The organism is endosymbiont of Galathealinum brachiosum, assembly GCA_003349885.1.
Lineage (GTDB): Bacteria > Pseudomonadota > Gammaproteobacteria > SZUA-229 > SZUA-229 > SZUA-229.
On sequence record QFXC01000013.1, the window covers coordinates 461,370 to 519,040 of the forward strand.

General features: G+C 38.9%; 61 protein-coding genes and 2 tRNA genes (2 of these 63 cut by a window edge). 26 read left to right on the plus strand and 37 right to left on the minus strand.

Annotated features, from left to right (window positions below):
- The 3 genes from DIZ80_14950 to DIZ80_14960 form a co-directional block, all read right to left on the minus strand.
- Nucleotides 1-154, minus strand: partial view of a sulfurtransferase gene (locus DIZ80_14950; protein ID RDH81384.1) — the 5' portion only. The gene continues 680 nt to the left of window position 1, outside the view; the window shows 154 of its 834 coding nt (coding positions 1-154); its start codon is at nt 152-154; its stop codon lies off the left edge, out of view.
- Between the two features lie 227 nt (nt 155-381).
- Complete coding sequence (locus DIZ80_14955; GenBank protein ID RDH81385.1) at nt 382-1,596, minus strand: argininosuccinate synthase; 1,215 nt, start codon at nt 1,594-1,596, stop codon at nt 382-384.
- A gap of 131 nt (nt 1,597-1,727) precedes the next feature.
- The gene (locus DIZ80_14960) at nt 1,728-2,606 is read right to left on the minus strand and encodes a hypothetical protein (GenBank protein RDH81386.1); all 879 of its coding nucleotides are present in this window, start codon (nt 2,604-2,606) and stop codon (nt 1,728-1,730) included.
- Nucleotides 2,607-2,711: 105 nt separating this feature from the next.
- Here DIZ80_14960 and DIZ80_14965 point away from each other — a divergent pair, with 105 nt between their 5' ends.
- Genes DIZ80_14965 through DIZ80_14975 form a run of 3 tightly spaced genes read left to right on the plus strand, consistent with a single transcriptional unit; the run spans nt 2,712 to nt 5,347 of the window.
- Nucleotides 2,712-3,065: a transcriptional regulator gene (locus DIZ80_14965; GenBank protein ID RDH81387.1), complete on the plus strand. Its 354-nt coding sequence runs from the start codon at nt 2,712-2,714 to the stop codon at nt 3,063-3,065.
- Between the two features lie 49 nt (nt 3,066-3,114).
- Nucleotides 3,115-4,128 carry a type I glyceraldehyde-3-phosphate dehydrogenase gene (gene gap, locus DIZ80_14970; GenBank protein RDH81388.1) on the plus strand — a complete coding sequence of 338 codons (1,014 nt, stop codon included), beginning with the start codon at nt 3,115-3,117 and terminating at the stop codon, nt 4,126-4,128.
- Complete coding sequence (locus DIZ80_14975; protein ID RDH81389.1) at nt 4,121-5,347, plus strand: MFS transporter; 1,227 nt, start codon at nt 4,121-4,123, stop codon at nt 5,345-5,347. Before gap ends, DIZ80_14975 begins: the two co-directional genes overlap by 8 nt.
- On the opposite strand, the gene DIZ80_14980 is transcribed toward DIZ80_14975, so the two are convergent.
- The 7 genes from DIZ80_14980 to DIZ80_15010 form a co-directional block, all read right to left on the minus strand.
- Nucleotides 5,337-5,846: a transcription elongation factor GreB gene (locus DIZ80_14980; GenBank protein ID RDH81708.1), complete on the minus strand. Its 510-nt coding sequence runs from the start codon at nt 5,844-5,846 to the stop codon at nt 5,337-5,339. The two genes, DIZ80_14975 and DIZ80_14980, sit on opposite strands and share 11 nt — an antisense overlap.
- Before the next feature lie 203 nt (nt 5,847-6,049).
- Nucleotides 6,050-6,802, minus strand: a complete 753-nt coding sequence (locus DIZ80_14985; protein ID RDH81390.1) for a PhoH family protein — start codon at nt 6,800-6,802, stop codon at nt 6,050-6,052.
- A 644-nt stretch (nt 6,803-7,446) separates the two neighbouring features.
- Nucleotides 7,447-7,953, minus strand: coding sequence for a hypothetical protein (locus DIZ80_14990; protein ID RDH81391.1), 507 nt, complete (start codon nt 7,951-7,953; stop codon nt 7,447-7,449).
- Nucleotides 7,954-7,956: 3 nt separating this feature from the next.
- Nucleotides 7,957-8,391, minus strand: a complete 435-nt coding sequence (locus tag DIZ80_14995) for a hypothetical protein (protein RDH81392.1) — start codon at nt 8,389-8,391, stop codon at nt 7,957-7,959.
- A 221-nt stretch (nt 8,392-8,612) separates the two neighbouring features.
- Entirely contained in the window at nt 8,613-9,734 is a 1,122-nt protein-coding gene (locus DIZ80_15000; GenBank protein RDH81393.1) for a 5-(carboxyamino)imidazole ribonucleotide synthase, read from the minus strand.
- A gap of 2 nt (nt 9,735-9,736) precedes the next feature.
- Complete coding sequence (gene purE / locus DIZ80_15005) at nt 9,737-10,228, minus strand: 5-(carboxyamino)imidazole ribonucleotide mutase (protein RDH81394.1); 492 nt, start codon at nt 10,226-10,228, stop codon at nt 9,737-9,739.
- Nucleotides 10,229-10,313: 85 nt separating this feature from the next.
- Nucleotides 10,314-11,243, minus strand: a complete 930-nt coding sequence (locus DIZ80_15010; protein RDH81395.1) for a hypothetical protein — start codon at nt 11,241-11,243, stop codon at nt 10,314-10,316.
- Nucleotides 11,244-11,513: 270 nt separating this feature from the next.
- On the opposite strand from DIZ80_15010, the gene DIZ80_15015 reads away from it, so the two are divergent.
- The 3 genes from DIZ80_15015 (at nt 11,514) to DIZ80_15025 (ending at nt 12,661) form a co-directional block, all read left to right on the plus strand.
- The gene (locus DIZ80_15015) at nt 11,514-11,855 is read left to right on the plus strand and encodes a hypothetical protein (protein RDH81396.1); all 342 of its coding nucleotides are present in this window, start codon (nt 11,514-11,516) and stop codon (nt 11,853-11,855) included.
- A gap of 246 nt (nt 11,856-12,101) precedes the next feature.
- The gene (locus DIZ80_15020; protein ID RDH81397.1) at nt 12,102-12,431 is read left to right on the plus strand and encodes a hypothetical protein; all 330 of its coding nucleotides are present in this window, start codon (nt 12,102-12,104) and stop codon (nt 12,429-12,431) included.
- The gene (locus DIZ80_15025; protein ID RDH81398.1) at nt 12,428-12,661 is read left to right on the plus strand and encodes a hypothetical protein; all 234 of its coding nucleotides are present in this window, start codon (nt 12,428-12,430) and stop codon (nt 12,659-12,661) included. Before DIZ80_15020 ends, DIZ80_15025 begins: the two co-directional genes overlap by 4 nt.
- A 25-nt stretch (nt 12,662-12,686) precedes the next feature.
- Here DIZ80_15025 and DIZ80_15030 read toward each other — a convergent pair whose 3' ends face one another.
- From DIZ80_15030 to DIZ80_15045, 4 genes are all read right to left on the minus strand, one after another.
- Nucleotides 12,687-13,436: a hypothetical protein gene (locus tag DIZ80_15030; protein RDH81399.1), complete on the minus strand. Its 750-nt coding sequence runs from the start codon at nt 13,434-13,436 to the stop codon at nt 12,687-12,689.
- A 142-nt stretch (nt 13,437-13,578) separates the two neighbouring features.
- On the minus strand, nt 13,579-13,977 hold the full coding sequence (locus tag DIZ80_15035; protein RDH81709.1) for a cytochrome c5 family protein: 399 nt from the start codon (nt 13,975-13,977) through the stop codon (nt 13,579-13,581).
- Between the two features lie 44 nt (nt 13,978-14,021).
- Nucleotides 14,022-14,774, minus strand: a complete 753-nt coding sequence (locus DIZ80_15040) for a hypothetical protein (protein ID RDH81400.1) — start codon at nt 14,772-14,774, stop codon at nt 14,022-14,024.
- A 37-nt stretch (nt 14,775-14,811) separates the two neighbouring features.
- Nucleotides 14,812-16,929: a hypothetical protein gene (locus tag DIZ80_15045; protein ID RDH81401.1), complete on the minus strand. Its 2,118-nt coding sequence runs from the start codon at nt 16,927-16,929 to the stop codon at nt 14,812-14,814.
- Nucleotides 16,930-17,062: 133 nt separating this feature from the next.
- Between DIZ80_15045 and DIZ80_15050 the strand changes: the two genes are divergently transcribed.
- On the plus strand, nt 17,063-17,482 hold the full coding sequence (locus DIZ80_15050) for an aldehyde-activating protein (protein RDH81402.1): 420 nt from the start codon (nt 17,063-17,065) through the stop codon (nt 17,480-17,482).
- 9 nt (nt 17,483-17,491) lie between these two features.
- Nucleotides 17,492-17,875 carry a hypothetical protein gene (locus DIZ80_15055; protein ID RDH81403.1) on the plus strand — a complete coding sequence of 128 codons (384 nt, stop codon included), beginning with the start codon at nt 17,492-17,494 and terminating at the stop codon, nt 17,873-17,875.
- 23 nt (nt 17,876-17,898) lie between these two features.
- On the opposite strand, the gene DIZ80_15060 is transcribed toward DIZ80_15055, so the two are convergent.
- Both DIZ80_15060 and DIZ80_15065 read right to left on the minus strand, forming a co-directional pair.
- A complete protein-coding gene (locus DIZ80_15060) occupies nt 17,899-18,648 on the minus strand; it encodes a sulfite exporter TauE/SafE family protein (protein RDH81404.1) in 750 nt (249 codons plus the stop codon).
- 18 nt (nt 18,649-18,666) lie between these two features.
- Nucleotides 18,667-18,996, minus strand: a complete 330-nt coding sequence (locus DIZ80_15065; protein ID RDH81405.1) for a hypothetical protein — start codon at nt 18,994-18,996, stop codon at nt 18,667-18,669.
- A gap of 145 nt (nt 18,997-19,141) precedes the next feature.
- Between DIZ80_15065 and DIZ80_15070 the strand changes: the two genes are divergently transcribed.
- The 6 genes from DIZ80_15070 (at nt 19,142) to DIZ80_15095 (ending at nt 28,394) form a co-directional block, all read left to right on the plus strand.
- Nucleotides 19,142-20,005, plus strand: coding sequence for a hypothetical protein (locus DIZ80_15070; protein RDH81406.1), 864 nt, complete (start codon nt 19,142-19,144; stop codon nt 20,003-20,005).
- 219 nt (nt 20,006-20,224) lie between these two features.
- On the plus strand, nt 20,225-22,471 hold the full coding sequence (locus DIZ80_15075; GenBank protein ID RDH81407.1) for a hypothetical protein: 2,247 nt from the start codon (nt 20,225-20,227) through the stop codon (nt 22,469-22,471).
- 193 nt (nt 22,472-22,664) lie between these two features.
- Entirely contained in the window at nt 22,665-23,303 is a 639-nt protein-coding gene (locus DIZ80_15080) for a YkgJ family cysteine cluster protein (protein RDH81408.1), read from the plus strand.
- A 176-nt stretch (nt 23,304-23,479) separates the two neighbouring features.
- A complete protein-coding gene (locus DIZ80_15085; GenBank protein RDH81409.1) occupies nt 23,480-24,853 on the plus strand; it encodes an HlyD family secretion protein in 1,374 nt (457 codons plus the stop codon).
- Nucleotides 24,850-27,996: an AcrB/AcrD/AcrF family protein gene (locus DIZ80_15090; protein ID RDH81410.1), complete on the plus strand. Its 3,147-nt coding sequence runs from the start codon at nt 24,850-24,852 to the stop codon at nt 27,994-27,996. Before DIZ80_15085 ends, DIZ80_15090 begins: the two co-directional genes overlap by 4 nt.
- A gap of 59 nt (nt 27,997-28,055) precedes the next feature.
- Nucleotides 28,056-28,394 (plus strand): sulfur reduction protein DsrE, encoded by a 339-nt coding sequence (locus tag DIZ80_15095; protein ID RDH81411.1) that lies wholly within the window; start codon nt 28,056-28,058, stop codon nt 28,392-28,394.
- A gap of 124 nt (nt 28,395-28,518) precedes the next feature.
- Here DIZ80_15095 and DIZ80_15100 read toward each other — a convergent pair whose 3' ends face one another.
- Together DIZ80_15100 and DIZ80_15105 are read right to left on the minus strand one after the other, a co-directional pair.
- Nucleotides 28,519-28,842, minus strand: a complete 324-nt coding sequence (locus DIZ80_15100; GenBank protein RDH81412.1) for a hypothetical protein — start codon at nt 28,840-28,842, stop codon at nt 28,519-28,521.
- A 212-nt stretch (nt 28,843-29,054) separates the two neighbouring features.
- Nucleotides 29,055-29,996, minus strand: a complete 942-nt coding sequence (locus tag DIZ80_15105; GenBank protein ID RDH81413.1) for an acetoin utilization protein AcuC — start codon at nt 29,994-29,996, stop codon at nt 29,055-29,057.
- 220 nt (nt 29,997-30,216) lie between these two features.
- Between DIZ80_15105 and DIZ80_15110 the strand changes: the two genes are divergently transcribed.
- Entirely contained in the window at nt 30,217-30,702 is a 486-nt protein-coding gene (locus DIZ80_15110) for a cyclic nucleotide-binding domain-containing protein (GenBank protein RDH81414.1), read from the plus strand.
- A gap of 331 nt (nt 30,703-31,033) precedes the next feature.
- Nucleotides 31,034-31,825 (plus strand): hypothetical protein, encoded by a 792-nt coding sequence (locus DIZ80_15115; GenBank protein RDH81415.1) that lies wholly within the window; start codon nt 31,034-31,036, stop codon nt 31,823-31,825.
- Between the two features lie 48 nt (nt 31,826-31,873).
- Here DIZ80_15115 and DIZ80_15120 read toward each other — a convergent pair whose 3' ends face one another.
- Nucleotides 31,874-32,170 carry a hypothetical protein gene (locus DIZ80_15120; GenBank protein ID RDH81416.1) on the minus strand — a complete coding sequence of 99 codons (297 nt, stop codon included), beginning with the start codon at nt 32,168-32,170 and terminating at the stop codon, nt 31,874-31,876.
- 371 nt (nt 32,171-32,541) lie between these two features.
- On the opposite strand from DIZ80_15120, the gene DIZ80_15125 reads away from it, so the two are divergent.
- Entirely contained in the window at nt 32,542-32,937 is a 396-nt protein-coding gene (locus DIZ80_15125; protein ID RDH81417.1) for a hypothetical protein, read from the plus strand.
- A 68-nt stretch (nt 32,938-33,005) separates the two neighbouring features.
- On the plus strand, nt 33,006-33,581 hold the full coding sequence (locus DIZ80_15130; protein RDH81418.1) for a hypothetical protein: 576 nt from the start codon (nt 33,006-33,008) through the stop codon (nt 33,579-33,581).
- Between the two features lie 25 nt (nt 33,582-33,606).
- Here DIZ80_15130 and DIZ80_15135 read toward each other — a convergent pair whose 3' ends face one another.
- Both DIZ80_15135 and DIZ80_15140 read right to left on the minus strand, forming a co-directional pair.
- A complete protein-coding gene (locus DIZ80_15135) occupies nt 33,607-34,266 on the minus strand; it encodes a hypothetical protein (GenBank protein RDH81419.1) in 660 nt (219 codons plus the stop codon).
- Between the two features lie 28 nt (nt 34,267-34,294).
- The gene (locus DIZ80_15140; protein ID RDH81420.1) at nt 34,295-35,380 is read right to left on the minus strand and encodes a hypothetical protein; all 1,086 of its coding nucleotides are present in this window, start codon (nt 35,378-35,380) and stop codon (nt 34,295-34,297) included.
- A 261-nt stretch (nt 35,381-35,641) separates the two neighbouring features.
- Between DIZ80_15140 and DIZ80_15145 the strand changes: the two genes are divergently transcribed.
- Nucleotides 35,642-36,241 (plus strand): alpha-ketoglutarate-dependent dioxygenase AlkB, encoded by a 600-nt coding sequence (locus DIZ80_15145; protein ID RDH81421.1) that lies wholly within the window; start codon nt 35,642-35,644, stop codon nt 36,239-36,241.
- A 97-nt stretch (nt 36,242-36,338) separates the two neighbouring features.
- Complete coding sequence (locus DIZ80_15150; protein ID RDH81422.1) at nt 36,339-37,049, plus strand: hypothetical protein; 711 nt, start codon at nt 36,339-36,341, stop codon at nt 37,047-37,049.
- A gap of 58 nt (nt 37,050-37,107) precedes the next feature.
- On the opposite strand, the gene DIZ80_15155 is transcribed toward DIZ80_15150, so the two are convergent.
- A complete protein-coding gene (locus DIZ80_15155) occupies nt 37,108-38,223 on the minus strand; it encodes a hypothetical protein (GenBank protein ID RDH81423.1) in 1,116 nt (371 codons plus the stop codon).
- Nucleotides 38,224-38,416: 193 nt separating this feature from the next.
- Between DIZ80_15155 and DIZ80_15160 the strand changes: the two genes are divergently transcribed.
- The 3 genes from DIZ80_15160 to DIZ80_15170 all read left to right on the plus strand — a co-directional run bounded on the left by DIZ80_15160 (nt 38,417) and on the right by DIZ80_15170 (nt 40,800).
- Nucleotides 38,417-38,617, plus strand: a complete 201-nt coding sequence (locus DIZ80_15160) for a hypothetical protein (GenBank protein ID RDH81424.1) — start codon at nt 38,417-38,419, stop codon at nt 38,615-38,617.
- A 140-nt stretch (nt 38,618-38,757) separates the two neighbouring features.
- Nucleotides 38,758-39,447: a hypothetical protein gene (locus DIZ80_15165; protein RDH81425.1), complete on the plus strand. Its 690-nt coding sequence runs from the start codon at nt 38,758-38,760 to the stop codon at nt 39,445-39,447.
- A 240-nt stretch (nt 39,448-39,687) separates the two neighbouring features.
- On the plus strand, nt 39,688-40,800 hold the full coding sequence (locus DIZ80_15170) for a hypothetical protein (protein ID RDH81426.1): 1,113 nt from the start codon (nt 39,688-39,690) through the stop codon (nt 40,798-40,800).
- Here DIZ80_15170 and DIZ80_15175 read toward each other — a convergent pair.
- Nucleotides 40,775-41,032 (minus strand): hypothetical protein, encoded by a 258-nt coding sequence (locus tag DIZ80_15175; protein ID RDH81427.1) that lies wholly within the window; start codon nt 41,030-41,032, stop codon nt 40,775-40,777. The two genes, DIZ80_15170 and DIZ80_15175, sit on opposite strands and share 26 nt — an antisense overlap.
- A 679-nt stretch (nt 41,033-41,711) precedes the next feature.
- On the opposite strand from DIZ80_15175, the gene DIZ80_15180 reads away from it, so the two are divergent.
- A complete protein-coding gene (locus DIZ80_15180; GenBank protein RDH81428.1) occupies nt 41,712-41,900 on the plus strand; it encodes a hypothetical protein in 189 nt (62 codons plus the stop codon).
- A 704-nt stretch (nt 41,901-42,604) separates the two neighbouring features.
- On the opposite strand, the gene DIZ80_15185 is transcribed toward DIZ80_15180, so the two are convergent.
- From DIZ80_15185 to DIZ80_15250, 14 genes are all read right to left on the minus strand, one after another.
- Nucleotides 42,605-44,017 carry a hypothetical protein gene (locus tag DIZ80_15185; GenBank protein RDH81429.1) on the minus strand — a complete coding sequence of 471 codons (1,413 nt, stop codon included), beginning with the start codon at nt 44,015-44,017 and terminating at the stop codon, nt 42,605-42,607.
- A gap of 473 nt (nt 44,018-44,490) precedes the next feature.
- Entirely contained in the window at nt 44,491-45,033 is a 543-nt protein-coding gene (locus DIZ80_15190; protein RDH81430.1) for a TlpA family protein disulfide reductase, read from the minus strand.
- Nucleotides 45,034-45,076: 43 nt separating this feature from the next.
- Complete coding sequence (locus DIZ80_15195) at nt 45,077-45,583, minus strand: hypothetical protein (GenBank protein RDH81431.1); 507 nt, start codon at nt 45,581-45,583, stop codon at nt 45,077-45,079.
- Between the two features lie 126 nt (nt 45,584-45,709).
- Nucleotides 45,710-47,167: a hypothetical protein gene (locus DIZ80_15200; GenBank protein RDH81432.1), complete on the minus strand. Its 1,458-nt coding sequence runs from the start codon at nt 47,165-47,167 to the stop codon at nt 45,710-45,712.
- Nucleotides 47,168-47,646: 479 nt separating this feature from the next.
- Complete coding sequence (locus DIZ80_15205) at nt 47,647-47,940, minus strand: hypothetical protein (GenBank protein ID RDH81433.1); 294 nt, start codon at nt 47,938-47,940, stop codon at nt 47,647-47,649.
- Between the two features lie 79 nt (nt 47,941-48,019).
- Nucleotides 48,020-48,096: transfer RNA gene (locus DIZ80_15210), tRNA-Met, on the minus strand.
- Nucleotides 48,097-48,259: 163 nt separating this feature from the next.
- Nucleotides 48,260-49,351, minus strand: a complete 1,092-nt coding sequence (locus DIZ80_15215; GenBank protein ID RDH81434.1) for a redox-regulated ATPase YchF — start codon at nt 49,349-49,351, stop codon at nt 48,260-48,262.
- A 22-nt stretch (nt 49,352-49,373) separates the two neighbouring features.
- Entirely contained in the window at nt 49,374-49,958 is a 585-nt protein-coding gene (locus DIZ80_15220) for an aminoacyl-tRNA hydrolase (GenBank protein RDH81435.1), read from the minus strand.
- 17 nt (nt 49,959-49,975) lie between these two features.
- Nucleotides 49,976-50,617 (minus strand): 50S ribosomal protein L25, encoded by a 642-nt coding sequence (locus tag DIZ80_15225; protein RDH81436.1) that lies wholly within the window; start codon nt 50,615-50,617, stop codon nt 49,976-49,978.
- A gap of 220 nt (nt 50,618-50,837) precedes the next feature.
- Nucleotides 50,838-51,794: a ribose-phosphate pyrophosphokinase gene (locus DIZ80_15230; GenBank protein ID RDH81710.1), complete on the minus strand. Its 957-nt coding sequence runs from the start codon at nt 51,792-51,794 to the stop codon at nt 50,838-50,840.
- 394 nt (nt 51,795-52,188) lie between these two features.
- Nucleotides 52,189-52,263, minus strand: a tRNA-Gln gene (locus DIZ80_15235).
- A gap of 124 nt (nt 52,264-52,387) precedes the next feature.
- A complete protein-coding gene (locus tag DIZ80_15240; GenBank protein RDH81437.1) occupies nt 52,388-53,281 on the minus strand; it encodes a 4-(cytidine 5'-diphospho)-2-C-methyl-D-erythritol kinase in 894 nt (297 codons plus the stop codon).
- Nucleotides 53,281-53,901 carry an outer membrane lipoprotein LolB gene (gene lolB / locus DIZ80_15245; protein RDH81438.1) on the minus strand — a complete coding sequence of 207 codons (621 nt, stop codon included), beginning with the start codon at nt 53,899-53,901 and terminating at the stop codon, nt 53,281-53,283. Before lolB ends, DIZ80_15240 begins: the two co-directional genes overlap by 1 nt.
- Nucleotides 53,902-54,072: 171 nt before the next feature.
- Nucleotides 54,073-55,881, minus strand: a complete 1,809-nt coding sequence (locus DIZ80_15250) for a hypothetical protein (protein RDH81439.1) — start codon at nt 55,879-55,881, stop codon at nt 54,073-54,075.
- Nucleotides 55,882-56,200: 319 nt separating this feature from the next.
- Here DIZ80_15250 and DIZ80_15255 point away from each other — a divergent pair, with 319 nt between their 5' ends.
- Together DIZ80_15255 and prfA are read left to right on the plus strand one after the other, a co-directional pair.
- A complete protein-coding gene (locus DIZ80_15255; protein ID RDH81440.1) occupies nt 56,201-57,508 on the plus strand; it encodes a glutamyl-tRNA reductase in 1,308 nt (435 codons plus the stop codon).
- A 22-nt stretch (nt 57,509-57,530) separates the two neighbouring features.
- Nucleotides 57,531-57,671, plus strand: partial view of a peptide chain release factor 1 gene (gene prfA / locus DIZ80_15260; protein ID RDH81441.1) — the start only. Its footprint extends 945 nt past the window's final position; 141 of the gene's 1,086 nt are visible here — the first part of the coding sequence; it begins with the start codon at nt 57,531-57,533; the stop codon falls past the right edge of the window.

A 57,671-nucleotide genomic window follows, 5' to 3' on the forward strand; every position in this document is an offset into this window, starting at 1 on the left:
GTATATTAACCGCCCCTTTAATGTGCCCCTTTTTGTACTCCTCATAACTACGCGCATCAACAATAACAAGACCATCATCATTTTGATGCTTTACTAACCAGTGAATATCGACCAGAACCTGACCAGCCAGACCGGCCACAGCAACTTTGCTCATACAGGTAAAAAGTATAAGACACAAGATACCGCATGCATTGAAGGTGTTGCTTATTGGGGGCAAGTTAAAACTCCATATACCGTTAGTAAAGAGTACTTAGAGTATAGACTATGAATTAGCGTCAAGAGCCTGACATGATGGGATAGAAAGTTATTATTAACACTCTCTATTGAGATAAAAGTACAAGCCCGTTCACACTAAAACGGGCTCATATGGAACAACAAAAACTATTTATTACGCTTGGCCGCAATACGTAGACGCAATGCATTTAGCTTGATAAACCCTGCAGCATCTTTCTGATCATATGCTCCATCATCATCTTCAAATGTTGCAATCTTTTCATCAAACAGTGAATCGTTTTCAGATCGACGGCCAACCACAGAAACAGAACCTTTATATAATTTCAGACGTACATCACCATTTACATACTGCTGTGATTCATCGATCATTTTCTGCATCATTTCGCGCTCTGGGCTCCACCAGTAACCGTTATAAACTAATTCAGCATATTTAGGCATTAATGAATCTTTAAGATGAGCAACTTCGCGATCCAGAGTTAATGACTCAATTGCACGGTGCCCTTTCATCATAATGGTTCCACCAGGCGTTTCATAACAACCGCGAGATTTCATACCGACATAGCGATTTTCAACAATATCTAAACGGCCAATACCATTATCACCGCCCAGTTTATTCAATGCTTCCAGAACCGTTGCTGGTGACATCGCTTTACCATCAATAGCAACGATATCGCCTTTTTCATAGGTTAATTCAATATATGTAGGTTTGTCTGGTGCATTTTCAGGTGATACTGACCAACGCCACATATCATCTTCAGCTTCTGCCCACGGGTCTTCCAGAATATCTCCTTCATATGAAATATGAAGCAGGTTAGCATCCATGGAATAAGGTGATTTTTTCTCACTTTTAGCAAAATCCACCTCTATTCCGTGATTTTTTGCATAAGCCATTAACGATTCACGTGAACTCAGATCCCACTCACGCCACGGAGCTATCACTTCTACACCCGGCTTAAGCGCATATGCACCTAATTCAAAACGAACCTGATCATTACCTTTACCCGTAGCGCCATGTGAAATCGCATCCGCACCGGTTTCATTAGCAATCTCAATCAGACGTTTGGCAATTAATGGACGGGCAATTGACGTACCCAGCAGGTATTCACCTTCATAAATAGCATTAGCACGGAACATGGGGAATACATAATCACGAACAAACTCTTCACGCAGGTCCTCAATATAGATCTCTTTAATACCCATCGCTTCAGCTTTCACACGCGCAGGCTCTACTTCTTCACCCTGACCAATGTCTGCAGTAAATGTAACTACTTCACAATCGTAAGTATCTTCCAGCCATTTAAGAATAATGGATGTATCAAGACCGCCTGAATAGGCTAAAACGACTTTATTTACCTTGGACATATCTGCTCCGCGTGCTTTAAAAGGGCTGGCATTATACCTTAGAGAGAGTTTTTGTGTGGGAGCTTTTTATGCTTTTTACGCCAGTCTATTATGCACCGAACAGATCTAATCCAGATTGCACGAATACATTATCAATTATGTGTAATTAAAACATCAACACGGCGGTTATTCTTACGCCCTCGATCGCTTCGATTACTGGCAGACGGGCGACTTTCTCCGTGTGCATTCTGGCTAATTTGTGCTTCAGGCACACCCTGAGATATCAGATATTTCTCCACAGAACCGGTTCTACGGGCTGAGAGTTTTTTATTGTAGATACGTCGACCACGTCCATCTGCATGGCCTTTCAGCTGAATTTTCATACCTTTATCAATTTTTGCAAATAACACTATTTCATTTAATTTTCTGCGCTCTGCTCTGGTTAAACCCGACTTATCAGATGCAAAAAATATCGCTGTATCTTTAACTTTATCAGCACCATAAGGCAGTGCATTGCTGATGCAGCGCATAAATTCATCTATCTGCTGATGAAAGTTAACCGATGAAATCGAAACATAAACATCATCTTCAAAATCTGCCCAATCTTTATAATGGAAGGTAGGATGGTGCCCTGCTTTTAACTCATATAAGATTCGATATGCCAGCGACCCACCCACATAAACCGGCATATTACCTTTTGAAACAATCAATTGTGCCAGATCTTTTTCTTTGTTTTCTCGCCAGAAAGGCGCAATAGAATACAGGCTTGCAACGCTTTCTCGCCGAGCAGATTCTAATGAGTGCAACTGAAAGGCTAACTCACCTCCTGATGAGAAAACAAATTGCCCATGACCATAATGATCAATGTCATGCACCATCTCACATTGTATTGGACTACTATGCACATGCCAGTCAGAGCCTGCTACAGGCGCCTGATAGCGCTGCACGGCGTACAGGTTTGATGAAAACACTAAACTGGCAAGTAATATATACAGTCTGGGCATATGCGCATTAATGGTTGTCTTAAACATATTATCGTCAGAATAATCTAAAACTTTAAAGAATGATTAAACTTCACCCGAACATTATCAATATATATGCTTGACCATATATATGTTTAACCATATATTTACGCGATGCAAAATGAAATTGATACTTTTTTTAAAATGCTCTCAGACAGCACTCGCCTTCGAAGCCTTATGTTAATGCAGGCTGAGGGAGAACTGTGCGTATGCGAACTAACCTATACCCTCAATTTATCTCAACCCAAAATTTCCCGTCACCTTGCACATTTACGTGAAGCAGGTGTACTGGTAGCGCGTCGTAAAGGCACCTGGATGTATTACCGCATCAACCCGGACATACAAAACTGGGCACTGGAAATACTACAAAGCACGTTCAATGGCACAGGCAAAACTGAGCCCTTTATGTCTGATCAAAGAAAGCTCAAAACTATGGCTAATCGACCGGGGCTTGAATGCTGTGCATAAGAAAGCTGAAGTCACACTATAAATTTAAATACTCTACTGGAATTAACACATGACAATACGCATCGGCATCAATGGCCTTGGCCGCATGGGTCTACTGGGTTTTCGCGCAGGCTGGGATAATCCCGCCTATGAAATTATCCATGTAAATGAAATATCTGCAGATAGTGCAACACTTGCCCATTTACTGGAGTTTGATTCTGTACATGGACGCTGGGGGCGTGAACCCTCATCCGACGCTTCAGGTATTTTGCTTGAAGGAAAAAGAGTCAGTTGTTCATGTGAAAAAAATCCCGCTAATATTGACTGGGTTGGCATGGGTATAGATCTGGTTATTGAATGCACGGGGCAGTTTAAAACCGAAGCCGATCTACAATGTTATTTTGATCAGGGAGTAAAAAAAGTACTCGTTTCTGCACCTGTTCCGAACCCGGCGATTAACATTGTGTACGGCATAAACCACCATGAATATCAACCTGAAAAACATCACATTGTTACTGCTGCTTCCTGCACAACAAACTGTTTAGCGCCTGTTGTAAAAATAATGAATGATAACATTGGTATTAAACATGGTTGCATGACAACAATACATGACATAACCAATACTCAGACCATTGTTGATAAAGGCCATAAAGATTTGCGTCGTGCTCGCGCATGTAGCAATTCATTAATTCCAACCTCAACCGGTTCTGCAAAAGCTATCACTAAAATTTTTCCTGAACTGGAAGGAAAATTAAATGGACATGCAGTTCGCGTTCCACTGCTTAATGCCTCGCTAACCGATTTTGTTTTTGAAGCAAAACGAAAAACCAGCATCGAAGAAATTAACTCTTTATTTAAACAGGCTGCTGAAAATAAACTGCAAGGCATACTGGGTTATGAAGAACGTCCACTGGTATCAATAGATTACGTCAACGACCCACATTCATCGATTATTGATGCACTTTCCACCATGGTAATAAATGATACACAGGTAAAAATTTATGCCTGGTATGACAATGAATGGGGTTACGTTAACCGCATGATGGAGCTGGCTGCATTTATTGCAAAAGATTTAAATGACTAACGGTTTAAAAAATTATTTATTAATCACTGCAGGCTACTGGGCATTTACCGTAACAGACGGTGCCATTCGTATGCTAGTTGTATTGTATTTTCACCTGCTTGGTTACTCACCATTTGAAGTAGCCATGTTATTTATATTTTATGAATTTTTTGGCATTGTCACCAATTTAATAGGTGGCTGGTTAGGCTCTCGCATTGGACTGAATATGACAATGCATATAGGCATGGCCTTACAGGTTTTTGCACTCGCCTCTTTAATGGCTCCTGAGACCTGGTTAAGCATCAGTTATGTAATGGTTGCTCAGGCATTATCAGGCATTGCAAAAGATCTGAATAAAATGTCAGCAAAAGCCAGTGTAAAAATCTTATTACCTGAGGACGAAAACAGTGAATCCAGATTATTTAAATGGATTGCTGTGCTTACCGGTTCAAAAAACACACTCAAAGGCGTTGGTTTTTTTCTGGGTGCATTATTATTACAGCTATTTGAATTCAGGGGTGCACTGGCTATTTTATCAGGCAGCCTCTTCATTGTTTTAATCACTTCAATAATAATGCTACCCGCTGGACTGGGAAAAACTAAAAACAAAACAAAATTCACCCAGTTATTTTCAAAAACACCCGCCATAAACTGGTTGTCTGCAGCACGATATTTTCTATTTGGTTCCCGTGATGTCTGGTTTGTCGTAGCATTACCGGTATATCTTTATTCAGTATTCGAATGGAGCTTTATGCAGGTCGGTGGTTTTCTTGCGCTCTGGATTATTGGTTATGGCATGGTGCAGGCGAGCGCACCAAAACTTATTCGTTCAACACACAAAAATGAATCACCAGATGGCGCAACTGCAAAACACTGGGCTTTTATTCTATTTTTTATTCCAGCCATTATTGCACTTGCCCTGTCATCGGGTTATCACCCTAAACCTGTTCTAATTATTGGCCTGATTGTATTTGGTATTATCTTTGCCATAAATTCTGCCGTACATTCATATCTAATCATTAGCTGGTCAGAGCACGACAATGTATCTACCAATGTAGGTTTTTATTATATGGCGAATGCAGCCGGCCGTTTAATGGGGACTATATTATCAGGATGGATTTATCAAACTCAAGGGTTATCGGGCTGTTTATGGTGGTCGAGTGGATTTATATTAATGGCAACCTTACTATCATCTCGTTTACCTGTACAAAAAATCACTACAAAAAACATTATGAACTAAATGGTTTATACTGAACCCGGTTAATATAATAATTAATCACACCTCCCGGTGTTGTAATAGTGACATCATCCCCTTCAAGCTTTTTCATTAACGCAGTTGCGACTGGCGAATCCATACTGATATAACCTTTATCAGAATCGAACTCATCTGGCCCCACAACTCTATATTGAAGCTTGACACCCTCATCATCTTCCAGTTCAACCCATGCACCAAAAAATATCTGATCGGTTTTTTTCGGTGTATCACTCACCACTTTCACTTCATCAACACGCTTAGACAGAAAGCGAACTCGGCGATCAATTTCACCTAATTCTTTTTTACGGTAAATATATTCTGCATTCTCAGAACGATCACCTTCCGCTGCTGCAGTCGATAATGCTTTCACAACTAAAGGTCGGCGTTTATTCCACAGGTAATCTAATTCCTGTTCAAGCACAGCCATGCCTTCAGCAGTAATATAAGGTGAGCCTTTTTTGGCGGGGGGACGATATCTACCCATAATTAATATAATCTTTAATAACAATGTTGCCACAGAGACACAGAGTGCACAGATAAAATCCTTTTATTGTTATTAAGCGCGTATCGCTTAATAACAATAAAACTCTGTGACTCTGTGACTCTGTGACTCTGTGGTAAAAAAACAAAAGGGCGCAAAATGCGCCCCGTAAGTATATTACAAATTATTATTATAATTCGGTTTAGTTATTTCTCATAACATTCAATTATATCTTTAACCAGCCCGCTTCGAACAATGTCTTCATGCTCAAAAGCATGAACATAAACAGAGTTAAGATGCCCCAGCCTGTTTATTGCATCTTGCAAACCAGATTGATTACCGATATCCGACTGACGAATATCCCCATTTACAACAACGCGACAGTTTTCACCAATCCGAGTTAAAAACAACTTTAACTGTGCCCTGGTACAGTTTTGCGCTTCATCTAAAACAACAAACGCATCGTTAAATGTTTTACCCCGCAAATAAGCCATTGGCGCAACGACAATACGATCATTTTTCAAACCGCATTCAACCGCTCCCTTACCTAATCGTTCGATCAGACAATCACGAAATGCATCAAAATAAGGATCAAACTTTTCCTGCAAATCACCCGGTAAAAAGCCCATATTTTCACCCGCCTCAACTGCTGGTCGGGTAATAATTATTTTCTCTATACGTCGAGCCTCCAACTCTTCTGCGGCAATTGCACCCGCCACATAACTTTTCCCGGTTCCCGCAGGACCCGTTCCGAAAGTTAATTTATGGGATTTTATTGCCGTGATATATTGACCTTGAGACAAGGTTTTTGCCTGAAGCGGCGGCGCAGCTCGTGCTGTTATAGTTTGCGTTTCAATAAAGGAGTTGCGTGATTTAATATCAACAACAACCGATGGATCTGAGTTACGTTTTCTTGCTTGTTTCGCAGCTCTTTTCTGTGAAGCAGAACGTCTTGGCATATGGCACCTTTTGATAATTAATTAAACAATGCAAATCAGCAGTACTGTTTGTCAGGGTCTTCTTATCAAGTTTGCGAGATCACCTCCTTAGTCTTTTTACATTTTTGTTAACTAATTTTATAGAGGATTGAATATGACAGGTCAAGAAAAAAACGAATAAAAACAATAATTAAGGGAAAACATCACAAAATAAAATATATTTCTTTACTTCGTTTTTTTGTAGTGTTATTTTGGGGATTCGCTGTCAGTAAAATCATCTTTTTTTACCTCGGTTATCTTTCTTTTCCTTTCAACCTATTAGTTAATTAAACAGCTCAAAATAAAATAAATTCCTTTACTTCATTTTTTTGTAATGTTATTTTGAAGATTCGGCGTCAATAAAATCTTCTTTTTTACGCCCACCTTAATTCTTGAAATTCATCACTTAATATTCTAAAAATTCAAAATAAACTTCGTTAATAAACTTGATGCAAAGATGATATTTAATTGAATTCACAATACTTATTTAATCTAATCCTGATTAAAATACATTAACTATGAATTATTTTTTTAAAGTGAATAGACTTTGCTCTGTGGCTCCGTGTCTCTGCATCATTTTTTAAAACACGCAGCGACACCACCACACATGAAAGATAACTAATGTTTTATCTGGGTTTTTTACGACGATCTTCGAACAGTTCTATTTTGAAATACCAGGCCAGGTACCCAAATGCAGATAACAGAGTTCCCAATACAAGAAACACCAATGAACCTAAAAACAAAATTCGCACTTCATTCATTATGTGTTTTTTTTCACTACTTGATCCAACCAGATCAAGCTGTTTTTCCTGCATATGAAGCCGGATACTCGCCTGCTCATTTCTAAGGCGTTCTATTTCATATGTTGAATAATCAATTCCATCTACTTTTGTTTTTTTACCTTCAGACACTTCACCTGATTGCACCAGCACTTTATCGATATGCACCAGCTCCTGTTGCAAACCATCAAATTCCATCTGATTTGTAACCATTGACTCAAACACATTCGTTACATTGTTTTCAAATGTCTGGATACGCATCCATGAAAAAGCAATATCCACAATAATGATTAGCGTACCCAGGAGTGCACATATTTTATAAAAGCGTAATGCAGAAAGCTGATCAGAAGGCATGACTTAAGCTAGTGCGTGCAAATAAGCCAGTTTGGCCCATTGCTTCAATTCAGGCATGTCCACCCGATGCCTCTTTTCATCATCAGGCCAGAAAGGGTTAAAGCTGATCCATGGTTCGCCAACTTCTTTAAAAATCTCTCCCCCTTTGACCAATGCACCAGACATTGACTGCTTTGGCAAACGATACATTAGTGCACTCATACCAATCGCCGCAGCAAAAATAACACCATCAGGCGTATGCGCAAGGTAATAAGCATGATTATCTGTATCAGGACAATAGAACTTTATACTCGCCAGCTCACTAGTTGATTCAACCAGCAGCTGAACAATATCGGAATGGGCCGATGGCTGGTACTGTTTCAGGAAATCAATTATCTGCTGATTTTCTGGACGATCCAGCTCCCCATCAAATTCTTTTACTGGCTCAGATAAACTCATAATACACACCTGTCTCACTCTTTTAGATTGAGTGTTTTAATTATAATAGTCGTCAGATTATGCCAGAGCCAGTGTAAACATCAAACTGGCAGGCTATTTATTGGTTGAATTGAGAGCTGGTTCAAGCTTATTAAAGCCTATTCTGACAGAGAACTGGAGGCACTCTACCTTAAATAACCAGAACAGGCCTCCAGTTATTAAATAATCTAAAGAACAGCTAATTACAATGACTTAAATACATTATCAGCAGCCTGGATGGCCTGATCAACATTATCCGATAACAGATTGAAGTGCCCCATTTTGCGCCCGGGTCTGGCTTCATGTTTACCATAAAGATGAAGTTTAAGAGCCGGGTCATCAAGGCAAAGCTGCCAGTTAACCGGCCATAAATCACCTAACAGATTAATCATCACAACAGGGCTAACTAATCGAGTATCACCCGGTGTTAAGCCACACATTACACGCACCTGCTGTTCAAACTGTGAGACGACAGTCGCATCCATTGTGTAATGCCCACTATTATGTGGACGAGGTGCCATTTCATTAAATATAAGCTGATTATCCGTGGTAATAAAAAACTCTATTGCCAGTATACCGACATAATTAATTTTGTTTGCCAGACCAATAGCTTGCTGTCTAGCTGCTTCAGCAATAGCGTCATCTACTCTTGCAGGCACAATACTTTTATGAAGAACACCATTAATGTGCTCATTTTCAGCCGGCGGATAACAGGCCACTTCACCTTTGGAATTTCTTGCCAGAAGAACGGATATCTCTAATGCCAGATCCATTTTACGTTCTAACACGCACTCGACCTGATCTAAATCATTAAATGCCGCTTCCAGCTGAGTTTTATCTTTAATAACCTGCTGGCCTTTCCCGTCATACCCCAACGTTGTGGTTTTTATGATAGCGGGAAAACCGGTTACCGTAATCGCGTCATCAAAATCATCTGTCGAACGAATTAAGGCATAGGGAGCAGGACTAAGACCCGAGTTTTTCGCGTAATCTTTTTCCTCAATTCTATGTCGCGCAATTGCTACTGCTTCTGCCGATGGATGCACCGGTTTATGAGAAGACAGAAATTTCAGACTTTCTGCCGGCACATTTTCAAATTCGGTCGTAATGGCATCGCACATATTTGCCATTTCAATCAGCGATTCACTGTGAGTATAATCAGCCTGCAGATGATGGTCTGCAACCTCAGCAGCAGGGCTTTTGGGGTCAGGATCAAGCACAACCGTACGATACCCCATATTACGGGCAGCCATACAAAACATACGACCTAACTGTCCGCCGCCTAAAACACCTAAGGTTGCACCTGGTAATAATTGAGATGACATATTTATTCTTCTGGTGGAAGCTGCATAGCAAGAACGGCTTCCTGCTGATCAGCACGAAAATCAGCCAGTTTCTCAGCTAACGCATCATCCTGATTTGCCAGTATAGACACAGCATATAAGCCGGCATTCGCAGCACCAGCCTCACCTATAGCAAATGTTGCCACGGGGATACCTTTGGGCATTTGCACAATCGATAACAGTGAATCCATACCCTTCAGGTATCTGGAATTAACCGGCACACCTAATATGGGCAGTGTGGTTTTAGACGCTAACATACCCGGTAAATGAGCTGCGCCCCCAGCACCTGCAATAATACAGGCTAGTCCCCGTTCACGTGCTGTCGCAGCATATTCAAATAACAAATCAGGGGTGCGATGAGCAGACACAACACGCGCCTCGTATTCAATACCAAATGCTTCCAGCTGTTGTACAGCATGTTGCATAACGGGCCAGTCACTATTACTGCCCATTACCACGCCAACCTTTTTATTCATACATCACCTTAGGGTGCGAAACGGAGAAAACCGACGATTTTATAGAATTTTAATGGTTTTGTCGAAGCCTATGAACCTTATGTTTTTATTTCGACAGATGGATATTGTCGAGATGAATCACTTTAGCCTCATTCAAGCTATACATAAATAAGCTAAAACCCACAATATTCTCTACGTCCATACTTCTACTACGAGGTGAATTGAGTATATTCTGAATTTCAATTTTCAGTATATTCCAGCCAGGCTTAATACTAAGCTCATAATTAAACCTGTCATTGTAATCATATCCATTTTGTCTATGTATCTGATCATAAATCTTTAATTCCATTTCCAATATCTCATTTTGAGCATTGTGAATACTCATGTTTAAATATTCAAAACCGGACCAGTTTGGGTAAAGCACATCAAGTGACACATCAGGATATTTTCCTACCTGAAACTCAACTAAAGCTGAGGCCGCCCCCTCAATATAAAACTGACTATCTATTTCTAAGCGTCCCACATGTTTGCTATCCCAGCGTCCCAGCGTTCTTTCTAATTCAAAATTAGCTATCACAGGAAATTCTGATTTAACATTCAAATCATCCTGAATAACATTAAATACTGGAATAAAGGCTATCAGTATCACAATAATTGATAACAAAATAATGGCAGGTTTCCCCAATAATCTACGTTCATCAGACACAAATAACTGAACAGTTAAAAAACCGAGCATTCCTCCTAATACATCTGTGAGTAGATCCTGCCATTCCATATAACGACCAACCTGATACTGTACTATTTCTATCAACCCACCCAAAATCAAGCTAAACAACAAACTCACTATTAGTATTTTTCTCCAGCTCTCTTTTAATAAGGCCGTATGCATAATCAAAAGCCAGGTTAATAATGCAAAGAAAAACAGATGTCCCGTATTCCAGAGAGCCTGATAAAGCCTGATAGAGTTATCTATCGGATTACTTGTAAAAAGCATAACCGACATGATGAGTGTAATAATGAGTATTATATTTCGCATATAACTTTATTTAGAGTCTGATTTATTATTCTAACTATTCCGATAATATTTAAATTTCTATGTTTTATACTATTTAACTGTGATTTAACCAAAATAATATTATATTTCAATTATTTACAAAATATTATAATTTATTAAAACAATTAAATTACTGTTCCGTTCGGCGCTTAATTTGTAGATTTGTTCACAAATATATTTAATTCTGGTATTTTATTTTTTTATAACGATTAAAATATGAAAAGCCTGAACACGCCAATATAAGTAAATGATATGAAAAAAACCAGACAATCCACTAATACTCATACAACTAAACCTGAAGCCTATACTCCCGATCCTGAATCAGCAGGTTTGTCTGATTTACAGAAATATACTGCAGGTGTTCTTAATAGCACCTCTCAGTGGGGTTTTGGTAAGAGCAAACTAAAAATTAATCGCCACAAGCTAGATAATAACACCTGGCAACTCACAGTTGTAAATCCCAAAACACTTAAAACCATTCTGCAGGCAGAAGGGCATGGGGATACCGTTTTTGCTAATGAAGATAATCTGGCACGTATGGCTGAAACCCTTATGGCACAAGGACTGACTATTCGAACGCAGTTTAACGACTGAACACAGATCACCAGAAAAATCCGTGTGCTAGATCACCCTCTGAATACATTAGCACATATCAATACATCAGCAAAAATAGCCTAACCACCTGTTTTATTTAGCTTTTTAAATCATCCTCTTTTACATCCCCCAAACGTGTGTAGGATTTTTCTGACACGAGTTTCAGCCTGAATAACAACCAGCACACCACTAAACACAGTAGAATCTTCTCAAACGAAAATGCTAAATAAATAAATGAGGGGCAAAATGGACATTCTAAATAAGCTTCATGAATTACAACAGGAAATTCTATATTTTGGTGACGTTGTTAGCCAGACTGAAAACCCGGCCGACATTGATTTTCGTAATGCCTGCGATTTATTTAGTCAGCACCTGAACTTTGAGCTCCAGTCCATTAATACAAATATTTGCCTGAAGGATATTCGTCCTGAAATGCAAAGAACAACAGCCCAGTTATATGAACTTAGTGAATTAATCACACCAGATACATCAGGTAATAATGAAAACTGCCAATGGTCTTCAAAATTACTAAATTTCTGCAGCCAGTTACAGACACTTAAGAGTATCGCTGCATGAAGCATCACCAGCATTTGGTAATAAACACCACAAAAAAGACTAATTGTATTGATGAGATGGATGCTCTTCTGGATCAGATTGCTGATTTTAAAAAGCTAATCCAGTCACCACACAAAGCATCTGATCCTGGCTTTTTACAGGAATACCGTTTATTCAAACAACATGTTGAGTGGGTCAGCGAAGACCTTGCGACCAGCAGTTTTATTACCCGTTCAAATCTACGCTCCTAAAAGCAACCGCTCTCAAAGTCTTTTCTCAGACTAACTTACGAATACGATATCTGAGCTTACTGGTTTTAAGGTTCGGGTTTAATTTCGGTGTTTTAACTAAATTTTTTCTCAATACCGCACTACTGATAAGAGATTTTGAATAAACACCCACAAAATTTTCATTCAGACAACTGGTCAACTGAAATATAGATGCAAATTTATTACTAATCGCTTTATTATTGATACCTGCTGAGTCCAGCAACTCTTCTTTACTTACAAAATTTCTAACAATGACGCCATTTTTATTTAAATGTTTCAACAAATGAGAAAACCACTTCCCATTGGCTTCTACAACCGAAACAGGCTCTCCATCTTTTTCCGAAAACAGATCATCAACAATCATATCAAATTTTTCACCCTGGTAATTTTCAAGCCAGGTAATTGCATCTGCTTCTATTAAATTTATTGTTTTATGCTTTAAATTAAAAAATCGTCGGGCGACTGATAAATGAACTGGATTAAGCTCTACTCCGGTTATACTTTCAGGTGAAACAAAATAACGCAACATATGAAGTGAGGCACCACCTCCCACACCTAGCACCAATACACGCTTAATTGTATTTTCAGGATAAAAAAATGCCGGGATCATTAATAAATCCCAAACATGTCCTGTTAGTATCTGTTCAGGATTATACTGACTATGAAACACGCCATCAGTATACAATCGCATGCTTTTTCCTGCAGAACGGACTTCATACTGAACACCAGAAACACATTTATGCCACACTAATGCCATTTATTTGAATACTTAATTTTAAAAAAAGATTTAATCGTGAAGAAAATAGAATTTGATAGACACATCAAAGGAAGACATATAAATCTTTCTATTTTCTCCATGAAAACCTTAAAAAATAGTTAATATTTTATTATATAAATTACTAATTAATTTTTGCAACCATATAATCTACAGCCGCCTTCAACTCTTCATCACTACAGACTGCACATGTTCCTTTAACCATCATTGCTGTCCCCGGAACACCATTGATAGCAGAAGAATATAGTGATTCAACACCCTTTTCAATGCGTGTTTTCCACGCTGTCGTATCACCTAACTTTGGTGCACCTGCTGCACCTGAAGCATGACATGATACACATGATTTATTATAAACCTGCTCACCGTTCATGCTAATTTCTGGTTCTGCTTTTACAACTTCAGCCTTAGGAGTGACCACCACCTCTTCTTCCACAGCTGTAGGCGTAGTTTTTATAAGCGGTTCTACTTTAGCAGCAGTTGATTCATTATCCTGACCTGAGTCACAACCCACTAATAACACCATCGAAAACAATAAAACTAAACCTGACTTTTTCATATTTATTCCCTTTATTCAATAATCGTTGTAGCTTCTACACCAAATACATTTCTATACAAAATACCATAAGCAATCATTAGCATTGGTAACACCCAGATAAGACCGATGACAGTAAACATCGCAATCATAACAATAACAAACATGACTATGAATAAAAAAAACACCGAAAACCAACGATGTGTTATCGCTTTACGTGATGTTTCCATAGCCTGCCAGGGCCTCATACCTTTTTCAACAATCAGGGGCATTGCAAAACCATAAGAAATCATCAGATAAATGCCTGGTATAACCAGCAGAATAAACCCAAAGATAACTAGAACATTAATCAATATAACAGCAACAAATAACGGCAACATTTTTGAAAAATAATTAAAAATCATTCCAGAACTTATAGGTGCATCAACAGATCGCCTAACACCCATCATAAAGATACCCATGACCATTGGCATCACAATCAGGTTAATACCTAACTGAATAACAAACTGAAAGAAACCGACAATCGCTGGTTCCTGAGTAACCGCAGTCAAACCGGCAATAACAATACCTAAAGCAATAATAATGCCTACAAAAGTCAGAAAATATAAAATAAACCCAAGCATGAATATCCATTTACTTCCACCCGTTTTAGCCCATGCTTCACTCAATATACTGCCAATTGTAAACTGGTATTCTCCTCTTAATGCCTTTTCTACTGAGCCATAATCTCCTGTAGATACATTCTCATTAACTAAATTTGATTCTGGTGTCTGATATACATTTGACATAACACTCTCCTTATATTTTTAACTAGATTAGCTAATCTTAATTAAATTTAAAATCCTGTAATCGTCCTATTGAAGAACGCAGTAGTTTAATAGCCTGATTTTTACTATTTACGCAGGTTTTATCTTTATCACGCATTTTACTCACTACCATCTTCCAGTCATTAGTATATTTCTGGTTTAAATTAATTATTTCCATCTGCTGATCGCTCAGAACTTCATTAATATCATCATGTAACGTGAAAATATGCTTTATATAACGTGTTATCGCAGGCATACAGGCATCGTAATTTCTATTAAACTTTGAAAAAGATCCAATATCATCTAAATCCATTTTTGTAAGTTGCCAGGATTCTTCATCCTGACATTGCAGTAAGATATAATTTTTAATTTCTTCAGTTAAATCGGACAATGGCCCCTGTAACCATAAAGATATATTACGTCTGAACTTTAAAGATAACTCATCAATAACCGTTACACCTTTATCCGTTAAGGCTTTTGCCATAACGGCTGAATGAGAGGCGGTTACATGATCCCGGCTAAAACCTAACCGTAACATCGATAAACCTGCTTTATTCCAGAAATCCAGTAGATCTGCAGTTGCAGAAAAACTACTGCCAAATATATCCATTCCTAACTTCTTTTCCTTACTAATCACCTGCGTTAACAAATAACTACCCAGTCCAGATTGCTGTAATTGAGGATGAATAGCTATACGCATAACTCTTGCGTAACGTAAAGTCGCGGCCTGCTCAGAACCACCGTGATAACAAAGTGTCTGCGCCAGTAAATTACCTTTAGGCCTTCGTTCACCCCTGTAAATAGCAGTTGATAAGGCAGAATCGAAACCGCCTTCCTGATTTACGACAACTATACCCAGAGTTTCACCATTAAATTCGAGACTATAAATTCTTACATCTTCACTATCAAGTAAATACTGAAAATCTGAAGGACTGGTGCGATAGTGAGCAAATACTAACAGAGAAAATATTTCAGCTAATTTATTCTTATTTACCAGTAGTTCAGATCTATCTATCAAACTAACATGACAGTCTGATATTTCACCCGGCATCTCAGGCTTAACTGTAAGCTTAAGATTAAGAAACAGCATTTCTTCAATCCACTTTTCTAATGGGTCGTGTCTTGCCCATCGAACAGGCTGATGTAATTCAATTTTATCCCAGCCAGGTTTCGTTTCATCAAGCAGGGTATAAAATTTTAATATAAACCCTCGCCCCGTACCTTCATAGCCATGAGTTGTCGTTGAGAAAATAATTTTTGAATAATGCCTGAGTAAGCGTTGTAGCATTGAAAGCGGTATGACGGCTGCTTCATCAATCAACAACACATCGGCAACAGGTAGTGTTTCCAGCAATAAATCAGGTGCTATAAAACTCACAGATGATTTTTTATATTTAAAGGCCGAGCGCTCAGAAACACCTTCAGAGCATTGATTATGTAAATGCTCAAATAAAGGTTCCGCTACTGATAATTTAGGTGCACTAATCAGGATAGTGTTATCTTGTTGCTCAATCAATAATGCAGACAATAACCCCAGAGCTGAAGATTTTCCTCTGCCACGACCCGATGTTAGAACACAGCAATAAGCATCATTATTTTTTATCGAACTAAACATTGATTCAACCGCGGACTTTTGATCATGCGTTCGATAGAGAGAATTATCCCTACCCTGTTCATTTATCGGTGCTATTACGTCTAAAGACAATACTTCTGTAACAGGGCGATTTTTTATAAAGTAATAAATACCTGATTTATAATTCAATAACGTCTTTACATGACTTAAAAATAAACTGTCATTTTCATCCCACTTATTCTCTTGCGGTAACAAAATAATCAAATATCCACCACCACATAACACACCCGATACAATACCCAACGCATCAGGGTAGAATGACTCACGCACATCAAACACAACCAGATCATATTCCTCACCCAGTTTTGTAACTGCTCTTTCAGGTGCCAGGGAATTTTCAATTTTTGGCGAAATAATTAACTTGTTTTCAAACCAGAGGTTGTTTATAAAACCAGCAAGCTCATTTTCAGAATAGCTTTCATGAAAAGCCACCGCCAGTCGTTGCTGTGATTGCAACAGGTTACTTTCATGTGTTTTCAGAAATGAAGTGATAGTATCAAACAAATAATTTAAACCTTCTGCTATTAAACAGCCAGGCTGCTTGTTTTTGCTAATTTTCTTGCTTATTATGAGAAGTCATATTTCTCAGTTTTTGAATATAACATGATAACAATACGATTAAAAAGGCATAACTAAAATGTCAGACATTACTGTTTCAGGAAGCTGTTTATGCGGTTTAGTTAAATACACCGTTACTGGTGAGACAAAACGCTTTTACCACTGCCATTGTCAACGCTGCAGAAAAGCAACCGGAACAGGCCATGCTAGTAATTTATTAATTACACCGCACACCAGCATAAGCTGGTTACAGGGTGAAGATAAGCTTTCACGCTACAAAGTGCCCGAAGCAGAAAGATTTTATAACTGTTTCTGTCAAAACTGTGGCAGCCCTATGCCAAGGGTAGTACCAGAGTTAGATGCAGTATTAATTCCTGCTGGTTCTCTCAATACGAAACCACCGGTAAATCCACAGGGGCATATCTTCTGGGATTCACGTGCTGACTGGTCATGCAAAGATCAACTACCTGTATATGCTGAATATCCGCCTAATAGTTAAGAACCCATTATGAATATTACTACTAAAATAATATCTCTTTTTTTAAGTATTCTACTTTATTCATCAAATATTTTTTCAGGTCAGGCCATAATTGAAAAAGTAGAAGCTGAATGCAATTACAAAAGACTCTGCAAATTTAATGTCACCATTCGCCACGCTGACGAAGGCTGGACACATTTTGCTAATGGCTGGCAAATTTTTACTCCAAATGGAGATTTAATTGGACACCGGGCACTCGCTCACCCACATGTAAATGAACAACCTTTTACTCGTTCTATAAGAAACATAAAAATACCTGCTAATGTAGACACAGCGATATTAATTGCCAATGATTCCGTACATGGCAAAAGCGATCGGAAATACGTTATTAAGCTTACTTTTACCGACTACTAAACATTTTTTAACAACCAAGAAAATCAGCTCATTGATTTATATAACAACATAAAGCCACTTATCATCAATAAAAGACTAATGACCTGATTAAATTTTTTCTGATCAAACTTCACATGTAAATGATGCCCCGCATACATCCCCGCAAATAAAACTGGAAATAACATAAGCAACATCCATAACACCTCTGCAGTATAAAGACCGCTCAAAGCATATCCAATAATACGCACACCGCCATCAACAAAAAATATCATTGCAATCGTTGCTCTGAATTGCCCCTTATTTAACTGGCGCATTTTTAAGTACACAACATAAAAAGGCCCGCCAGTGCCAAACAGAGCACCTACCATTCCTCCGAATCCACCCGCCAGAATAGCCCACTTACGTCCACCCTGCGGGTTTGGTAATGGCAATAGAGAGTATATTGAATAACACAGAACAAAACCGCCCAGCACTCTAACAAGAAGCTCTTCATCTATATTAACCAGCAACCAGATCGCTATGGCAATGCCTGCTAACGAAAAAGGAATCAACGGCAACATATCAGCCCATGAAACCTGTTTTCTTAAATGATAACTCTGCATCAATGTGCCACTGTAATTTAATAAACCCAGAACCGGCACAATAAAGGTTAGCGGAAAGACAAAAGCCAATAAGGGAATTGCAATTAAACCTGAGCCGAAACCTGATAGCCCTTTTATAATGTAAGCCAGAAAAATAACCGCAATGGAGAACACCATTTGCAGCATGGTAAGCTCAAGTGAATCAATTAACATGAGTAGGTATCAAAAAGATTAAAAGTCGATAGACAGGTAAAAGAAAATAAACCGACCCTGTTCAATGTCAATCTTTAAGGTCGCCCCATGATATAGGGCATAATCAATATATCCGGGAATAGCGCTATTAACATGACATTCACTTGCATGTTGAGGTGACTCAAAATCCCTGTCTTTGTCATACCAGGCCAGTAACATCGCATCCTCATAATGCTTAGCCGCTTCATCTTTTGCCAGATCCATCGCCTGTAAATAATCATTAAGAGGTGTTTCTGGTGATATCTCGACTATCTCAACCCCTGTATAATCAGGCTCAGTTGGCATATTACAATGTGACTCATTTGACATGGTTAATGACTTCTACTTATTACTCTTAATATGAATGACTTATCTCTCCACTTACAATAACATGCGACAGTCCTGTATACGAATACTATGACGTATCGATTACGGAGACCTCCCTACCACCACTGATTACAAGACAGAAGAAGTTATGACACAACAAGATGATAGCGTTAAAACCCAGCATGAAATGATTAAACAGGGTGGACAGATAGAAAAATTTGCCGAGGCAATGGCCCAGTTTTGCAAAGTAGAAGGCTGGAAAAAGCTAAACGATGAGGAAGGAGCCCCTTTTAAAACATTACGTCATTACATTGAAGCTAAACCACCTTACGGTGCCGGTTACCCCGGAAAAACCGGCATGGAAAAAATTGAAGCTTATTTATCTCTTAGCCCGGTAATTAAAGATTACTTTCAACATTGCCATGCTAACTGTTTGTTTGAAATGGCCAAAGAAGAAGGCAGCTCTCCCAATGTTGTCGCTAAACGAGAATGGAATGATGTTAAAGGCGCCAGCCTTGCACGAGCGATACAGGAAAATCCGGAGGAAATATACCTTGAAAAAGCAGCTGCATATGTAGAGGGCAAAGAAAGAGTAAAAGCCAAACCAAGAAAAACATCTGTTGCATCACCTGTCAGGTTAAGTGCAACCCCCGGCCAGCCATATGCATTAGTTAAAAAAATAAAAGAAAGTTTTGATCGTGATTTTATAAAAAGTTTTCTTAATGGTTTTAACATTGAGTCGCTGGATGAAATGATCGAATTAGAAAAAAAATTCTCATTAGCCCTGGTTGCTTTTAACAAGTCAAAACAGACTGATGGCTGGGGCTCAAACAATGTCAAATGCCCTGACTCACTAATAAAAAGAGAACCTGTTATGGAAAAATCCAGTTTTATAGGTGATGAAAGTGAAGAAAAAAATATTCTCTCACTAAAAGATGACGAAGGTAAAATTGTTATTGTAAGATTTCGTGGAACAGGCGTGGGTGCATTATCATTTGACGATAAGAACTAACAAACTTTAATTGAAAAAATTAAATTATTTATAGTAAGCCTCTCCCTCATAACCTGTTATTGAAGATATTAATTTACCAGTTTCTCCAAATTCTATAAAAAAGATCTAAAATTATATTATAGAAATAAAGTAATTCAGGCGTATCATATTCTTATGGGTAACATTTAATTACCCTCATGCCCTTTCTGTCAAACATTCTAATCTGGAGGCGTGTTACTAATGACAGACAAAAACTACCGTTTATCCATTTCTGGAATGTCCTGTGCAGGCTGCGTATCCAGTGTTGAGAAAGCCTTAAACGATGTCACGGGCGTGACATCAGCCAATGTGAACTTTGCCGAACATACCGCCAGTGTAATCGCCTCAGTCGCCGCTGAAACACTGATACAGGCCGTTAAGGAGGCGGGTTACGATGCAGCTGAACTAACCGCCAGTGATGCTGATATAATGGCCAAAAAACAACAGCAGGACTTAACTCATTACAAAGAACTCATTAAAAAATCTCTGGCTGCAGCACTCATCGGTTTACCCTTATTCATTGCCAGCTTACTCGGTATATTGCCCTCATTAGAGAGTTTTTCTAACAGATTATTCTGGTTATTAACGGGCGTTCTTACACTCGTTGTTATGATTTATTCAGGCAGGCATTTTTATCTTGGGGCCTGGAAATCATTACACAATCATAATGCAAATATGGATACACTAATTGCACTGGGCACGGGCACAGCCTGGTTGTTTTCAATGATCGTTGTGATATTCACTAATATATTACCGTCTAATGTGCAGCATGTTTATTTTGAAGCCACCGCTATCATTATTGCACTGATTAACTTTGGCTCTGCATTAGAAACTAAAGCCCGGGGGAAAACATCTGAAGCAATAAAAAGACTCATTGGCCTGCAACCCAAAACAGCACGCGTAATACGAAATGGCGAAGAGATAGATATTCCCATTGAAGAAGTTGGTTTACAGGAAATCCTGCGCATACGCCCGGGTGAAAAAATCCCCGTTGATGGAATAATAATAGAAGGTTCATCAACGCTTGATGAGTCTATGCTAACCGGCGAACCCATGCCTGTAGAAAAAAAGACAGGTGATGATGTAGCCACCGGCACAATTAATAAAACAGGTTCTTTTTTACTTAAATCAACCCGTATCGGAAAAGATACCGCACTGGCACAAATAATTGATATGGTACGTAAAGCCCAGTCCAGTAAACCTGCTATCGGTAGACTGGTAGACAGAGTCGCCGCAATATTTGTTCCTGTCGTACTCATTATCGCCGTCATTACTTTTCTACTCTGGTTTAATCTGGCGCCCGAACTCGGGATCACTTATGCGTTAGTTGCAACCATGACAGTATTAATTATTGCCTGCCCCTGCGCTCTGGGTCTGGCAACACCCATTTCAATTATGGCTGGAGTAGGTAAAGCAGCTGAATCAGGCATACTAATTAGAAATGGCGATGCTCTGCAGCAGGCAGGCAAACTCACTACGATTGTTCTGGATAAAACCGGCACCGTAACACAAGGCCGACCGGCAGTAACCAGCATTAAATCATTAGCACATATATCTGAAGAAGACTGCCTTAGCCTCGCTGCAAGCATCGAAGTATCTTCTGAGCACCCACTCGCTAACTCCATTATTGAAGCTGCAAAAAAACAACACTTACCAATAAACGACGTTGAAAACTTTCAGGCTGTTACAGGTAAGGGCGTTATTGCCAATATAAATAAGCAGCAAGTATTATTGGGTAACAACAAACTAATGCAACAGCAGAATATTGATGTAACGGCGTTACAGGATGAAGTAAAAATACGATCAGCCGAAGCTAAAACACCGGTTTATTTAGCTGTTAACAATAAACTTGCAGGCATTATCACTATTGCAGACCCGGTAAAGAAAGATTCCAGAGAAGCCATAACGAGACTAAAAGAGGCGGGTTTAAAAATTATCCTTCTCACTGGCGACAATAAACAAACAGCGCAGGCGGTTGCCAAAATGGTAGGAATAACCGACATTATTTCTGATGTATTACCTGAAGATAAAGCCCACAAAATTAAACAGCTACAACAAGCTGGAGAAATTGTCGGTATGGTTGGTGATGGCATTAATGATGCTCCTGCACTCGCCATTGCTGACATTGGTTTTGCTATTGGTACGGGTACAGATGTAGCCATTGAAAGCGCAGATATTACGCTAATGCACGGTTCACTACTGGGTGTTGTTAATGCCATTATTATTTCAAATGCGACTGTACGAAATATTAAACAGAATTTATTTGGTGCTTTTATTTACAACAGTCTGGGCATTCCAGTTGCTGCGGGGATTTTGTATCCCGTCATGGGTTTATTATTAAACCCTATGATGGCTGGTGCAGCTATGGCAATGTCATCCGTTACGGTAGTAAGCAATGCCAATCGTTTACGTTTTATAAAAACCGTTAAATCAGGAGGTGAAAAATGATTATACTGGTGAATGTACTGGGGCTCACTTTAATCATGCTGATAATCTGGTGGTTCTGGTTATCTAAAATAAATAGCTGATTGAAATAAAACCTGTTAAAACGACACATTATTTACAAATAACAAGCTGATAATAATTCGTTATAATATGTACATAGCAATCAATCCAGCAACCAGGACCAAAGAACCAGTTCATGAGTGAAATAACAGAAAGTGATTACAGAAAACCCAAACGCCTGACTTTCACTGATGATGAAAAACGTCTGCCCTGGCTAACAACTTTGCTGGATGCTTTTTCCATTATTGATAAAGGTGTAAGCGCCGCAATAGAAAGAGAGCACAAACAGGGGCGTGAACTCGCATGCGCTAAAGGCTGCAGTAGTTGCTGTACCACACATCAGGACATCCCCGTATACCCGCTGGAACTAATGGGCATGAGCTGGTATGTAATTGAAAAATTACAGTCACCCTTACGTGAACAGTTAAAAGCTCAATTATCCAATATCGATAATATACACACATGTCCTTTTTTACTTGAAGGTTCGTGCAGCATTCACCCGATGAGACCTGCAGCCTGTCGTCAGTTTAATGTTCTGGATAAACCCTGTAGTGACGGCGAAGACGCATATCACACACGCAAACAGGATGTCATGATACCGATACAGCACTATATTGATAACGCATTCGATACGATGCTGCCCTTTTATGGCATTAAGAAAAAGGGTGAACGTAAAAAAGCCATCAAGCAAGGGACATTACATTCAATCGCTAAAGCTATGCGTGAGTGCAACTGGCAGACCTTACCTGAAAAAATGGATAAATTTGATAAATGAACCTGCTCAACTCATATCCACTTTTAACTTTTTATGAGCGAGATCAATAACTACACTATTGCTAAGGTGAAAATGCAAAAGGCAATCAGGTTCGCAAAACTTCTGCCCCTAATATCTGTCTGTTATTTTCAGCTTTAAATAAAAATCCAGAACATGCAGTCCATAAGGCTAAATTCATGAAAATAAACTTAAAAAAATACCCTGCTCTTTTTATTATTATAGGTATTGGAATTGTCATCGCTTTTATTCTGGTTAAATCAAAAAATCCGATGCAACATGAAGCAGCCACCATGCCAAGCAAAGCGGTCGATATCATTACCGCCCGGAATATCCCGTTTCGTTCTCGAATAACCGCTTATGGTAATGTAGAGCCCGCTATTACACTTAATGGAATGGCCGAAGTAAGCGGCAAAGTTAGTTATGTCCACCCAAATTTAAAATCGGGTGAAGCCATTCCAGCTGGCACACTAGTCGTACGTATCGAAGCAAAAGACTATACCGTTAGCCTTAAGCAAACAGAAGCAGACCTGCGAGCTAGCCGCTCGGCTTTAAAAGAATTAACAGAAGATGAAAAATCAACAAAACGCTCACTGGTACTTGCAAAGAAAAATCTTAAGGTTGGAGAAGCAGAGTACACAAGAATAGAAAAAATCTGGAAACAACGTGTTATTTCAAAATCAACGCTTGATGCTGAAGAACAGAAAGTATTGCAACTGCGTCAACAGGTAGAAGAACTACAGGGAAAAATAAATAGCTACGACAGCCGTAAACAATCGGTTAAATCTCAGATAATACGAGCAGAACAGGAAGTGAAAAATCGTCAGACCATACTTGGCCGCACTGAAGTCACACTTCCATTTGATGCCCGAATAGGCACTGTAAATATTGAAAAAAATGAATTTGTATCTGTCGGTTCCGTATTATTTGAAGCCATTGATCTGAAGGGTGTTGAGATTAATGCGCACCTGCCAATGGACTCAATGCGAAAACTGGTAACCCATCTGCAGGACACTCCTTTAGCAGGGCAACAGATTGCACATGGCGGCCGTATAAATGACAGTCTGGGTTTAGTTGCCACCGCACGCCTGGTAAATGGTATGCCCGGCGCGGTATGGGAAGCTCATGTACTTCGCCTGAGCGATTCTATCGATCCAACACGACAGACTCTGGGCATTGTTGTGGGTGTTGATGACCCCTATGAAAAAATCATACCCGGCATTCGGCCTCCACTCATTAAAGGTATGTATACCGCAGTAGATATTTTTGCACCGGTACATTCAGCCATGGTAATCCCTCGCAAAGCGGTTCATCAGGGACGTGTTTACATAGCCAATACTGACAACACGCTCAGTATTCGTGATATTGATATTCGACTAATTCAGGCTGAGCTTGTCGTCGTAAGCAACGGTTTAGAAGAGGGTGAACAAGTTATTATTACCGATATGATTCCGGTAATAGAAGGCATGCCTTTACAGGTAAATATCGCAACTGATTTTGAAAAAGAAATGAAACTGCGTGCCTCTGGTGAGCAACTGAGGCTAGCTCAATGATTCGCTTTTTCGCGGCCCACCCAACCATTGCTAACATTCTTATGCTCATAATATTATTACTGGGCGCAGCCTCTTTGCCCGGTCTTAATAAGGAAACTTTTCCTGAAATTAAATTCAATCAGGTTCAGGTAACCGTGGCATACCCTGGTGCCAGCGCCAGTGAAGTTGAAGAAGGTATCTGTAACCGTCTGGAAGACAGCACCGACGGCATTAGCTTTCTGGATGAACGCCGTTGTGAAGCCCGGGACAATGTGGGCATTATGATACTGGATATGCAGGAAATTGGTGACATCAAACAGTTTATGGATGATGTGATCAGTGAAGTCGATGCTATTGATGATTTTCCCGATGATGCGGAAGACCCGGTTTTTAGAGAACTCGGGCGCACCAAACCTGTCGTCAGTGTTGCAATCAATGCTGACCTTTCACAACCCGAACTTAAAGCACTAGCTGAACATTACCGCTCACGCATGCTTGCTTTGCCCGCAATTCCTATGGTTGAAGTCAGTGGTTTTTCTACTCACGAATTCAGTGTACTTATAAAAGCTGAAACCCTTCGACGTTTTCAACTTAGCATCACTGATATTGCAAACTTAATTCAGCAACAGGCCGTAGATTTACCGGCAGGCATACTCGAAGCAGAACAGCGTTCGTACCAGATACGAGTAGAAAATGAACGCAGAAGTATTGAGGAACTTTCAGATCTCGTTATTCTCAATGATGAAAAAGGCGGCCGACTTAAATTAGGTGATATTGCCACTATTGTAGATGAGTTTACTGACAAAGAAGTCCGGGTAGAATTAAATGGACGCCCTGCCGCCCTACTTAAAATCAGCAAAAATACCACCGATGATACCCTCAGCGTATTCAATGCCGTAAAGAATTTTGTAGAAAGTGAAAATGCCGTACTACCAGACTCTACTCGACTGGTTATCACTCAGGATTCTGCCTCCGTTGTTCAGGAACGTCTAAGCCTGTTACTCACTAACGGGTGGCAGGGTTTGTTTCTCGCCACACTTTCACTCTTTCTATTTTTCAGCTGGCGTTACACATTCTGGGTTGCACTTGGTTTACCTATTTCTTTTGTCGGCGGCCTGATGTTCATGACCGTTTTAGGCATTAGTATAAACATGATTTCTATGGTGGCGCTTTTAATGGCTATCGGTATTCTCATGGATGATGCCATCGTTATCTCCGAAAGTATCGAGCACGAGTACCAGAAAGGAAAAACACCACTAGATGCCACCGTTGATGGCATTGGAAAAGTAGCCCGGGGAGTATTGGCCTCTTTCGCCACCTCAGCTATGTTATTTGGCAGCCTGTTATTTCTCAAAGGTGACATGGGGCAGATAATGGGCGTATTACCCGTTGTATTATTATCCGTCCTTACCATTAGCCTTGTGGAGGCTTTTTTAATACTGCCCCACCATCTCAAACATTCTCTTGAAAAACATCAGAATGAAAAAAAGAGTCAATGGCGATTAAATTTCGAAAAAAAATTTGATCACCTACGGGATAGAGTTGTGCAATTTGCAAAGCTGGCAATTACATATCGTTATCTCACCGTTGGCGTTGCTATTGCGTTATTGATTATGACCATCAGTTTATTCCCGGCTGGTTTTATCAAATTTAAAGCGTTTCCCGATCTGGAAGGTGACATACTTGAAACACGCCTGATCATGCCACAGGGAACCCCCTTCAATAGAACAGAAACGGTGGTTGCAGAATTAATTACCAGTCTTCAGACTGCCGTTAAACAGTTACCCCCCGAAAAAAGGGTAATAGATGAAAACGGTCATGAAACTGAAGGCCAGTTAATAAAACAGATACAGGTGTTTTATGGAACGAATGCAGATGCAGGTGAAGACGGCCCCCATCTTGCTACCATTAGCCTTGATTTACTCGATGCAGAAAAACGTATTACTTCGCTTAATGAGCTACGCCGCACCTGGTTGAAGATGACACCTCCTATTGCTGATGCAATCTCCATTCAATTTAAAGAACCCACCATGGGACCGGCTGGCAAAGCTATCTCTATTCGCCTGCAGGACAATGACCTGCACCGACTATCCAAAGCATCCTGGGAATTACAAACCTGGTTGAGTGGTTACCCCGGTGTTTCAAATATAATGGATGACCTTCGTCCTGGTAAACCTCAATTCACTGTTAGCCTGAACCCGGGCTCGCTTACATCCGGACTCAATGCGCAACAACTGGCATTGCAACTACGTGCAGCCTATCAGGGTGTAAAAATCAACGATGTATACAAAGGCCGTGAAGCTTATGAAATAAATGTAAAGTTAGATATTGATAGAGAACATGCACTGCGTGATTTCGAACAACTCAGTTTGTTTAACAAACAGGGAATTGATATTCCGCTGAATGCAATTGCTGATATTTCAGAGAAACGGGAATTTTCTACCATCACCCGCATCAACCATCAACGTACAATAACCATTTCAGGTGATATAGATGCCGATATTTCTAATACCAATGAAATCATAAACGATACGCGAAAACAGTTTCTAACTGATTTGCAAGCACGATACCCCGGGATGTATATCAGCCTCGAAGGAGAAGTAAAAAACAGCAAGGAAACCAATAGTTCAGTACTGGTTGGTTTTATTCTTGGCATAATCGGCGTATATTTTTTACTTAGTTTTCAGTTCAGAAATTATCGCGAACCATTCGTCGTATTAATGAATATACCGCTCGCACTTATCGGTGTCGTGTGGGGCCATAAACTCATGGGGCTTGATATCACCATGCCCAGCATGATCGGTTTTGTTTCACTCGCTGGTATCGTTGTTAATGACTCAATATTACTGGTAGAGTTTGTTAAACGCAGAAGCCGGGAAGGTTTGCTTTTACACGATGCCGCCAGTCAGGCTGTGCGAGATCGTTTTCGTGCCATACTTTTAACATCGGTCACCACTGTTGCGGGCATGCTTCCCCTGTTATTCGAAACAAGCTTACAGGCTCAAATACTTGTTCCAATCGTGACCAGCGTGGTATTTGGCATGCTGTCTTCTACCGTTTTATTATTATTAGTACTACCCGCTGCTTACGCAATTATGGAAGACCTGAACTTACGTGAAACGGAAAAAGACCCCATAAACCTGAATAGATCGACTATAAGTTAAATACCTATTTATCAAAAATACAGTAAAAATTATTTTAAATTGAAAACAAGGAATAAAAAATGAAAGTAGCTTACATTTTCTCTACTCAAGGTCATTCTGTCTCGTTCAAACTTGGAAAAATGATATTACCTCAACTTGAAGAAGACGGTCATGGCGTAGACGTTGTTGGTATGTTCTTTTTTGAGGATAACAATTACGTTTTGCAAAAAGGCAATCCCATAGGCGAGCGTCTGGCTAAAATCGCTGATAAAAAAGGCATGTTATTAATGGGATGCGACCAATGTTGCGAAGAACGAGAAATTGAAGATGGTCTTGTAGACGGTGCAGTTATCGGCTGTTTTCCTAACCTGTATAAAGCTTTATCTGGAAATATGCCCGATCACATAATTACTCTATAAAACTATACGCTTATGTCGGGAATAACATATACGATTATCATTCCTGACAGTAGCAATATAAGCAACTGAATAAATACACTGAAATGATAAAGCGATATACCCGGACTAAATCATAAATTTAAAATTATACTTTAGATTTATGATTTGCTTCATACATACCATTCATAAATTCAGCCATAACCCACAGGTAATTATCAATTTGTTCACTATGGATATCACTTTCAGAACAGTTATGTTCAATTGCCGGAGGGTTATCTATTAAATGCCTCAGGTGAGCAGTATAACGAAGTAATCGTACTTTATACTGAGTATCATTAAACGATGTTGCAGGTACATGATTTTCGGTTTTAGGACTTAACCGTTTTGAATTATCATTCAATTTAGCTGAACTAAAACCTAAGGGGATATTAACAACGCGAACAGCCTGCTCAGATTTCAAATTATTCATAAAATATTCTCCATAAACTAAAAAGTTCGACTTAAGGTCTAAAACCTTTTATCTATTTAGTGAATTTTCATTTCTCTGAAACCAGCTCCCTGTATTCCTTCAGGGTATATTTAGCCTACCCCTTTCAATATACAAACTACGTTACATCTGTCACAAAAAATCATTACGATAAGAGATATATATCTCACTTTTTAGCTAGAACGAATAAGTCACTAACAAAGTGATTCAATAACATCATTCCAGGCTGCCTGTATATTTTTCAAATTATATCCACCTCCACCCATAGCGAGTATTCGGCCTTTACATACTCTGTCTGCTAATAAACTCAAGCGTTTTGCTACAAACGCATGAAAATCTGATGTTAGATCAAGCTGCGTTATAGGATCACCGGCTAAACTATCAGCGCCGCATTGAAATAAAATAAAGTCAGGATTAAATTTAGAAATAAATGTTTCTGCTTTCTCCCACAGTGCTGTGGCTGTTTCATCCGTAGTATACGGCGCAAGAGGAATATTAAGCTTTGTACCCTTTGCATTACCAGTACCCGTCTCCAGTATGCTGCCTGTACCTGGATAAAGCGTTGAACCATCCTGGTGAAAATCTACACAACAAAGATCCGCATCATCTTCAAATGAATAAAAAACACCATCACCATGATGTGCGTCAATATCGACATACGCAATACGTAGAACATTATACTGATGTCTTAAATACTCTATTGCAATTCCACAGTCATTAAAAACACAAAAGCCGGCGGCAGAACCCCGAGTTGCATGATGCAAACCCGCTATGGGAATAAAAGCATGGTTACACTTCTCAGACACGATATTATCAACAGCACTTAAAACGCTACCTACCACTACACATGCAGCATCATAAATTCCTCTACGAGCAGGTGTATCACCCGCGTCTAAATAACCCTCTCCACTTATAGACCGTTCAATAACTTTCTGCACATATAACTCTGTATGAAAGAGTTCAAGCTGTTCAATAGTTGCAATCTGACCGGCACATAAACTCACTTTATCGCTAAATTCCCTACGCTCAAACTCCTCTTTGAATTCCCAGTAACGTTTAGGCCCAAATGGATGATCTTCACCAAAATGATATTCCGCTAGTTGATCACTCAATACCAAACATAGTTTAGTTTTCATTTTGTTTTCCAGATATGATGATAATGGTAATATGATTAAGCTATTTTGTTAAAAACGTTATAAATATCAAAAATCAATCTATAATTACTCATAAGACATAACATCAAATCGTCGGTTAATATTTTTAACCTGATGTTTGATTTAGCTTACTATATATTTTTAACGGTCTCTATCAATTGCTTATATTAATAATACAAAATATTTTAATGGGGATTTACTTTTGGGTTTAATAAAAACACCCTCTTCCGAAGATGAATTAGCGAATAGCCTGGAACTTACAAACTGGGCGAAAGATTTTTCATGGCATCAAATTTGCACTATCAGCAAACACATGGAAGCATATACTGCCACAAAAGGCACAGTTATTTTTGATGAGGGATCTGAAGACAATACCATGGCGATCGTTATTAAAGGAAAAATTGATATTATTAAAAGAGAATCAGGCTCGAAGGTAAATATAATAGCCTCAATTTTTCCCTCACAAAGCTTCGGTGAAATGTCATTAATTGATGGTGAAGCCAGATCTGCCCAGGCAATAGCCTCGACAGATGTTGATATGCTATTTTTATCAAAAGATAAGTTATTCGGTTTACTAGAGGACAGTCCAAAATTAGCATTTAAATTACTGCTGATAATTTCACAAATGCTAAGTCAGCGTTTACGTCGAACCAGCGGCAATCTGGTAGCCCAATTAAACAAAGACTAAAACAAAAAAGCCGTGATTAAAAATCACGGCTTTACACATAAAACACACTATACAATATTAGATAATAAAGTTGGCAATCGCAATCAGCATAAACATAACTCCGATCAAAACCCCCACCGTTGTTGCTACACGAGTTAAAATATAACGATCTTCCGTCTGCATATCTACCTCTCGATAACTGTCACTCACAATTTGAGTAACAGTAGCTTAAATATACGTCTAAAATATTTTATTGAGAAATATCAATAAAAATAATTATCATAATTTATAAATATTATTAAAGAATAATGTTTGGTTATATTAAACTAGAATTTAAATAGATACATATCTAATGAGACCAATGAATATATCGAGAAAACTTCATAACTGGCGTGTTTTAAGATCATTAAAAAATCACCCTGTAAAATTTTCAAACTGGAAACATATAAGAACCCTTAGCTGTATTCGATATCTCAGTTCTGTTGAGAAAGCTCGTTTACGCACTTTATGCTCTGTACTCTTATCTCAAAAGGAATTTATAGGTGTTCAGGGATTAGAACTTACTGATAATATGTCACTAATAATTGCCGCACAGGCATGTGTTCCCATATTAAAACTTGGTCTAAACTATTATTCTGGTTTTATACAGATAACAGTTTATCCGAGCGCATTCTGGGTAGTACGCAATGAAATGGATGAAGCGGGAGTTATTCATCGAAAACGTGTTTTACTATCAGGTGAATCCTGGTCTCGAGGCCCTGTTATTCTTTCATGGCAAGACATACAACATGATATAGAGCATCATGACGAAGGACACAATGTGATTATTCATGAGTTTTCTCATAAAATTGATATGTTAAATCGTGGGGCAAATGGCACACCACCAATTCCTGCCGCTACAAGCGAAAAAAAATGGAATGATATTTTTAATTATGCCTATAAGAACCTTCTGGAAAAAATACGCCATCACCATAAACCCAGCATTAACCCTTATGCTGCACAATCACCTGTTGAGTTCTTTGCTGTTGTCAGTGAATACTTTTTCACCGCACCAGAGGTTTTAGGTAAAAATTTTATACAGGTATATAACGAGCTGGCTCTGTTTTATCAACAGGATCCCATCAGACGTAAAACAAAGAACTAACCTTAGCTATAATCACATTGTCTGAAGCACATCACCAAGCTGAGAAATTTATTGATTATCGATTATTCTGGAAAGGCAATTACTTTCAAAAGCCAGGTGTTTGAGAAACACATTGATATCAATGCCAGAAGAATCCAGCTCATATAATGTTTCTGCTATTAATCTCTGTTCATCAGCTTCAGCCTGAAGAATTGAATCAATCACAAACTTATTATCGATAACATGATTGACGCCATCAACAATAATATCCCACTTTTGATAGGGTATTTTTTTATTTTTAAAGAATAATGAAATATACGAGCTGCTCGTTGCAGCAAGTGACTGCCCTTTAGATTTCGAATCCATGATACTTTTAATTCCATCTGCCTACAGAATAACATTACTCTATATCTTACTTCGTATACTACTCCTACAGCAGATCAATGTATGTAACTTGCATTACATTGGAAAAGGTCATATTCCATATGCATTTGCATTTACAGATGAATCAGACATTTATTATCAACTAAGGACATACTTGCGGACACTAATAGGACATATGAGTTAAGTTTACCTGTAACCCCCCCTAAATATTATAAAAAATCTTCGAAAATGCAAGACCGTTAATTAATGTGGACACATCATGTCCGATTAAGTACATGGTGATTTACGCATATAGCTAACATATCGTAATATTCTGTTAAACATAAATGATTAGACGAATATAAAGGGCACACATGGTAGTACCCATCTCAAAGACATTAGATAACCTAAGGGTTTTAATTGTTGATGATAATAAGGATCTTGCCGAATTCTATAGTGACTTACTGTCATTAAACGGCTGTGTTACAAGCGTCTTCAACAATGGTATTGATGCGTTAACAGATTTTAAATTCAAGATTAACAATTACGATCTTATTCTTTCAGATATATCCATGCCAGGCATGACCGGGGATGAACTGGCTGTAGAAGTATTAAAACTTAAACCTGATATGCCTATTATTTTATGTAGTGGCTTTCATCCAGATTTATCAACTGATGACTTAATGAAATTGGGTATTAAACATTTTTTACCTAAACCAATAGATAGTACTAAACTATTAGATATTATTAATGAGTTAAAATTATGTTAATCTCGTTAGATACTTTTATAATTCAACAGGGTATTTAGAATAAACTCGTTTTAAATAAGCAGGAAAAAATGGGAACCAAGAGTAACGTTATTAGTCGGCTGGATATTATACAAAATGAAATCAGCGCGACAAATCAGCAATTTAAAAAATCTCTCTCCACTATAACGGGTAAAAACCCAAGAACAATACGTCGTTGGTATTCTCTTGAAGCCTGCATACAGGACATCGATCTAAATAAAATTGCTGTACATTTTGGCCATCATGAAAACTGGCTTAAATTTGGTGCTCATAATAACAGCCCATCTTTAATTGATGAAATAATGACATCAAATCATTATGGCGCAGTAATAATGAAAGATGGTGCCGCTGAAAAAATGAATCATAAATTTATAGATATGATGAAACTAACAAAACTTACCCTCGACGCTGATGAAGCATGTAAACACGTATTAAGCTTACAAACTGATGAGACCGTTGGTTTATGTGAAATTTCAGGTCAGATTGCGATGCAAAGCGGTTCACACCACCATACTATGGTTATGGTGATGGGAGACGATAAATCTCATACGGTTGATGTAACAACACTCAATATAAATAATGGCCGTGTATTACGAATTATTGCAGACAAAGGGTTAACACCTTAAACCCCGTTATCTCCATACATTAAATTTAGTTAAACTTTTTGGTAATTGACTCATGAACATAAGCAATCATGAGTTCATTGCCTTCAGACTTAATCACCCGATACCATTCATTCACTTTACCCACTATTTTCAACTTAGTACCATCCTGAACGGTCGCGATCACCCTGCCCTCAGGCGAGGCTCGTAATCTACCTCCGTTTGGTGCAACAATAACTAAAATATCAGTTTTATACCCCGGACATGCATGACTACCAAAATACTCTAGTAGGCTTTTATTTTCATTTTCCGCAATTAATGCACCAGTACTGCTTTCAGACAACAAACAATGATTAGAACGAAACAGTGATTCAAGCAAACCCTCATAAGTAACTCTATTTTTATACTTACTTACCTTTTCACGTATATCACGATTACTTAGCGGTAAAGCTATTACCTGTTTTTTTCGTGTTAGTGCGTCATTAAGAATATGACTCAGGCGTTTACTCTGCTCTTTACTTAATACATTTTTTCTACCACAACCTAACAGCATAACAAGTGACTCTAACTGATTCATAGAGTCGCGCCACTGATTGCCCGTATCAATACCTTCATAAGCGTCCATCCAGTTATCCACAGTACCACATGCTAAAACAGACGAACTAAATGAAATTATCAGATTAAAAACACAAATTCTAATTAATATCATCAAACACTCTCAAATTTAATATGAAAATTTATACAACGCAGTTTCTTCCATTATTTTTAGCTTCGTATAAACGCTCATCAGCAAGCTTTATAATTCTGTCCAGATTATTGTCTTTATGATAAGTTGCCACGCCAATACTGACCGTTACCGTAATTTCATTTCCATTACACCTTAAAATATTACAGGCTATTTGAGAACATATTTTTTCAGCAACCATCGATGCATACTTTCCATCTGTTTCGGGTAATAGAACCAGAAACTCCTCACCTCCCCAACGTGATATCTGATCCTGCACCCTCAAACCAGCCTGAATATCATTTGATATTATTTTAATAACCTCATCACCACAATCATGCCCGTTTTTATCATTAATATACTTAAAGTGATCAATATCAATCAGTAATACACTGAGCGGCTTTTCATTTCTTTGTGTTCTTGCCTGCTCATAAACCATCAAATCTGAAATAGCCCTGCGATTAAGTAAATTCGTCAGTGGGTCATGCATTGCAGCATGATAAAAATCCTGACTTAACTGATTAATTTTACCCTGTGATAAAAACAGAGCATTTTCACCAATTCGAGCCGTTAAAAATATACCAATTTGTGAAGCGATATATCTCACTCTAAAGTCATCGCTATACATATTGTTCCAGTACGGGTCTATAGCAAACAAATAAATAGCCGCCAGAGAAATAAACAAAAAAGCTAACCAGTTACATGCAGGGGAGCCATAAATAAATACAATTAACACTATGTATATATAACCCCATAATGGCCCTGTACCATTCACACCACCATCAATTATCAGGAAAAAATACATAATGGCTATTGACAGTATAAGCAGACCTTTACTGATACCTTCATGCTTCTTTCTGACTGCATAGAGCTGAGAAATCACCAGTAACGCAAACACACTATAACAAACCGCTGTTATATGCAGATACCCCTGATAACCACTATAAGTACCAAAAATCAGAAGAAATACCATGCCTAATTTTGTAAATAAATTAAGAATACGCAATCTTCTTTCATGATCAATAGACTGCAGTAACTGCTCAAGACCAAGCTTGCTTTCTATTTCTGGTGATTTATGTGTTAACTTGTTTAAAGACATAATTTAATTCGATACCGCATTGATTAAATAGTTTGAAATGGCTCATTTATGACGCATGTATATTACATCGACTATTCAAATAAGATATGAAACAGATCAATATATAATATACGATTATAACTCATTTAGACTCCGCCCTCCATATAAGATGAGAAGTTAACTTATTGATAATATTGATTTTATCAAACACCACATTATTAAAGCAGACAAATCGATTGAAATATTATTAACAGCAATGATACTTAATGCTGGAGATGTAACATGAATTTATTTAACTATGATCCAGCTTTAAATCTGTTGCCCTGTGATGGAGAGGTCAATTGCTTCGGCAATATTTTTTCAGTCCGGGAAAGTGAGCTTTATTTACAGGGGTTACTCAACAATATTGAGTGGAAAAATGATGAGGTTATAATTTATGGCAAACACATTACTACCAAACGCAAAGTAGCGTGGTACGGTGACAATAATTTCGCTTATCGTTATTCAAATATTACCAGACATGCACTTTGCTGGACAAAAGAGCTTTTAACGTTAAAAGCAATCGTTGAAAGCCACACAAATGTAACCTATAACTCCTGTTTATTAAATTTATATCATAATGGGGATGAGGCAATGTCCTGGCATTGTGATGATGAAAGCACATTAGGTAAAAACCCGAATATTGCCTCACTTAGTTTTGGTGCTGAGAGAAAGTTCTCTCTAAAACATAAAACCAGCAAGCAAACAGTTTCACTTTTATTAGAACCCGGTACTCTATTAGTAATGAAAGGCACCACACAGAATAACTGGTTGCATTGTTTACCTAAAATGAAAAACATCCCTTCACCAAGAATTAACCTCACCTTTAGAACATTTGGTTAATTTATATACATAAAATGCCAAAAATTATACTATTTCACATATTGAAATAAAATAATCAACTAAACTAACATTAGTTTTCTTATCAGGTGCATTAAGTATGAACAATTTTAAATTACCACTTTTACTGGCTTTATCACTCGGCACAGGCAACGCAAGTGCAGATGCACTCGGCCTATACGTAGGTGGCGGCTCATGGAATCATGATGCTAACGGTACATTTGGGACCCTTGGTGATGATGTTATTAATGTAGAATCAGACCTGAGTTATAGTGAAGAATCTGATATTTATTATTATGCAGCATTTGAACACTTCATCCCTCTTCTACCAAACCTGCGCATTGAAGGTGCGACTCTGGGGCATACCGGAACCGCAACTAATTTAGATTTCAATGGCGTTACAGTTACCGGTGATTCATCCATAGACCTGGATACAACGGATGCAATACTCTACTGGCGTTTGCTTGATAACTGGGTGAATTTTGATTTTGGTTTAAATATTCGAAAACTGGATGGCGAATTCACCATTGATACTGAAACCGTTTCCGTATCTGAAACTGTACCGATGTTATATCTTGCGGCTCAATTTGACCTTCCGTTTAGTGGCTTTTCAGTTGGTGCAGATATAAATACCATTAGTCTGTCAGATGTCACTTATCAGGATGTTCGTTTACGCGCAATTTATGAAATGGGCATAATTGGTTTTGAAGCAGGTTATAAAACAACCACCCTTGAGCTTGATGATGTGAGTAACGTTGACGCTGACCTTGAATTTAAAGGCATAATGATTGGTGCATTTCTACATTTTTAATATATAAATGAGCAAGGACGCTTTTTTATTCCGATATCCATATCACTTCTTATTTTAATTATTCTCTGTACCATTCACCGTCATCTTGCAGCTTCATCCATAAAAAACTAAACCAGTAAAAAACACCGGCTTCAGTTTTAGAAGGGGCTGTGCAATTGTATTTCGTTCTGCCGGCTTTGATGGTTTTATTCGCTTTAACATCTACTATGAGCTTTCTATGGTCAATCCAGTCCACCTGTATGCGTCCCTGACCCGATGCATAACATGCCAGTGCTTCTTTTTTATAATTACCCGGTGATAGTTTTATTCTCATAACGGGTATAGCTTCATCTTTTGACACAAGCCCATCTAATGGAGATAAAACCGTCACTGGCAGCCTTAGGCTAGATATTTTAATTTCAAAATCTTCTATTGAATCAAAACCGGTTGCGATTGAAAAACGTGGAATAGCCTGAAAATCAGTTGAATAACTCACTGCACCTGACTGCTGCCCGAGACCAAAATAATTCATTTCTCGTAATATATTTTTTACTTTATTTGAGTATTCGCCATAGGGATAAGCTACCACTCTGACAGGATTTTTAACGTGTTGCTGCAAGGTTAACTGCGCCTGGTGTATTTCATTAATAATACGCTGGCGCCACTGTATTTCATTTTCTGTTGAAGTTTGACGCACAAAATGTGTATGAGACAAACTGTGGTTTCCCACATCTCCACCATAACGCTGTATCTCTCTCAACTGCTGCCAGCTCATAAAATTACGATAACCCTCACCAATATAGTTCGTGGTAACAAATACCGTAAAAGGCCAGCCCCGGTCTTTTAAAATGGGAAAAGCCTCACTATATACAGAACTGTAAGCATCATCAAAGGTCAATACAACGGTTTTAGGGGGTATGCGTTTACCGGTACTAAGGTACATTAATATTTTAATTAAGGGCCAGACAATATATTCATTATCCTCAATAAACTGCATGTGCTGTTTAAACACATCAGGGCTGACGCTGGTGTCCGGGTGAGATTCAGTTGAAACATGGTGATACATTAAAATAACAGCACTATTACCGGACAGAACAGGCTCTGAATAAGCCCTCATCGCATGAGCGGCATCAGATAACGCGAAATACAGACAAAATAATCGGATAAAAATCAACACGTTACACCTGATACCCATCAGTTTTTCAGTAAATCATCCAAAAGAAGAAATACCGGTATTTATATAACAACAAATCAAGAAATTCGAAATAATGTGAATTATGTCATATTTCTAAATCCATACTTACGCTAAATTGTTGATAAGCGTAAAAGCCAAATGATAATAAATTTTACAACCGGTTCTTCTTATTAACGAATAATGGTTAAAAATTATGTCATCTGCCTTAATAAAGCTAGCTACAGCTACACCCTCAATCGATCTAGCTAAATACGATCGTTTATCTAATATATTATTAAAATCCAATACTACCGACGCTAACCATACAGCCTCCTGCATGACAGAAGGGCAACTGGATATTCAGTTTGAAGTAACTTTAGATGTGGATGGTATAGTTACAGACATCTCAGAATAAACTGAGTTTCAGCTCTAAACCCACCAGCTGTTTAGCAATTAATTTTTATTTAATTACTTTATAAACCTGCGTCAGTTAGATATATGAACTAATATATCTGTATACCGCCATTTTCACAGTTTAAGTTTATAATTTATTTAATGTTACCCAGTCACTCGATTCAATTTCAGACCTATTTTAAATCCATTCTTATCTGGTTGGTTTTCACGTGTGTTATAGGTTATTTTCAAATGAAATACACCTTTCAGCTAACCCACCTTAAGCCTTTTTACTTTATCGCACCCGGTGTTATCGGTTTAATTTTTGGCGTAATGACAGCTCGAATAATATTATTAAATAATAAACTCAAATGGATCTCTAAACGTGACCCACTCACTGGCGCTTATAATCATGGCCACTACAAACAGATGTTAAATGAATGGTGTGATGAAAAAGCCACATTTTCATTAATTTTGATCGATATCGATCATTTCAAAAAAATAAATGATGAATATGGACATCAGGCTGGAGATAAAGCGCTCATCCGTGTCAGTGAACTGGTAACTGAAACAAAACGGATATACGATATTTTTGCACGCCATGGGGGTGAAGAGTTTGTATTACTCACACCAAGAACAAAACTGCTTGAAGCATCTGATATCGCAACACGACTATGTCAGATTATTAGTGAAGCTCCCATGCCTTCTGACATGAAATTAACCTGTAGTTTTGGTGTTTCTCAGTTCAGAGCCGACAGTGATACATCCAGCAGTGTATTTGATCGAGCAGATAGAGCTTTGTATGGCTCAAAACATAATGGCAGAAATCAGGTATCCCTTGAGGAACCCTAATCATTTTCACAACACCGTTCAAACACATACGCATGTTCAAGAAACACACCGCTACACAAATAAAGAAGATATTACTTACTAACCCCGTTTAATTGAATCCAAAGAAAATAAATCGGCGCTATCCTAAAGCACTCGCATTATTATTTTTATTTATAGTATTACTGAAAAATGAACAACGGCTTTTAATAATCTATACTCAAAACATAACTAAAATAATGGGAAAATTTATATTTAAACATCATGCCAATAAATTACATATCAAACTTCCATATTGATAATGTAGCAATGCGTTATAGTGATTTCGCACCCCGCTTATTTAATTATTGCCTGTCACTTGGTATGAAAGCAAATAACATCATGCCCTCACGTGCTTTCTGCTCTGATGAAAACCAGGGTTTTCCTATTATTCTAATTGCAAAACACTTTGCAACTTTCCCGTTTAATCATGGGCGTGTTGGTGGTGTAGTAGCTACTGACCGACATGGCCCACATGCACAACACGGAAAAGACGTAGTACTTATTCAGGCTAGCCACGTAGGTTATAACTCTGCAAATAATGAGTTTGGCTTATATCGCCGATTGCAAACAGAGAAACACGAGTTCTCTGAGGATTGTGGGGCCATTTGTGGCGTGCTTCACTGGTATAAAGAAGAGTATGATTTTGCCTGCCAGCATATTGCACTAAATATTGAAAATGGTCAGAAAATAATTATTATCGATAATCAACTGCTAAACACGGATAGAGAGCAAGGTATTTTTTTAAATCTGGACAAGCTTATTAATAACACTGTAATTAAACATACTTACAGCACCGCTAAAGCATTTCAGGCATCAGATGAACTTATTAAACTCGTTAATACTAACTGGCCTGACAAAAAATCAGCTTTCAACAGACGCCTGCTGCCAGAGCACTTTTATTTTAAACATAATACAGATAACACACTTGCCAGTGGTATACTCAATCACAACCTGATTAAATCTATGCCTGAAATAATCTGTAGCCAATCACCCGAACTTAGTGCAGCACAGATAAATACTCAAATTGAGTTTGATCGAACATACCGAACTATCATAAAAGAAAAAGCCTACCGGGGTAAAAAAATAGTATTTATTTCCGGCTTGCATATCGACATCTCACCCGACGAAGACCAACTATTTCCATTAACAAAATTTATTCCCTGGGCTGCTTATATTCAGGACGAAAATGGCGAGGGTTACACACTAGAACAACAGGATATTTATCTGGCTCTTAAACAACAAAGCAAGGAAAATCCACATAAAATCGACTTGACCAAAGCAATACATCAAATGGAAAAACAGGCAGAAATTAAACTACAGGTGGATATAGATTAAATGCGGGGCCCTTGCCTCGAATCATATAACCGCGCAAGCTAGCAAGAGACAAATGATTACCATCGGTTAATTGTATTCCGGCCATAACTGTTGGTAATCGCAAGTCAATTAACTGATGCTCAACCTGATTAACTTTATCTAATTTAGTAATGCTATTAACAGATATTATTGCCACAATAATCACTACCAAATCAAACCCTAAAAACAACTTATTCTTTATTGTTAACTTCATATCTTCTCCATAAATGATATTGAAATATTTTTAAAATGTAGTTAATTAAGATTAAGAAAACAACTGGAAACAATGACACTTAGGACCATTGAGTCATTTTAGCGTGGTAGAATTGAGCGCGAGCCTGTACAAACTCATCTGAACTTTGATTTAATTCAATTGGGATTTTATTAATAATTTACTACTTTTCCCGCATATACTTAACAGGCAGCACTTACTACATCATTATTTTTATCCCTACTTCAGCACCTCCCTGAGATTTTGTTGATTTATTACTAACATATTGTTTATATTTTTTATGATTAAATTGATTTTAAACTCACACGTTTTTAAACACTTTACAGACATTATTTGGAAATTCCTTGTATCTTTGAACAATCAGAGACAGAAAATTCTGATAGTGCACGCTTTTTTACAGTTCCATTAGATATTGTGAAAATATTCTCTAACACTTATAACTACATCTCTTCGAAATATAAATAATACAAAAATCAGTGCATCCCACCCACATTCGCAGTGTTATTAAACACAGTTTTCTACAAGTAATCAGGTTCACCCTGACCCGGATTTAACCTTCATTTAACTGACGAACTGCAGAATATAAAGTTGCTTTATCTACTAAAATTCATAGTTACTGATAAAAACATTATCAGTTGATTACAATTTTAAGGAGAAGATTATGGATGTAACAGGTCCCGCTGGTAACGCTTCACAGGCTATTTCGATCTCACCTCCACCAGAGACGAGTGAGGTTCAGTCAGCCTCCAGTACAGATGTGCCAGAATCAGAGGCCGATCAGGAAGTCGCTTCAACACAACGTATTGACCCCGACTCTAATGTTGGCAACAATGTTGATACTACCGCTTAGCCTGATTTTGTATCTCTCAATAATCATCAATAGACACATTGATGACAGAACACAATAATCTCTATTATTTGAAATTACTGGATCTGTCACTATTCAAAATTAATATTTAATTAGAACACTACTAAGGAAGTTGCGTTATAGGGAAATAATATTTTTTATAAACATGGTAAACACACCGGAATTTGAATCTAGTACATCATCATTATGATCATCCATTTTAGTATATTCGCCAAACTGCCTTAAACGAATTTTGTATTATAAAAAACGAGTTAGTTATTCACCTTTTTCATGTGCTAATACCTCTATACCGGCCCGGAGACAGCTCAGAAGTTTCATTTTTTAATATTTGCGAAAATTAGAGAACATGAAAAATAAATTCATATTTACTAGGCACCAATAAAGAGCATGGCTCCGCCAGACAAAAATAGAGTCACTTACCACGGCAGCAGACAACCGAGTGATAACTAAGAATAACGAAAACAGGTAAGATTTTTTATCTTTAGAAGCCACAATCATTGCCGACCTATTAGAACAATTTTTATCAGAATCAGCAGAACACCAGATCTCAGTCTTTTATTTTCTATTAACGTCTAAATTACAAAAATTTAATACCAGGACGTTGAACATTTTAACTCTATCTACATCAGAAAATAAAAAGTGGAGCCAGAATTTCAGCTCCACCCTTTAAATCAGAACATTAAATTTTATTGAGACACTGGTATCATGTCATAAGTTAACTCACCTAGAGGAATAAGATTCATTCCTGATACTGCCGCAGGAAGATCAAGAGAGACTGAGTAATTTACAATTTTCTGTAAATCATCCAGCACTGCTACTGGCAACTCTTTATAGCTATCCATTTCTTCAGTACTCATAGCAGCAAAAGCATCCTTGAACAGAACATTAAACATAAAACCGGGCTCCAGAAAACTAATAACTAACATATCGTAATCACCACTACCCGAAGTGCTCTCAATAGCCGTTACAGTTATTTCACAGGGTAATGCAGGAGCATGATGACGCCCTGTTGCCAAAGCTTCTTTTGCATATTTAGGTGAACACGCCTCAATCACGAAGTTCTTGTAACCAGCTGCACCATCATCTGCACCAACACCAGGTAATCCCAGTGGTAACTCACGCCCTGAACGCCAGCTTGAACCCTCACTCAATATTGAATCAAGGACAGGATTATGAATACCATTTTGAACACCAGATTCATCTGCCATCGTTTCAATAATCGTAGCAGCAACTTCTTTAACCTGTGCTGACGTAAATTCAGTTCCGTCATTCTTCATGTAACCATAATGAAGATATGGAGAGTTATAGGGTGAGTTTTCAACAACACTAAGTATCTCGTCTTCTGTATAAGCAGGCCCCAGTTTTTCTGATAAAGCAGTATAGGAAAGATCTGCAGCATCTAATGCATGGTAAACAATGGCTTTTAGCTCATTTTTAACTGCACCAGGTAATTTGGAAATTTCATCTGCGAAAGCCGCATCTTCCATTTGAGGACCAAAAACAACATCACTAAAGAACAGGCTGAAGATAGCTTCAGGATTTAGCATATCAACGTAAATGTTTTCACCATCGTTATACACTGTTACTTCACAGGGTAGAGTTGGCGCATGAATAAATCCATTAGCGACTTTCGATGTATCATCATCAGTAACTACATTTGTTGCTCCTAGTGCCTTTTTGGCATAGTAGGAATTACATATATCCATTACTTTAACTTTATACGCTCCGGATTCTGCATCATCAGGATCAATAGTCTCAATTGAGGGTATCTGTAAAATAGCATCACTGAGTGTTGCAGGGTCTTCATCTGAACCACCAATGATCCAGTTTGCAGGAAATCCTGACGCAGCAACATCATCCTCTTTCTCAATGTACAGGTGAATGGCATCGGCTACCGTCTGTGCTTTGCTGTATGTATCAGCATAATTAACACTGCCATCTATATTTTTCACAACCTCCAGAGTCGCTATTCTTTCAAACGGTGTGAATGTTGAAGGAGCAGAATCATCACTGCATCCATTTATGCCAAGTACAAAAGCAGCAGCAAGACCAATGGATGAACATTTTTTCAATAAGCCAGTTTTTTTAACAATTTTCATGATCTATATTTCCCCTCAAGGATTATATTTGTTGTAATTAATCACATGCAAAAATTAAAAATTTTCACAGTAAAATTCAAGTTGAAGTCATTTAAATTGATAGTAAGGGGGAGGAGTTCTCAGATATGTAATCACTATCTGCTTAATAACTTTAGCTAACAAACCAGAAGATGCCATGAATTACTTCGTTCATTTTCGTTGATTTTTAATAAGAAACAATATCGCTGGATATCAACAAGTTACAACCCACTGTTAAAAATAAACATTGTATTTAACCGCAATTACTCAAAAATATTTAGTTGCAAGCTGACCATAAACCCAACTTTTTTTGATAATTGATAAAAATTATTCGAGAAATTCGGTCGGATCAGGAAAAAATGCTTATTTATTGAATAATTTAAACTGCTGTCCAGAATAGAAAAATGATGATTTGAAAGTGATCGATTTTATCTCTAATAACAGACTTAAAAAAACTAAAGTGACTTTTTATTTTCGTTCGACTTTGTAGGCTGTTTTTTGTTCTGGAATTCATGTTTATTACGTTGAATATAATCTTCTAGCATCTGCATGGTAATAGCCCCCTGCTGCCTTGCAACCAGTTTACCTTCAGGGCTAATTATAAATGTTGTAGGTAAAATGGTGACATTTCCAAACGGGGTTACCTGCTCAAACGGCACTGATAACAGTGGAAAACTAATCTTCATTTTGTCCCTGAAACTTGCCATCACCTCTATGGGTAACTCCTCCTGGTTAATACCTAAAACCACCGCATCAGTTTCTTTATGCTGATTGTGAAAAACACTGAGTTCTGGCATCTCCCTCAAACAGGGCCCACAGAAGATCCCCCAGTAGTTAACAACAATCCATTTGCCACGATACCGTTCAATCGTATGAAGATCACCCTGTAAATCTTTTGACGAGAAACTGATAGCCTCTGCAGCAGACGTTACCTGAGAAAATAACTGAGAAGATAAAAGAAAAATAGATATTGAAATAATAAGTTGTTTAATCGACATTGTTCACATATATCAGGACAAATTGTAATTAAGAATATATAAGCTAACTATTCTGTTTGCTATTATATTTAACATATTTTTCTAATAACATTTGTTTAGAAATATAAGCTTCCAGTGCCTGTTTTGTGATTACACCTGCTTCACCGGCAACTACATTTCCTTCGGGATCTACAATATATGTAGTAGGTAGTACGGGCACCACGCCTAACGGTGTTTCCCTCACTTCTTCGCTAAGCCAGACTGGGTATGGGATTTCGTAAGCGCCAACAAAACCTTTTAATTGAGTCTTGTTAATCGTCTCATAATTAATGCCAATAACAACAATATTAGAATCTATGTTTTCTTCATGCAATTTAGCAAGATCAGGTAATTCTTTAATACAACTACCACACCAGGTTGCCCAGTAATTTACAACAACCCACTTTCCTTTGTATTGTTCCAGTGACTGTATATTGCCATTTACATCCGGTAGTTTATATTCGACAGCACTTGATGCTGTACTTATTAAAAATAAAAAAGAGCTAATAAAAAAAATAAATAATTTGTTCATAATATAACCGGGTAATTAAAACTGTGGGTAAAAAATTCCCCCGGGTTTGCCTGCCATGTTATTCGTGGGTGAATAATCATGACAGTGCTGCAAACCACGAGGGAAGATTCCCTTTAACGCTATATGCTATGGAAGCATGTTGTACTTGATTTGAACACCTTCGTTCATAGCAATACCTGAATTAACTTCAAGTGCCGCTTTAACAATGTTCTGCAGGTCAGTCATAATCAGACCAGGGATTGCGCCAAACTTTGACTTATCTTCTTCTGAAATATCAGCAAACAATGATTTCAGCATGAAGTCAGGGTCAAGGTAGCTAATTACCAGCTTAGTACCACCGTCAATGATCTTCACAGTAATTTCACATGGCAGTGCATTTACGTGAGAAAGACCCGTGCTCATCGCCATCTTCGCATATAAAGGAGAACATGCTTCGATGATGTGGTTTTTGCCAGGGATAGAGATAGGCGCTATACGTGCTGATCTCCAACTTGATTTAGGACTCAGAATACTATCAAGAGTTGCACCTGTTTCTTCGTCAATAACTGTTGGGTGAACACCAGGTGTTGAACCTTCAGCTTCTTTACTTAATGTATCGATAATAGTCTGTGCTACTGTTTTAGATTCAGTTTCAGTAAATACACCACCATCAACCTTGGTATAGCCTACGTGCTTGTATGGAGATTGCTGATCACTTGAAGCGACTACTTCAATGATATCTTCCATGCTGTCATAAACTGGACCAATTTTCTTATCCAGAATTTTCGTTGCAGGATCAAAATCTAACAGAGCGGCATAGATAGTTGCTTTAATTTCATCTTTAACCTGTGGAGGCATTGCATATAGTGCATCTCTGAAATCTCTATCTGCCATTTCTTCACTAACGAGTACATCGCTGAAGAACAGAGTAAAGATTGCTGATGGATCAAGCATATCTACATAAATTTTATCCTCGTCTAACCAGATAGAAACTTCACAAGGTAGAGCAGGTGCATGTGAATAACCATTCACAATATATTTACCCGTACCGTCTTCAGCACTTCCTGTAATTGGATCTACACCCATCGCCAGTGCTGCATATTTACCATTACAGAAATCCAGTACATTGGCTTTCTTGGTATTGGCTTTTGTTACCACACCAGTTTCTACATAAGTTGCATCATTTGGATTAATAGGATCAGGTGAAGGAATAGCCAGTACCGCATGGTTGATTTCATCATCAGTACATACACGGGTATCTATACATGTCTTACTAGTACCACCCAGTTTCCAGTCAATACCCTGAATAACATCACTACCCAGCTGATCAGCTTCTTTCATTCTTGCTACATAAGTTGCCAGCGCAACTGAAGCTTCGCGTGCTTTTGCATAACTTGCAGTGTAGTCAATTTGACCTTTTACGCGAACAACATTCATTGATGCGATTCGGCTAACCGGTGTAAATGGCTTGAAGCCCTGCTTTGATTCTGGAGCACCAGCAACCGCTGCTGTAGATCCCATTGTTAGACCCAGTGCGAGTAACACACCACCACATACTGATTTTTTAACCCACTGATTTACAGTAGACGTTGATTTCACTTTCATTTGTTTCTCCAATTATTTTTACATTTAATTATAAATTGCTATGAATTCACCGAAGGCCAGCTTTTTCATTTCAATTTGTGATTAAAAGATTAAACAGTTGATGGAGATTTATCTATTGTTTCGTTCGTCAAAAATCGTGCATAACAGTACAATAAATTTTCTTTTTATTTATTAGTGAGTTAGATAAAAAATAAAACAGTTTGTACGAAATTGTACGAAGCAATACAGACCTGACATTTGATTTGTATCAAACATAAAAAAAGCTCATCACCTGTACAGGTGATGAGCTTTTCTGTGTCAACTAACAATTTAGCTTAGTCGTCGTCATTTTCTACAACAACTTCTGAACCAGATGCTTCATAAATAGTGTATTTCTATCATCCTGTTACTAAAAAAGAAGTATTCTCGATGACAGCAATCTCAAAGTATAGGGGACGGAGGGATTAAAATTTAATCCCGCCGTCCCCTTTTAATAGAAACTATACTGCGACTTCTAATTTTTCTTTTTTCAATTCTCTTTCAAGAATAAAACAGGCAAAGGGTATAACTGATGCCACTATCACTAACATCCAGAACATTACCGACCAGCCCTGTTTGTGACTCACGGCCAGTGATAAAACAACATAAGCCAACCAGAGCAAACCGTGAGTCATACCAACTATCCACACAATATCAAATGCAGCGAAGTAATATTTAGCTGGCATGGCGATCATGAAAAGAGCGATGAGTGAAAGGCCTTCGATAATGCTTAGTGTTCTGAAAGTATTTAACATATTAAATCTACTGCTATAAAAAATTAATGGGTATAAAACAAAACAGCCACTCTATAGAGTGGCTGTTTTGATATAAATATGGTGGCTACACCGGGATTTGAACCTGGGACCCCATCATTATGAGTGATGTGCTCTAACCAGCTGAGCTATGTAGCCGTTTTTACTAAGTAGTCATTGCTAATATTGACTGCAACGAGGGCGCGAATTTTGCTTGTTTTCGGAGGTTTTGTCAAGGCTGTTTGGGGATATTCTATCATCAAAATAGCTCCATTTACCGACAGACACTGGATTCCTGCCTACGCAGGAATAACAGCGCTACTTATACATTAAATCTGAAATGCAGCACATCTCCGTCCTGTACGACGTAATCTTTACCTTCTACTCTGAGCTTACCCGCATCTTTAGCGCCAGCTTCACCGTTGTACTCTATGAAATCATCATATGCCATGGTTTCGGCACGTATAAAGCCTTTTTCAAAGTCTGTATGGATTACACCCGCCGCCTGTGGTGCGGTTGCGCCTACTGCTACTGTCCAGGCTCTTACTTCTTTTACACCTGCGGTGAAATACGTTTGCAAACCAAGCAATGTATAACCCGCTCTGATTACTCGATTTAAACCCGGCTCTTCAAGCCCCATTTCATCGAGGAAGTCTTTTTTCTCTTCTTCGTCCAACTCAATTAACTCTTCTTCAATTGATGCACAGACAGCAACTACCTGAGCGCCTTCTGAGTTCGCATGCTCGGTTATCTGGTCTAGCAAGGGGTTATTTTCAAAGCCATCTTCGCTCACATTAGCGATATACATGGTGGGTTTAATTGTTAACAGATGTAAATCTCGAACCTGTAAAACATCATCTTCACTCAGCCCCATGGTGCGCACCATCAGACCTTCGTCTAAATGCGCTTTTACTTTTTCTAATACGGCGATTTTTGCTTTTGCATCTTTATCTCCGGATTTAGCCACTTTTGCAGTTTTAAAAATCGATTTTTCTACCGATTCCATATCCGCCAGTGCCAGCTCGGTATTGATAACATCGATATCATCTAACGGGCTGATTTTACCGGCCACATGAACAATGTCATCATTTTCAAAACAACGTACAACCTGTGCGATCGCATCGGTTTCACGAATGTTGGCTAAAAACTTATTACCCAGGCCTTCACCCTTGGATGCTCCGGCAACTAAACCCGCGATATCAACAAATTCCATGGTAGTAGCCAGTACTTTCTCGGGTTTTACGATTTCAGCTAATGCATCTAAACGTGAGTCAGGCATAGGCACCATACCGACATTAGGCTCAATGGTGCAGAACGGATAATTCTCCGCCTGAATACCGGCCTGTGTAAGTGCGTTGAATAAGGTGGATTTACCTACGTTTGGTAAACCGACTATGCCGCATTTGAAACCCATGATGTTTTCCTGTGTGTACTGGTTATTTACTGTGTAGACGATGCACGGCTTTTTCCCAGCTGCCTTCAGCTAGCAGGGGGAGCACTCTTAAAGCATCATCTATTGAATTATCTATGCTGATTTGCTCATCTTGCGATGCCCGGTGCAGCACATAGTCCGACACCTGATCCCGATTACCCGGGTGACCGATTGCAATTCGTAATCGGTTAAATTCTTTTCCCATATGCGCAATCGTATCGCGCAGGCCATTGTGCCCACCATGACCACCGCCAGTTTTTAACTTAACAGTACCTGGCTCTAAATCGAGCTCATCATGAGCGACCAATATATTTTCAGTGGGAATTTTGTAGAAAGAGGCCAGCTGTTTTATTGCTAAACCACTGCGGTTCATAAAGGTGACGGGTTTGAGCAACCAGACATCACGGCCCTCTAGCACGACTTTACAAACATCACCTGAAAATTTGTTTTCAGGACGAAAATGCGCGCCCTTTAGGCGCGCAATTTCTTCAACAAACCAGAAGCCTGCATTATGTCGTGTCTGCTCATATTTAGAACCCGGATTGCCGAGACCGACAATGAGTTCAATGTTTACAGTTTTAGCCGACATAGATGCAGGTTGACTGACTACTCTTCAGTAGCGTCGTCTTCTGCTGCAGCTGCTGGTGCTTCATCTTCTTCTTCAACCACAACTTTTGGTGTGTGAATTGAAACAACGGCTGTATCGTGATTTTCATCACCATGAGTCAGTGCAGCAAGCTCAACACCCTTAGGTATATTAAGCTCTGTAAGATGAATTGATTCACCAGTTTCTAAAGCTGAGATATCCACTTCAATAAACTCAGGAATATCTTTAGCTAAACAGATAACTTCAACTTCGTTTACTACGTGACTTACCTGACCACCAGATTTAACACCTGGAGACACGTCTTCACCTGTGAAGTGTAACTGTACGTGCATGTGCATTTTCTTCTTAGCATCTACACGCTGAAAATCGATATGCATAATATCAACTTTAAATGGGTGATGCTGGATGTCACGTACAATAACCTTTTCTGCTGTTTTCTTGCCGTCTACCTTAAGAGCAACAATAGAAGCATAAAAAACTTCTTCATTAACATGCGGACGAACTTCACGCAGATCAATAGTTAAGCTTTTAGGGTCACCTGAACCATAAACGATTGCAGGAATTTTTTCTTCAAGACGTAGGCGGCGGCTCGCACCCTTCCCCAGGTCTGTACGCGTTTCAGCGTTAATAGTAATAGCCATAATATAGCTCCAAAGTACTTGTCAGGGTAACGCGACCATTTCCCCCGACGAAAAAAGAGCGCGAATTATACATGAATTTATGAAATTACGAAACAGGGAATTAACGCAATGGATCAATTGATATAGACACTGGATAAAGCCGATATATCTGGTTATAAATAATGGCTCTATTGTGATTATGGGTAACCCGAATCGCGACCTGAAGGTCGCTCCTACAGGGTTAATCCATATACATTGAGCTTACAGACTCGTTTTGATCTATGCGGCGTATTGTTTCTGCCAGCATGGTAGCTATAGATAACTGACGTATCTGACCACAGGCCAGTGCTGCTTCTGTTAATGGAATCGTATCGGTAACGACCAGCTCATCTAATACAGATGCAGAAATATTATCAATGGCAGGGCCTGATAACACTGGATGAGTACAATAAGCTGATACGCTTACTGCACCGTGCTCTTTAAGGGCTTTTGCTGCATTACAGAGTGTGCCGGCAGTATCCACCAGATCATCTACCAGTACGCAGTTTTTGCCTTCTACATCACCGATGATATTCATTACCTTGGCAACATTCGCTTTAGGTCGACGTTTATCGATAATTGCCAGATCTGCGTCACCTAATCGTTTAGCTAATGCACGGGCACGTACTACTCCACCTACATCTGGCGATACAACCAATAAGTTATCGTGACGTTGACGCCACACATCACCTAGTAAGATCGGTGATGCATAAACATTGTCTACGGGGATATTGAAGAAACCCTGAATCTGATCTGCGTGTAAATCAACCGTAAGAATACGATCAAGCTTTACGCTTTCAAGCATATTAGCAATAACTTTAGCGGTAATCGGCACTCGAGCTGAACGAGGACGACGATCCTGCCGCGAATAACCTAAATAAGGCACAACCGCCGTAATTCTCTGTGCAGATGCCCGGCGCAGTGCGTCGATCATCACCAGCAATTCCATCATATGATCATTGGTTGGCTGACAGGTAGGCTGAACAATAAAAACTTCACGTCCACGTACGGTTTCTTCAATTTCAACGCTGACTTCGCCATCGCTAAAGGTTTGAACGGTACATTTACCAAGGGATAGGTGGAGGTGTGCTGCTATGCGGCGGGCTAGTTCCGGATTTGCATTACCGGAAAATATCATCAACTCGGAGTTGTTATCGATCACAATGTGTTTCGCTACTGGGTTAGAAACAATGGGTATTGGTGTTTAAACCAACCTTATCAAATCCGGTTTACTCAAGATAGGGATTGTTTGAATAAATATCAATCTCTATCTTTATGCAGATGCACCTTCAAGTGCACATGTGCGATTAAAATCGCCCCTACATTGATACTTCGTAGATGTATAACGAAATATCTGGAATATGGCTGGGCCGGGAGGATTACTCCGGGCTCCTGCCCTCCGCTCCTTCGAGGTCAGTGGCAAAAAACGCCACTGCTCAAATTTGCTCCTGGCAAATTAGTCGAACCTCTTATCGGCTCGAACCCTCACGGTGGAAGCTGCAAATCAGTTGCTCTGGATTTCTCTACAGCGTAGCTAACTTGCAGTTTTAATATGGCTGGGCCGGGAGGATTCGAACCTCCGCATGACAGGATCAAAACCTGTTGCCTTACCGCTTGGCGACGGCCCAATAAACTTTTAATGCTGAGAACCCTTAATTAAGATTCCTCATTCCCGAATACCTCTATCGGGAATCCAGCGACTTTGAATACGTTATAAACTTTCAAAGCTTCAAATCAATCACACCAAAATGATTAATTTTCTTTCTGGTCATTTTCAACTGCCGCAAGTTTAACTTGAAGCGGTGACCTATTCAAACCTTTAGCAACAAAAGCTGCCCAGTAATCTGGCAGTTTTGCTAACACATCCTGTGCGGCTTCTTTATTTCCAAATGTGGCGAATACACAGGCTCCGGTTCCGGTTAACCTGGCATTTGAATATTTTCTGAGAAACTGGATGACTTCAGCTATTTCAGGATACTGTTCAGCCACTACAGGCTCAAACACATTTCCTAACTCATCAAATACACGCTCTTCATTTGCAGTGCCGATTTGAAGGTCGCATATTCTGATGGCTGGACAGTCTCGTGTCAATTGCGAATTGTTAAATAATTCAGATGTTGATACATGAACTTCTGGATGAACAACTAAATACCAGGCTTCTTCAGGTGAAATCTCTTCAACTTTTTCACCTACTCCCTGAGCAAATGCCGCATGACCATGTATAAACACGGGCACATCCGCCCCCAGACTCAAACCAATTTCAGCCAATGCTTCGAGATTTAACTCTGTACCCCACATGTGATTTAAAACCATCAATGTTGTTGCTGCATCAGAACTACCACCGCCCACACCACCACCCATGGGTAATATTTTTTGTAAATATATGTCTGCGCCTTTATCTGTTCCGGTTGCTATTTGTAACGCTTTTGCCGCTTTTACCACCAGATCATCTTCAGCTTTAATACCTTCATTATCTGTTTTACGCATGATTTTGCCATCATCACGAACGACCAGGCGTAATCGATCTGCAACATCTAAAAACTGAAAAACAGTTTGAAGATTATGATACCCATCATCTCGCTGACCGGTAATTTGCAAAAACAGATTTAATTTAGCCGGTGCCGGCCAAAATTGATAACTGGACATTATTTAACTTCTGTTCCCTTTATCCACTGCCTGACAAGCAAACGCACATCCACTTCCTCATCACCCAGTCGATTTATAAATAACTTGGATAAAAATATATTTCCCGCCTTGTCTTTATAACGCCTGAACTCTATACGCCAGCCATCCTGTAACATGACACGGGGCAACCCCATTTCACTCCACTCACTTATTTCATAACCACCTGCTGGTGAAGGTATCCCTTTCACCCAGTACTGCAAACCACTTACAGGTAGTGGCCAACCATTAAGTCGCTTAATTAATTCATCCGCATTGGTATCAAAATATTCATCACCTGATGAAGTTTTTATAGTCACTCCGTTTTTGCGGCCATTAATTATAGTCGTACCAGCCCCCATTGGTGCGCGCAAACCAATATCGTAATCAGTTTCATTATGCTGCGCCCAACCATAATCGAGCTGCCCACCCTCATACTCAGTTTGCACAGAGAGACGACCTTTTATCGTCCAGCTTTGTAACAGGTTCTGATTTTTCTGATAAAGCTGCCAGTTAACAACATCTTCTAATGAGTCATCTTTTAACTCAGGCGTAGCACAGGCAACAAGCCATATAAGCAGTGGCATTAAGTATAGAAGTTTCATAAATTTTGATAATTAATCCGGTGTTATTTTCGGCTCGAAGCCATTTTCAAAGCCGCATATTATCTACTGTGTTTCTTACAGATAATACACCGCTTTTAATTTACACCTATTAGCCTGTGCGGAAATTAAAAAACATACAACCCGAACAAAAAACCATTTAACAACTAATAGTTATTTTTTAAAGCGTTGCATTGTAGCCTTGAGCAAGGCCTGATTACCACTAAGTTCTGTACCCTTTTTCCAGATATTTTGAGCTTTTACTGTTTCGCCACTCATCCATAAAGCCTCCCCCAGATGCGCCGCTATTTCTGCATCCTGCAAATTCTCAAATGCTTTGCTAAGCCATTTAATAGACTCTTCATATTGACCTAAACGAAAATACACCCAACCCAAACTATCCAGAATAGCAGGATCATCAGGTAATAACTGCGCCGCTTTTAAAATATATTCACGCGCCTCATTTAAACGCGTCGTGCGATCTGCAAGCGTATAACCCAATGCATTTAAAGCACTGGCATTTTCCGGCTCATGCATAATAACCATTTTCAAATCTGATTCGGTTACATCCAGCATATCCAGTTTTTCAGCTGTTAATGCACGCGCATAAAGTAGATCTGTATTTTCAGGCGATATCGCTAATGCCGTGTTATACAATGAATAAGCTTCTCTATTCCGACTAACCAAACGTAATACTTCGCCCTTGGCCAGATAAACCTGAATACGAGTATTATCCGTTTGATCTTGTCGATTTAACGATTCCAGCTTTAATAATGCGGCTTCAGTATCACCCGCTTTTGCCAGTAAACCCGCAGCACGAATTCTTGCATCCAGCCAGTATTCACCGCTCAGCACACGCTCATAATTAGCAATAGCGGCCATGATTTCGCCATCATTTTGCTGAATTCGACCCAGATAATAATGCGCCTGTTGATTGTGATAACCTTTATCGAGTAATTCCTGTAAATATTTTTTTGCCTGTTCATTATTATCTGTTTCAATTGATAACAAACCCAGGCTCAATAAAACATTTTCATCATCAGGCATCGATTTCTGTAATATTTCAAAATGAGACAACGCTTTATCAAAAAGCTTCATCTGTACCAGCATACGACCATATTGAAGTCGTAAACGTGTATCATCAGGTTTCTTTTCAACAACCGTCGCAATAGATTCTATTGCTAACGTCTGATTACCCATGCCCGCATGAATCTGCGCCTGAATTAAATAAGCGTCAGCCAGCTCCGGATCAATTTCAATTAACTGATTCACATGGGTCAGTGCAGTTTCATACTCGCCCAGATTCGCTTCGAACCTGGCAAGTAACAGGAGAATAAAAGGCGTTTTTGGGTGTTTTTTATCAAGGCGTTGAACCACCTGCTTTGCAAACGAAGGTGTAGCTTCCTTACTCAAAACATGTGTAACGTGTGTGATCGTTTTTTTATTTAAACCATCACCATTGAGGAACATCTTTTCAAATGCCTCAACCGTTGGCCCTAGAAGCTCCAAATGAAGAAAGGAGATAACTCGAATACGATCAATGGTTTTATCATCAGGAAGCTTAAGCGCTATCCAGCGATCTGTTAGTTCTATTGCCTGATCATATTTTTTTGCATATAGAGCTATATAAGCTGCTCTAGTAATTACATCTGGATCATCGCTGAGGTTCGCCGCTTCAGCATAAAAGCCAATCGACTGCTCCATTTTTCCTCGTACTCCAGCAAATTCACCCGCCAGAAGATTAAAGAGCAATTTACCATCCATTACAGGGGGCTCTTTCTCAGGCACAGACTTTATGGAAGAACCGGCAATATCATCACCTTTAACAAACTCCCTGTTATTTTCCTGAGGATCACCCTGAATTTTATCAGGCACAGATTCATCCTGATGACCTTTTACAGACGCTGTATTACAGCCTGCTAGCCCTGCAGCAAGCAAAGGAGTAAACAATAATAAACGTATTTTTTGCGACAGCCGCTTCATATACTAATAACCAACCTCATAGTTTGACGGCTAAACAGATCCTTCTAGATTTAAGGATTTCTCATACTTAATAATAACCCAAATAATCAATTTTGCCCGATTCTTGATTATCAGATGGGGATACACGTGATGAAGTTCAATCATTAATAGATAAAATACAAAAGACACAGGTCTATATCAATACATCTACAAAGATAGCTCACTGAAACCTTGTAATATCGTCGTCATTGCCTCAAAATTAAGAGTTTCATTAACCGGACTCTCAAAGGGCGCTAGATAGCGGTATTGGCTATACGGCCCTGCCACCATTTTTCACAGTATGTCGATAATTACACTTGGCTTAAATCATAAGACCGCTCCGGTAGATATTCGCGAGCGTCTGGCATTCTCGCCAGAAAGTCTTGCGCCTGCTGTAAAAGCATTATCCACACTGGGGAACATCAAAGAAGCGGCTATTCTGTCTACCTGTAACCGTACAGAATTATATTGCGCCACTGAAAATGATGATGAACTCAATCAACAGGCAATAGAACAAATCGTTGAATGGCTTGGTCAGTTTCACGGCCTGGATCGCACCGACTTTAATGAACACCTCTACACCCATAAACATATTGACTCGATACGCCATGCACTAAAAGTAGCCTGCGGGCTTGACTCACTTGTATTAGGCGAGCCGCAGATACTAGGGCAAATGAAACAGGCTTATGCCCAGGCAAATGAACAGGGCACAATGGGGAGCCTGCTGGGTAAATTATTCCAGCATGCTTTTTCCGTTGCCAAACAGGTTCGAACCGATACCGCTATTGGCTCCAGCCCTGTATCCGTCGCTTTTGCTGCGGTGAGCCTGTCAAAACAGATTTTTGGTGACCTGAACGAGCACACAGCTCTGATGATTGGTGCCGGTGAAACCATTGAACTGGCCGCCAGACATTTAACAGGCAGCAATATTAAACACATGATTATTGCTAACCGTAGTGTGGATAAAGGCCAGGCCTTAGCTGATCAGTTTGGTGCTGAAGCCATTGCCCTGCCACAAATTCCTGATTATTTACATAAAGCTGATATCGTTATTTCATCCACCGCCAGTCCTCTACCAATCTTAGGTAAAGGCGCAGTAGAGAAAGCTCTGAAAAAACGCAAACACAAACCTATGTTTATGTGTGACATTGCGGTACCCAGAGATGTAGAAGCAGAAGTTAACGACCTTGATGATGTATTTTTATATACCGTTGATGACCTGCATGAAATCATTCAGGAAAACATCGAGTCTAGAGAGGAAGCGGCCGAGCAGGCTCGTGAAATCATTGAAAACCAGATAGAAGATTTTCTAAACTGGGAACGAGCACTGGATTCAGTTGAGGTCATCAGAGACATTCGCGAAAGCGCAATGAGCATTTCTGATGAAATACTACAAAAAGCTCAGGCACAATTAGCACAGGGAAAATCAGCAGAAGATGCACTGGCATTTTTAGCCCGAACATTAACCAATAAATTATTACACCAGCCTAGCGCAACTTTACGCCAGACAGGTGAAAATAGTCGCCATGATTTACTCGATTTTGCACGACAGTTATTTTTAAATACCGACACAAACAAAAAAAACAAACCTCCCAAAAAACCAAAGTAATTACTAAATAAAAAGAAACCTTATGAAAGACTCAATTCGTCAAAAACTTGAAACACTATGTGAACGTCAGGAAGAGGTTGGTTTATTACTGGGAGAGTCAGAGGTTATTTCTAACCAGAACAAATTTCGTGAATTATCGATGGAGTATTCACAACTGGAACCA

Coding starts and splice junctions, on each gene's coding strand:
- DIZ80_15150 (RDH81422.1), top strand. CDS start 36,339: ATGAACAATTTTAAATTACCACTTTTACTGGCTTTATCACTCGGCACA.
- lolB (RDH81438.1), bottom strand. CDS start 53,901: ATGAAACTTCTATACTTAATGCCACTGCTTATATGGCTTGTTGCCTGT.
- DIZ80_15205 (RDH81433.1), bottom strand. CDS start 47,940: ATGTTAAATACTTTCAGAACACTAAGCATTATCGAAGGCCTTTCACTC.
- DIZ80_15030 (RDH81399.1), bottom strand. CDS start 13,436: ATGGCATTAGTGTGGCATAAATGTGTTTCTGGTGTTCAGTATGAAGTC.
- DIZ80_15255 (RDH81440.1), top strand. CDS start 56,201: ATGTCGATAATTACACTTGGCTTAAATCATAAGACCGCTCCGGTAGAT.
- DIZ80_14985 (RDH81390.1), bottom strand. CDS start 6,802: ATGCCAAGACGTTCTGCTTCACAGAAAAGAGCTGCGAAACAAGCAAGA.
- DIZ80_15200 (RDH81432.1), bottom strand. CDS start 47,167: ATGAAAGTGAAATCAACGTCTACTGTAAATCAGTGGGTTAAAAAATCA.
- DIZ80_15040 (RDH81400.1), bottom strand. CDS start 14,774: ATGTCAAATGTATATCAGACACCAGAATCAAATTTAGTTAATGAGAAT.
- DIZ80_15100 (RDH81412.1), bottom strand. CDS start 28,842: ATGAATAATTTGAAATCTGAGCAGGCTGTTCGCGTTGTTAATATCCCC.
- DIZ80_15065 (RDH81405.1), bottom strand. CDS start 18,996: ATGTCAAATGAGTCACATTGTAATATGCCAACTGAGCCTGATTATACA.
- DIZ80_14990 (RDH81391.1), bottom strand. CDS start 7,953: ATGCCTTCTGATCAGCTTTCTGCATTACGCTTTTATAAAATATGTGCA.
- DIZ80_15145 (RDH81421.1), top strand. CDS start 35,642: ATGAATTTATTTAACTATGATCCAGCTTTAAATCTGTTGCCCTGTGAT.
- DIZ80_15190 (RDH81430.1), bottom strand. CDS start 45,033: ATGTCGATTAAACAACTTATTATTTCAATATCTATTTTTCTTTTATCT.
- DIZ80_15050 (RDH81402.1), top strand. CDS start 17,063: ATGTCAGACATTACTGTTTCAGGAAGCTGTTTATGCGGTTTAGTTAAA.
- DIZ80_14955 (RDH81385.1), bottom strand. CDS start 1,596: ATGTCCAAGGTAAATAAAGTCGTTTTAGCCTATTCAGGCGGTCTTGAT.
- DIZ80_15115 (RDH81415.1), top strand. CDS start 31,034: ATGAGACCAATGAATATATCGAGAAAACTTCATAACTGGCGTGTTTTA.
- DIZ80_15085 (RDH81409.1), top strand. CDS start 23,480: ATGAAAATAAACTTAAAAAAATACCCTGCTCTTTTTATTATTATAGGT.
- DIZ80_15215 (RDH81434.1), bottom strand. CDS start 49,351: ATGGGTTTCAAATGCGGCATAGTCGGTTTACCAAACGTAGGTAAATCC.
- DIZ80_14975 (RDH81389.1), top strand. CDS start 4,121: ATGACTAACGGTTTAAAAAATTATTTATTAATCACTGCAGGCTACTGG.
- DIZ80_15220 (RDH81435.1), bottom strand. CDS start 49,958: ATGTCGGCTAAAACTGTAAACATTGAACTCATTGTCGGTCTCGGCAAT.
- DIZ80_15075 (RDH81407.1), top strand. CDS start 20,225: ATGACAGACAAAAACTACCGTTTATCCATTTCTGGAATGTCCTGTGCA.
- DIZ80_15130 (RDH81418.1), top strand. CDS start 33,006: ATGGGAACCAAGAGTAACGTTATTAGTCGGCTGGATATTATACAAAAT.
- DIZ80_15015 (RDH81396.1), top strand. CDS start 11,514: ATGAAAAAAACCAGACAATCCACTAATACTCATACAACTAAACCTGAA.
- DIZ80_14980 (RDH81708.1), bottom strand. CDS start 5,846: ATGGGTAGATATCGTCCCCCCGCCAAAAAAGGCTCACCTTATATTACT.
- DIZ80_14995 (RDH81392.1), bottom strand. CDS start 8,391: ATGAGTTTATCTGAGCCAGTAAAAGAATTTGATGGGGAGCTGGATCGT.
- DIZ80_15020 (RDH81397.1), top strand. CDS start 12,102: ATGGACATTCTAAATAAGCTTCATGAATTACAACAGGAAATTCTATAT.
- gap (RDH81388.1), top strand. CDS start 3,115: ATGACAATACGCATCGGCATCAATGGCCTTGGCCGCATGGGTCTACTG.
- DIZ80_15095 (RDH81411.1), top strand. CDS start 28,056: ATGAAAGTAGCTTACATTTTCTCTACTCAAGGTCATTCTGTCTCGTTC.
- DIZ80_15120 (RDH81416.1), bottom strand. CDS start 32,170: ATGGATTCGAAATCTAAAGGGCAGTCACTTGCTGCAACGAGCAGCTCG.
- DIZ80_15090 (RDH81410.1), top strand. CDS start 24,850: ATGATTCGCTTTTTCGCGGCCCACCCAACCATTGCTAACATTCTTATG.
- DIZ80_15070 (RDH81406.1), top strand. CDS start 19,142: ATGACACAACAAGATGATAGCGTTAAAACCCAGCATGAAATGATTAAA.
- DIZ80_14960 (RDH81386.1), bottom strand. CDS start 2,606: ATGTTTAAGACAACCATTAATGCGCATATGCCCAGACTGTATATATTA.
- DIZ80_15060 (RDH81404.1), bottom strand. CDS start 18,648: ATGTTAATTGATTCACTTGAGCTTACCATGCTGCAAATGGTGTTCTCC.
- DIZ80_14965 (RDH81387.1), top strand. CDS start 2,712: ATGCAAAATGAAATTGATACTTTTTTTAAAATGCTCTCAGACAGCACT.
- DIZ80_15010 (RDH81395.1), bottom strand. CDS start 11,243: ATGCGAAATATAATACTCATTATTACACTCATCATGTCGGTTATGCTT.
- DIZ80_15000 (RDH81393.1), bottom strand. CDS start 9,734: ATGTCATCTCAATTATTACCAGGTGCAACCTTAGGTGTTTTAGGCGGC.
- DIZ80_15125 (RDH81417.1), top strand. CDS start 32,542: ATGGTAGTACCCATCTCAAAGACATTAGATAACCTAAGGGTTTTAATT.
- DIZ80_15225 (RDH81436.1), bottom strand. CDS start 50,617: ATGGCTATTACTATTAACGCTGAAACGCGTACAGACCTGGGGAAGGGT.
- DIZ80_15080 (RDH81408.1), top strand. CDS start 22,665: ATGAGTGAAATAACAGAAAGTGATTACAGAAAACCCAAACGCCTGACT.
- DIZ80_15160 (RDH81424.1), top strand. CDS start 38,417: ATGTCATCTGCCTTAATAAAGCTAGCTACAGCTACACCCTCAATCGAT.
- DIZ80_15185 (RDH81429.1), bottom strand. CDS start 44,017: ATGAAAATTGTTAAAAAAACTGGCTTATTGAAAAAATGTTCATCCATT.
- DIZ80_15170 (RDH81426.1), top strand. CDS start 39,688: ATGCCAATAAATTACATATCAAACTTCCATATTGATAATGTAGCAATG.
- DIZ80_15165 (RDH81425.1), top strand. CDS start 38,758: ATGTTACCCAGTCACTCGATTCAATTTCAGACCTATTTTAAATCCATT.
- DIZ80_15105 (RDH81413.1), bottom strand. CDS start 29,996: ATGAAAACTAAACTATGTTTGGTATTGAGTGATCAACTAGCGGAATAT.
- DIZ80_15180 (RDH81428.1), top strand. CDS start 41,712: ATGGATGTAACAGGTCCCGCTGGTAACGCTTCACAGGCTATTTCGATC.
- DIZ80_15250 (RDH81439.1), bottom strand. CDS start 55,881: ATGAAGCGGCTGTCGCAAAAAATACGTTTATTATTGTTTACTCCTTTG.
- DIZ80_15140 (RDH81420.1), bottom strand. CDS start 35,380: ATGTCTTTAAACAAGTTAACACATAAATCACCAGAAATAGAAAGCAAG.
- purE (RDH81394.1), bottom strand. CDS start 10,228: ATGAATAAAAAGGTTGGCGTGGTAATGGGCAGTAATAGTGACTGGCCC.
- DIZ80_15055 (RDH81403.1), top strand. CDS start 17,492: ATGAATATTACTACTAAAATAATATCTCTTTTTTTAAGTATTCTACTT.
- DIZ80_15135 (RDH81419.1), bottom strand. CDS start 34,266: ATGATATTAATTAGAATTTGTGTTTTTAATCTGATAATTTCATTTAGT.
- DIZ80_15155 (RDH81423.1), bottom strand. CDS start 38,223: ATGGGTATCAGGTGTAACGTGTTGATTTTTATCCGATTATTTTGTCTG.
- DIZ80_15195 (RDH81431.1), bottom strand. CDS start 45,583: ATGAACAAATTATTTATTTTTTTTATTAGCTCTTTTTTATTTTTAATA.
- DIZ80_15035 (RDH81709.1), bottom strand. CDS start 13,977: ATGGTGTTATTAGTGGGTTGTGACTCAGGTCAGGATAATGAATCAACT.
- DIZ80_15240 (RDH81437.1), bottom strand. CDS start 53,281: ATGTCCAGTTATCAATTTTGGCCGGCACCGGCTAAATTAAATCTGTTT.
- DIZ80_15025 (RDH81398.1), top strand. CDS start 12,428: ATGAAGCATCACCAGCATTTGGTAATAAACACCACAAAAAAGACTAAT.
- DIZ80_15175 (RDH81427.1), bottom strand. CDS start 41,032: ATGAAGTTAACAATAAAGAATAAGTTGTTTTTAGGGTTTGATTTGGTA.